Genomic DNA, 57,671 nt, shown 5'->3' with positions numbered 1-57,671 from the left:
TCGTTCGATCACAGGATTGCTGCCGTCATCTCCGACGGTGGTACGCACGCCTTTGATTGGGATGCAATGCTTAAATGGATGCCACCGAGTCTGGCCGCACATGGCATGAGAATTCTGGGGGCAAAAAGCTTGGAGGACTTTGCGGGTAATCCGCGTTTTGCCTATGATCTTGAGGGCGTGCTCCACCAGATAGAATGTCCGCTTCTTGTAATGCACGGAGCGGAAGAGATATTGGTTCAGCCAAATCCGCTGACACAAGCCTTGAAAAATTATGAGCAAGCGGGCTCGAAAAACAAGACGTTCTTCCCGATAGAGGATAGACGACTTGGCGGATTAGAACACTGTCAGGTAGACAACATCAACGTGCTGCATGAGGTAGCGCTGAATTGGCTCTGCTCAATTGGGCTTGGGCCAGCCGCACCTCGCCCTGAGTGATTGCCAAGACGTCATAACGTAAAAGTCTATTTCACTCGCATTCTCCTTTCATAGTTTTGAATATGAGTCAATCGTTTCTTCTGTTGTGTCTAGATTATCAAATAGTACAGAAGAAATTTCAATGGACTGGCGTAGATAGTATGTTGATGACGTAAACAGCATGAAATACGAGTACATTTCCGTCCGGACAACTAAAAGAGGGTGTCGCAATCAGCTGTAAATTAGCTGTTTCGCGGACCCTCCATTCATTTGGGCATGCCTCTCTGATGATTCATAATATTCACTGCAATACATCATCTGAGTATACCTCAAGCAAAATATTAATATAATTTCTGCTCACTGGAAGATTGGTAATCTCATGACCATTAAAAATATCGACGTTCCTTGCTTGTTTATAAGGCCCCCACAGCGCTTGATGCTTTTTCGGCATCTAGTCACCTTCCTCCCCGGTCACGGGTCATCCCGTGCCTACTTGACCGCCTTGGATATGATCTGATTCAACTTTTCAATGGTTGCCGCAGCATCCTGCTTGCCCAAGAACATCAGGTCGATGGTCTCCGTGATATCCGAGTTCAACCCCGGCACCTGAGCATCAAAGGCCAATGCAGATCCATGAGCATGCCCTATGTTACGTCCCTCGGTCAAATAGCTTGAATGCTCAATGGTCGCCTTTTTCATAATGCTCTCATCTGCGGCAGCAAGCGTACCCATGGCATTCCCACCTTCAACCAGCCGCGCCTCCTGCCCCTTCACAGAGACGTAGAATGCTGCCAGCTTCATGGCCTCTTGCACATGCGGACTATTTTTATTTACAGCTACATAGGCAACCGGAATGGCAACGGGCTCATTCTTTCCGCTATCGGATGGCCAGTAGATATAATCAAAGTCGAGGCTTTTATTTTGATTAAACAAGGGCTCCAGCCATCTTCCCGCCGCCAGCATACCGACTTGATTGGACATGAACATCGCGTCAGCCCCTTGCCCTTTGGGAAGTGATCCGAGATATACGGCATTTCCCCTTTTCACCATATCGTACATAAAACTGAAGGCTTCCTTGCCCTTTTCATTGTGGTCCAGCACATATTTGCCTTGTTCATCAAAAATCTGACCGCCATTCGACCACACCCATGAATACCAGTGAGCCCACCAGTTTTCCGCAATATAACCCTGTTTTCCGGCTGCCTTCAGCTTGGAAGTAGCCTCCTCAAAGGCATCCCAGTTCCACTTGCCTTCGTCATAGTATTCTTGCGGCGTCTTCACGCCTGCTTCCTTGAATACCTTTTTGTTGTAATACATGACCATCGGGTTTGAGTCGGGAGTGACCCCATAGATTTCCCCATCACGCTTTGCCGGTCCCCACAATCCTTCTGGAAAATCCTCAGCCTTCACATCACTTGCATCACTTTTTAAAAACTCACCCAAAGGCTGTACCTGCTTCGCCCCGATCAAACGCGCAATCGTCGGTTCATACGAATAAAACACATCCGGTCCGCGACTTCCCTGAAGCTGTGTCAACAGCTTTTGCTCATATTGGTCTCCCGGTACAGGCACCAGCTTAACCTCGATATTCGGGTTTTCCTTTTCAAATGCATCGAGTGCCCGCTGATACACCTTTACCTCCGCAGGATTACCCCAAACCTGCATCGTAAGCCGCACTTTTTGCCCGTCTGTGTTCTCTATTTTGGGAGAGGTACTGCATGCCGCTGCAAGTAAAAACAGAACGATGAGGAAAAATCCAATCTTTATCCAGCTCATGTAATCGTCCACTTTAACCGCCTCCTGTAGCTTCACTTGGTTGTATGCCTTCCTATTTTAAAACGCTTACAAAACTTCCCTATCATCATATGTAGAAGGGTGAGACACGATATCCCCATTTTCATTTTCATATAAATTTTCTCTTTTGGAGGACTCTGATATGACAGCGATCAAGGGAAAGTAAAGGCTGCACAACAAAAAAAGAAGAATGCAGATCACCTGCTTCCTTCTTTCGTATTCCTTGAGCTATAATTCAGTTTTCTAAATCTTTATTAGCATCTTTTCAAAAGTATTATAGCCGTTCGTTTCGCCTATATACGTATAACCGCATTGTCTGTAAAACTCGCTAAGCTTGTCATTGCCCGCAATACAGTCTAAACGGATTCGGTCCTTGCCTGTGAAGTGGATACCTTGTTCAATCCATTGCATCAGCTCACGGCCTAGACCCTTCCCGGTGCTATCGCGATCCACAACCAAACGATGCAGATATACTGAGGTTCCTCCCTCAGAATCCGTTTCGTCTAATCCCCACAACTTACAGTCCCATGCACTGGGCTGCTGCTGCAAGATCACTGCGCCTGCCAAGCCATGATCCTCTGATGCTCGGAAAATAACCACTTCTCCGCGTGCAATAGCGCCGCCCAGGTTGTGATCATCTTTTCCTTTTAGTAAGCGTCCCCATTGGGTGGAGCCTTTGCTGTGCAGCCATCTGGCCGTCTTCAAAATTAACTCCTGCACCTCAGCCTGATCTTCAGCACTTGCTTGAAAAGCCATTAATCCTGGTTTGACGGATGATTCGACAATATTCATTGATGTCATGCTGCACCTCAACTCTCAAATTTTCCTTATGTATAAAATATAGCATAAAAAATGAGCGTCTGATGATCTGGCGGAGCACCTATGATAACAGTGCCAGTGGTCTGGCAAATGTCGTTCAGAATCTACTGCTTTCAAGCAGAGAGCTTCTTTTCCATTCTCTCCACACCATAAAGATCAAAAAGGGTATGCCGATACAGGCCAGTACTGGGGTTACGGGAAACCCAACCGGCTCGTTGATTCTAGCGGAAATGACTTTGGCCAGCATTAACAGACCGCCCCCCCAAAAGACGGAGCCCAAAATGAGAAGCCGTGGACGGTTTCCGATCATACAACGCATGAAATAAGGCACAATAAGTCCTATATATCCGATGGTACCACATGCCCACACAGTAACGGCGGTCAACACAATCGCAAATGGAAGGTATAACGGACTTAGCTGCTTGGGGAATGCAAACACAGATCCCGCAACGAGAATTGTAAGCAATGCAAGCCAAAACGTGAATGATCCTTCTCTTATTCCCCAACCTCCCTGAGAGATTGCCCACTCTTGCTGATATCCTCCATATTCTCCAAGTAACATAATAAATCCCGACGCTGAACGAAGGACAACATCAATAATGACACCAATTATGAATAAATGAACTCCCGCAGACCGTCCTCGAATGAAACGGATTTTATTCAATGTAAATACAATGAATCCCCCAAATACTGCTCCTGCAATACAAAGAGCCATACTACCAAAGGAATCTATGTCCATCCCAAGTAAAAGGACAACACATAGCCCTACCATTGCCCCAGGCATAAGTCCGGTTAAGGTTGGTGATGCAAAGCGATTAGCTGTTCGTAATTGTAAAAGAGTGCCTGAAACAGCCAGACATCCACCAAGCAACAACATATCCAATGCAAATGGCATACGAATTTGATATACAACTTCCTTTAATGTGGGATCGGGATTTGAAGAAAAAAGCACTTCCAATACCTCTGTATAGCTGATAGGAAATATACCCGTGATTAGCGTTAGAAACAAACCAAGGATCAATAAAGCAAATCCTGTAAACAACGTCAAAACAATTCTTCGTGGGCGTAGTGGAGCTGCGTTCGGCTCAGCGGTGATCGTCCCACCTCCACATTCACCCACATGTATTTCTTGTTCACTCATCAGATTTAAAAGATCCCCTTTCCTCATTTACCATAAAATATGAATACTACTATACTCTTATCGGTCATTTATGGTGAAAAATGTAACCTTTCTAATCTTTTCAACCGATGATATCCGTATGAGAACAGTTGGAAAGGTTGTGAATGAGGTGCCAAGCCGTAATCCATATCTCCTCAAAAAGATATTTGGCATTAACAAAGAACGTATACTCATTTTCGCGCTGCTGCTGATCCCGGCTATCGCCGCCTTTATTGGAACACGGCCTATGCCTGCACAGTATATTTTGCAAGGAGAAATGCATCCGGTCAAAGATCTTGGCGTTCAGGGAAGCGTGTTTTTTGCGTCTGTTCAAACGGGTATTGCTAACAATCTCCTGGAGCGTTGGAATGTATATTCCAGTGAAAATGTATCCGGGGGTGCGATTAAGTTTGAACCCATTGCCCCTGATGAAGTGGACTCTTATTTGAAGGACCTTTCAGAGACGGACACGCTAAAATATTCTGCTATGCAAGCTGTACATGCAGCGACGGAATTAAGTGTAGACAGCGAAACAGGTGGTGATTCAACACCTTTCTCGAATCTTAGCAAATTGGAAGATGCTCGCTATGCGGAGCTATTGACTCATTTGCAGGATCTTGCAGGGAATTCCTTGGGTCTGATGACAGGCATCGGACTGTATGAGGAAGCCAATAACATCGACTTTTCAGATGGCGGACGTCACAAAATTGCAGGCACTGGCACGATGGAAGAATACGGGGATGTCGGATCGGTCGGTGGGCTGGAGCAAAAACTGCTGGGAGCCGAGGCGGCAAAGGTTGATCTATTTTTCGTACCGGCAGATTATGAATGGTATGGGGAGGAAGGCAACGAAGCAGAGGCTGCCCGAGTCCAAAAGGAACATGGACTCAAACTGCGCATTATCCCCGTAGAAACACTGGAGGATGCTATCGTGTATTTGAAGCAACTAGACTGGGAGGAAGTACATCTTGAATGAATCAGATTCCAAAGCATTTCCATCCAAGACAGCTGGCAGCGTACACCAAGCCTTGCTAGCGGTGGGCACTATAGGTGAATTTATTATCCTTATTTTTACGTTAGTGTATATTTACGCAAATGATTTTTATTATGATCATCTATACGAGTTGGAGCAAAAATTTACAGTCTTTAGCTTTGTTCTGTACTACATGTGTTTTGTAACCTATCTGATCTGGCTAGTTCAAGTACATAAAGCCATCCGGCAAAAACATTCCGATTATCCGATTCGTACCGTGGGAGCCATTGCTCGCATGATTCCTTTTATTAACTTGTGGGGATTCTCCAATACATTCACCCATATTTATAGGTACTTTGCGCTCCACCCCGAATTGGAGCGTAAAGCTCGTTATATTCAAAAGATGATTGTTCCGCTATATTTTGTCTGGTTTGGTGAAGGAATTATTAACCGGATTCTTATCTTACATTTCTCCCACATGGAATCGATGTCCATGTTGTTGGGAGCTATTATGCAAACCACCAGAATGGCCTTCTTTTACTGCATGACACGAATCATTCACAATAGTCTGGTTATGCTGAATAAAAAAGATGAAGAAGGATTGCATTAAAAAACGAGCTGGCCTCCACGGTCAGCTCGTTTCAATTTCTGGTAAAGTATATTACTTCATCCCCAGGATTTAATGCGTCTGTGAAGCAGGTACAATTCGGTATAATCCTGAAGTCTCGCCAGCCGCGGGACGTACTTCCTGGATGACCCAGCCTAATGAAAGTACCCGTTCTAGCCGATCATACTCAGCCTTCGTCAGTTCGGATGTAACGGCTTCGCTTCCTTCCTCCAGTGACAGCTCAGGCTCCCGCCCGAACGCAACGGCAATCCACGAACGAATGCCCCGGATCGTATTGTACTTGATCTGATATCCGTCCGTTACCGCGCTGACAAACACCTCCGGTTCTTGGGACGCCAGCCCAGTGACAAGCTCTGTATAATCAAAATCGGATGGTCCGTCCGTTGGCAGCTCATTTTGCTGCACCCGACGGATTAATTCCTCTTGGGACCAGCCTAAAGAGCGTAATGATTCCAGCAAGAGCGCGTCCCATTGGGAAATACGTACTATTTTCGTCGATTCAGTCATCGTTTTTTACCTCCTTTGGGTCATGCACATCGTACAACCGATCTTAACCCTAACGGTTAACCGGGTATGCTACATAATGGCCGGGACTGATTTCTCTCAGCTCGGTCGCACTGTTGTTCTCCTTGTCCCATACTAATGAACCGTCTGGTTGGGCCAAGCCTCCCCCCAGTCCCTCACGCTCTCCGACTACTCTCGGATCAGGCACAGGGATGGAGGACAGCAGCGCCTGCGTATAAGGGTGAGCGGGCCGCTCATACAATTCATCTGCATCGGCTACTTCTACCAGTCGGCCATGGTACATCACACCGATTCGGTCTGAAATATGCCGCACCATCGACAAGTCATGGGCGATGAACAGGTACGTCAGCCCGAACTCCTGCTGGAGATCCTCCAGCGTGTTAATGACCTGCGCCTGGATGGACACATCGAGTGCCGAAATCGGCTCGTCACAGACGATGAACTCGGGGTTCACGGACAGAGCACGAGCGATGGAAATCCGCTGGCGCTGCCCGCCGCTGAACTCGTGCGAGTAGCGATACAGATGCTCCCGCTTCAGCCCTACCTTTTCAAGCAAAGCCACTACAGCATCCTTACGCTCACTCCCCTGATGCAATCTGTGAATATCCATCGGTTCACCGATCAGGTCAAGCACGTTCATACCCGGATTAAGAGAGGAATATGGGTCCTGAAAAATGCTCTGAATGCGCCGACGCAGCGGCTTGAGCTGTTTATCGTTCAGCTTGGAAATATCCTGGCCGTCAAAGAGTACCGTACCTTCTGTATAATCGTATAACCGTGTCAGACAGCGTCCAACCGTTGATTTGCCACTACCTGACTCACCGACCAGTCCGAACGTCTCGCCACGCTTGATTTGAAAGCTCACCCCATCCACCGCCTTGAGTACCTCAGAGCTACGCCCTAACAAATCCTTTGCGGTCACAAAATGCTTCTTAAGCTGGTGTACCTCTACCAATGGCTGATGCTCACTCAATACATTATTTGCTTCACTCACCGTTATTCCCCCCTTCCGTATGGCCCGCTTCGGGCGTCTCGTAGACTCCAGCAGGCCCTGCTTCCGGATCGTTCAACCAGCAGGCTGCTCGCTGATCCGGGCGCAGCTCTATCATCGGCGGCCGCTCCACACAGCGGGCAAACGCGTGCGGGCACCGTTCCATGAACGGACAGCCCGATGGCGGGTTCAGCAGGTCCGGCGGCGTGCCCTCAATCGGCACCAGCCGCTCTCGGAAGCCGTTCGTACGCTGGGGCACAGAACGCAGCAGGCCCTGCGTATACGGATGACCCGGACGATAGAAGATGTCGTCCACGCGCCCCTCCTCCATCACCATACCGCCGTACATGACGATGACACGGCTACACACCTGGGCGACGACGCCCAGGTCATGGGTGATCAGAGCAATCGACATGTCGGACTGCTGCTTCAACGTCTTGAGCAGCTCCAAGATTTGCGCCTGAATCGTCACGTCCAGCGCTGTAGTCGGCTCATCTGCAATCAGCAGCTCCGGGCTGCACGAGAGCGCCATGGCAATCATCACCCGCTGGCGCATCCCGCCGCTGAATTGATGCGGGTATTGGTTCATTCGGCGCTCCGGCTCGGTAATGCCTACTTGTCGCAGCAGTTCTACAGCTGCTTGCGTAGCCGCTTCCTTGCTCAGTCCTCGATGTCTGCGAATCACCTCGATCAGGTGATAGCCAACCTTTTTGACCGGATTCAGCGAGGTCATCGGGTCCTGAAAGACCATCGCAATCTGGTTTCCACGTATTTTGCGCCATTGCTTTTCCGTCAGAGCGGTCAGACTTTGTCCCCGATAACGGATATCGCCGTTCAGCCGCTTGCCCGGCGGGGCAATCATCGACATGATCGCTTTCGCTGTCACACTTTTGCCGCTGCCGGATTCTCCTACGATTCCTACCGTTTCTCCAGCATCAATATGAAAACTAACCCCTCGAACTGCCTGATTCTCCCCCTCACGAGTGAAAAACGAGACCTCCAGCTGTTCGACGGACAGTAGATGTTCTGTCATTGTGTTTTCGCTCCTTTCTGTCGCTCCTGGAGCCATTTGTAATGGGATGTACTATGAATCCTATGAAACCATGAATCATCGTTTTACTAATTTGGGTTCAAAGCCTACACGCAGCACATCCCCCAAAACATTAAAGCTCAACACAGTCAGTAAAATAAGCAGACCCGGGAATAATGCCATGTATGGGGCCTGTGCAATATATCCTTGGGCATTATTCAGCATACTGCCCCACGTAGCGTTCGGCAGCTGAACACCAAAGCCGAGGAAGCTCAGTGACGATTCCATCATAATGGCTGAAGCGATATTGTTCGTCGCCCCTACGATAATTACCGGAATCAGATTCGGTACAATGTGCTTCATAATAATACCAAACGTACTTTGTCCCGAAGCTTTGGCGTATAGTACATACTCCCGTTCACGCAACGTCATTGTTTCTGCACGGACCACCCGGGCAATGTTCATCCACATGAGCAAGGCGATAATGACAATAATATTGCCGACGCCCGGCTTCAAAAACACACTCAGCAGCAAAATAACCAAGAAAGACGGAATCGACATGATCAGCTCCAAAACCCGCATAAGCAGATTGTCGATCCATCCTCCGAAATATCCGCTCACAATACCTACCACTGCACCGATACTGGTCGCAATAATCATGGACGCGAAGCCTACCAGCAATGATACACGTCCACCGTACAGTGCTCTTGTAAAATAGTCCCGCCCATAATCATCCGTCCCAAACCAGTGGGCCGCTCCCGGTGGTTGGAGACGCTCCAGCACGTTCAACTTATTCGGGTCCTGCGGCGATAAAAATGCGAAAATCGCCCCTAACGAGAATACGATCAATAGTATGAGGGCGACGGCGCCCATTTTGCTCGTCATCAGCTCAATCCCGATGTTGCGCCATTTGCTCCGATTCATGAATTCACCTCGTTGATTTAATTCTCGGGTCCGCAATGCTGTACAAGATATCCGCAAGCAGATTACCCAGGATCAGCAGCAGAGCGGAAAATAAAGTAATCCCCATGATGACAGGATAATCCATCCCTTTCACCGCCGTCATGCCCAGCGAGCCAATGCCCGGCCAGGAAAATACCGTCTCCGTCACAATGGCTCCAGCCACCAGGTCCGCAACCGACATTCCGAGCAGCGTAATGATGGGCAGCAGCACATGCTTGAGCACATGTCGAAACAAAACCAGTCTTTTTCCAGACCCAAACGCGTATTGAATCTGCACATACTCTTCCTTGAGCTGCGTAATCGTGCTGGAACGGATGTACCTCACATACACAGACAGAAAGCCGAAGGCCAGTACAAAACATGGTAAAATTCCATGCTTGATCACATCCAGCACCGAGTCCGTACCGATGGTACGCATCCCTGTACTCGGAAGCCAATGCAGATAAATCGCAAACAAATAAATAAGTAAAATACCGAGCCAAAACAGCGGAACAGAAATCCCGATGTACGACATCAGATTAATGAGCTTGTCGATCCAGCGATTCCGATTCGCCGCAGCCGTCAAACCGAGTGGAATGGCAATCAGAACAGCCAGTATGATGGAGGCGCCCATCAACCCGGCTGTTGCCGGGAGACGATCGAGAATCTGATCCAGCACGGGCTGGTGATTAATTAGCGAGTAGCCGAGATCACCCGTTAGACTCTTTTTAAGCCATAATATGTACTGCACATAAGCGGGCTGGTCCAGCCCCAAGCTATGCCTCATTCGTTCAATGTCTTCCAGATGCATATTCGGTGTAACAAAAGAGAGAACCGGATCACCTGGGGCCAGCTTGATCAAGCCGAAGCAGACGATGGACACAAAAAATAGCATCGGTATAACTTGCAGCAACCTTCTGGCGATGAGTTGTCTCATACGTTTCCCTTCCCCTTGCTGTTTTCGAAAAAAATAAGCTGGTTAGCCCAGCTTATTTTTGAAAACCCTGTCTTATTTGTGATAAATTTTGGACAAATCCTCGAAAATCACGACCGGCTTCAGCACAGCCTGATCAATACCGCCATACTGCTTGTCGAAGGCTACAATAGTCTTGGTGTAAGCAATCGGATAGATGACAGCATCCTCAGCCAGCAGCTCTTGTACCTTTTTATAAATTTCTCCACGTTTAGTCGTATCCGACTCACCCGCGCCCTCTTCCAGCAGTTTATCCACTTCCTTATTCGAATAATGCGAATAGTTGGAGGATGATCCGGTGCTATACAAAATACGATATGCGTCAGGGTCATACCCCATGATGTAGCCGCTGATCGCCAGATCAAAGTCCTTGGCATTCGTATCGACGAACTTTTGCGACCATGCCGATGAATCCATGCTGTTCACGTCCAGCTGAACGCCTATGTCCTTTAACTTCTGCTGGATATAGAGTGCTTGTGCTTCCTGTACCTTGTTACCGCCCGGAATGATAATGCGCAGTTTCAGTCCTTCAGCTCCAGCCGATTTCAGCAGCTCTTTTGCTTTGTTCACATCATTATTAAAAAATGCAACGTCGTTCGTGTGATACAGTACGTCCTGTGTCAGAGCAGATTTTGCAGTGTCTGCATAATCCTTGGAGCCATAGGAAACTTGAATCAACTCATCCTGATTTAATGCATAAGAAAGCGCCTGACGCACTTCTTTTTTGTTCAGCTGCTTCGTATCACTGTTTTCATTAAACATCAGATAAGCCAAGCGACCTTCGCTGTAAGGGAAAATGTCAAACTTATCTGTTGCTTTAATGGTCTCCACATTTTGCGGATCGAGATAGTTTACATTAATCTCACCATTTTGAAGGGCCAAATTCGCAGCATTTGAATCTTTAACAATTCGGTATGTTACTGAATCCAGATGCGGCTTTCCGCCAACATAGTTATCGAACCGTTCGAGTGTAACGTACTCACCGGTTTTGTACTCTTTAAATTTGAAAGGACCTGATCCAACCGGAGAGTTGTTTTTTGTACTTTTCTCAATATCCGCTTCATTCTCGAAAATGTGCTTCGGAATCGGGGATACCTGTACCAGTGCTGCCTCAAAAGCAGGAGCTGGCTGAGGAAGCTTGAAATCCACCGTTGTATCATCAACCTTGCTCGCCTGAACCGGTTTGCCATTAACCATAAAATTACTTCTCAAAAAGCTGTGCTGCTTCTCATCCAAAATTTTGTTAATGGTGAAAACAACATCGTCAGCTGTCAGCTTCTCGCCATCATGCCAAGTCAGATCTTTTTTCAGTTTTAGTGTATAAGTCAGCTTGTCTGCTGAAGGAGTCAGACTGTCTGCTAAATAAAATGTCTTTTTGCCATTGTTCACCTGAAACAATGGTGCGAATATCGCCTGGTCTATCGTCAGACTTACCCGATCACCCGCATAGTTCGGATTCAGCACCACCGGATCAGCTTGTACGCCAATGATCAGGCTGCCGCCGTCTTTTGGCTGTCCGTTATCAGCTGTTGTGGTAGCTGTACCGGGTGTATTCCCATTCGTCTCAGACGTAGATCCAGAATTCCCGCCGGAGCATGCACTTACAACCAACATCAATACAATGAATACCAATACACCAGTCAAATTACGACGCATCGCTCTAGCCCCCGTGTCCTCTTAGTATGTAATAAATTTATTATAAATCGGAATAGTCGGATTTACAATCGGTCAAAAACTGTTTATTCCCCTTGTCATTAGCATTCCAGACATTATGTGATCGAATCTAGAAAAAAGACACCCGTTAAGAGTGTCTTCAGAATATCCACAAACTGATTAGTGCCAGGATGGCAGGCAGACCTTGCTTTAATAAAATAGACTTGTTGGCAGTTAATGCACCATATACCGCAGCCACTACCACACAAATGACAAAGAATAATTGGATTTGCCGCCCGATTACAGGTTCCGGATAGAACAAGCCCCACACCAATCCGGCTGCCAGAAATCCGTTATACAGCCCCTGATTTGCTGCCAGGGATTTGCTTGCTTCCGCCAGCTCCTTCGAGGTCCCGAACGTACGCATCGCCCGCGGAGTCGTCCACAGAAACATTTCCAATATTAGAATGTACACATGTTCCAGAGCTACAATTCCGACCAATATTGAACTAAGTAAGCTCAAGGTATGTTCCTCTTTTCCACATAAAGTTACTATGAGGTGATTTTTAGATCGATCCTCAAAAAGTATAGTTCATCTTCCAAAAACAGTAAAGAGACCGAACCTTAGGCCCGGCCTCATTTCTACATGAAGCCTTACATCGTTCTCGCGAAATCCAACAAAGCTTTGGACATGCTGTTGATCTCGTCCGTAGATGCATTCACTTGCTGAGTTAGGGCGGCTTGTGTCTGTGTCAGCGTAGACATGTTCCCGATATTGTGCAAAATCCGCTCGATGAGTGTCTTCATTTCGTCCAGACTGGTCTCGATATTTCCGGTCGCATCAGCACTGTGAATAGCGAGTTTTCTCACTTCATCTGCGACTACCGCAAAACCCCGCCCCTGCTCGCCCGCACGCGATGCCTCAATGGCAGCATTTAGACCCAGCAGATTCGTTTGATTTGCAATCTCTTTAATGAAGTTGGAAATGTTTTGTGTCTCTTCTGCACTGACTTTGGCTTGATTCGCTGCGTCTGTCGATTGCTCCTGAGCCGTAGCCAGCTCCTGCGCTTGGTTACTAACCGAATTAACACCATTCACCATTTCCGTAATGGAATCGGAGAGATGCTGGATCTTGAGCGTGAGTTCATCCGCAATAGCCTGCTTTTCCTTTTCTATTGTAATGTCACGAATGGTACCCGCAATCCGAATAGGCACTCCCTTGCTATCGCGCAATGTTTTTCCACTGCAATAATACCAGCGATGCTCACCATTCTTACGCACCAAACGACATTCCATTTCATAAGGTGTGCGCCCTGTATAATCATTTAAATGATCATTCAAAACTTTAATCGCCATTTCGGCGTCCTCAGGATACAGAATTGAAGCCCAACTGCTAAGCTTGCTTGGGAAATCTTGCTCATCCTTAAAGCCCAGCGTAGCTCGGAATTGCGGTGACCACCAAAATATACTATCCGGATTCTCAATGTCTCCTCCAATAATGTTTACATCGTAAGGAGCCTCCACCAAAACACGATTAATGAGATCGTATCTTGTAACCAATGCCTGAAGCTCCTCAGACTTAATCTTCTGATCGTGCACATCCAACAGAGCGCCTGCAATCCGAAGCGGCACTCCCTGCTGGTCACGGATCGTCGTTCCGGTAGCCCGGAACCAACGATATTCTCCATGCTTCAGCCTCAAACGATACTGTACGTCATAAGGGGTCTTTCCCGTAAAGTCCAGTAAATGATCAGACAATTCTGCCAAAGACCTGTCATAATCTTCGGGATGCAGCCGAGATGACCAGCTATCTAATACATTAGGGAAGTCCTTTTCGCTCTGATACCCCAGCATAGAACGGAATTCTTCTGACCATGTGAACGTATTACTTGGATTGACAGGATCACCGGCAATGACCTCCATGTCCCATAAGCCAATCTCTATAGCCTTGGTAACAAGCTTCAAACGGATATCAACATGTTGAGCATCATTTTTCATGGACTCTATCGCTTGGTTAACATTGTTTGCGATTTCTTGAACCTCAGGAGAAGCTGAGGAAACCTGTATTGCAGCAGAATAATCTTTTTGCTGTATTCTTTGTGAAAGTTTGCGGCTTTCTTCTACTAAAGGAGCAAGTGATTGAGACTCATTTTTCTTGAGAAACATATATGATCTTCCCTTCTAAGCCAATATATAAAACGGTATAATTTAATATCGGAATTTTATTAAGAATCATTATAATTAAATCTTTAATTACATAGGCATTAAGACTTATTTTTCATGTCCATATACCTATAATTCCATACAGAAAACATCGAAAAATGTCGAAAAAGGAAGAATTCTAACAAGTCTGGAAACAGAAAGAGCACCTTTGCATTACTGCGCAAAAGTGCTCTTTCTGTCAACTATTCAGTTCGTTATATCTTATTTAATTGAAGCAACGTATTCCTCGCCCTTTTCTTTATCATATTGGCCTTCCCATTTGGACATGACCACAGCGGCAAGCGAGTTACCTAATACATTAACTACCGTACGCGCCATATCCAGAATGCGATCAATACCAGCGATAAAAGCCAAACCCTCCAGCGGGAGGTTCACTGCTCCAAGCGTAGCGAGCAAAACGACAAAGGAAGCACCCGGCACACCTGCAATACCTTTGGAAGAAATAATTAATACTAGTACCAGCGTGATCTGTGTCGTGATTGGCAGATCAATACCATACATTTGGGCAATGAAAATCGCAGCCAGTGCCTGATACAGGGTGGAACCGTCCAGATTAAAAGAATACCCAATCGGAATGACAAAGGACGTAATTCCTTTAGGACATCCGAACTTCTCCATCTTCTCCATGATCTTAGGCAAAACACTTTCCGAACTGGCCGTCGAATATGCAAGCAACAGCTCACTTTTCAAAATTTTAATCATGGTCCAGAGACGGGTACCGCACAGCTTGGCGATAATTCCGAAAACAATCACAATGAACAGCGCCATGGAGCCGTACACCGACAAAACAAGCTTCAATAACGGCCATAATGAAGCCAACCCAAACTTGGCCACTGTCGTTCCAATCAGTGCAAATACTCCGAACGGAGCCAGGCGCATGACCTGATTGGTTACCCAGAACATGGCGTCGGCTACGCCTTCAAAGAAATTCAGCACAGGCTTGCCCTTGTCACCAATCGCCGCTACCCCTAGTCCAAACAGTACGGAGAAGAATATAATAGCGAGCATATCTCCCTCGCCCAGAGCTTGAATAACATTGGTAGGAACAATATGCACAATCGTATCTATAAAGCTATGGCCTGACTTCTCTGCAGTCTCCACATAGGAATGGATATCACTCTTCGCCAGGTGGGACATGTCCACGCCGTCACCAGGTCGAACCAGGTTGGCAACAAGCAGTCCGAACAGGATGGCGACTGTCGTTACAATCTCAAAGTACAGAATGGACTTTCCGCCAAGTTTACCTAGTTTTTTCATATCGCCCACGCCGGCAACGCCGATAATGAGCGTTGAGATCACAATAGGCACGACAATCATCTTGATCAAACGGATGAAAATATCGCCGATTGGCTTTAAGTAGACTTCCACCCCTGAATTGCCGTAAAATAAGGCACCAATAATAATACCTAAAGCCAGACCGATAAAGATTTGCATCGTCAAATTAATCTTTTTCACTTCGTGTCCCCCCCTGGCTGATTTGTATATTTTTGCAGTATGCTGTTCTTAATATTCAAATGATGTTATTTATACTACAATCTGATCTATAAAAACCGACAATTATCTACAGCTGCATTTATTTTTTTCTATAAATTCACAAACTTTAACGACGAGCCTGTGAATTTAGCTCACATTGCCTTTCTGACTGAATACCCAGGAGGTGAATATGAATGAAGTTGAACACGCTCCTTTTCCTGCTCATGCTTGTATTTGTACCGCTCGCAGGTGAGCTGAATATTCACCCGTTCGCTAATACATTCCGTCTCAGCTTTGGTACGCCTGTATTTTTTTTCTTTCTGTTATCTATTCGTCATATTCCGCCTGCATTATCGGGAGTGCTTGCAGGGATAGCGGTAGTCGCCTTTCGCATCTTACTCAATCATTACACTCAGTCCAGTCTTCTCTTCGAAGAGTTGCTGATCTTGCATGGCCCTACCTTTTTTTATTACATGGTCTACGGTCTGCTCTTCCAGCTCCTTAACATTAATGCTGAGCCTTACCGCGCACTCCGTGTGGGTATCCTCTCTGTAGGGATTGAGGTTGCCGCAAGTGTGTCGGAACTTAGCGTCCGGTGGAGTATTGACGGCGATTTCTGGGACATCATTAAGATCAGTAAAGTAGCTTTTATGGCTATGATCCGCAGCTTCTTCGTGCTTGGGTTTTATAATATGATTCGGTTAAATCAATCGGTCCAGCATGAAGAGGCACAAAGACAGCAGACGGAGCGAATTTTACTTCTTGTATCAGACTTGTATGAGGAGTCGGTCCAGTTAGGCAAAACGCTGTCACATGCAGAACAAATCACTCGTGAAAGCTACGAGCTGTACCGTGAACTGCAACAGGATGAATCTCTAAAGGATAGAGAACATTACGCCAGACAGGCACTTCGTATTTCCGGACAGGTTCACGAGATTAAAAAAGACAGCCAGCGGATTTTTGCTGGTTTGTCCAAGCTGATTGATGCCGAAAGCGGAGTGCATTACATGGCTTCTCAAGAGCTTGGGGAGCTCATCATCCGAACGAACAGCAAGTACGCCCAATCACTGGACAAGTCTATTCGTTTTACCCTAGATGTCGATCCTTTGTTGCCCAAGCTACATGTTTATACCGTTCTGACACTTATTAATAACCTGACAGCCAATGCGGTTGAAGCCATGAGGGACGACGGAAGGATTGACGTTTCTATTCGCTGTCTTCCGGGAAAAGAGGATATAGCTTCATTTAGTGTTACCGACAACGGTCCGGGTATTCCTCAGCGGAAACGGGAAATGGTCTTCACACCAGGGTATACGACCAAGTATGATGAGGAAGGACAACCGTCCACCGGTATGGGATTGTTTTATGTACGTGAGGTCGCGGAGAGCCTTGAAGGAACGATTGAACTACAACAGATTGAGGAAGAGAATACAGATAGATTACAGACCACTTTTAGAATTACATTGCCTTTACGGAAACTGACGGAGAAAGGAAGATAGCCCGGATGCGTTTTTATATTGTGGATGACGATCAAGGGATTCGTTCTATGCTGGCAGACATTATTGAAGACGAAGGTCTAGGGGAAGTCATCGGGGAAGCGGAGGATGGTTCCTATGTGAATAGCGGCCTGCTGGAGCTGAACCGGATTGATGTATTGCTAATTGACTTGCTGATGCCGCTTCGTGACGGCATTCAGACCGTGCGTGCACTCGGCGATCAATTCAGCGGCAAAATCATTATGATTTCTCGCATCGAATCCAAAAACATGATCGGCGAGGCGTACTCGCTCGGTATTGAATATTATGTGGCCAAGCCTTTGAATCGACTGGAGATTATTGCAGTTATTCATAAGGTGGCTGAGCGTCTGCGTATGCAGCAGTCGATTACGGATATCCAGCGGACGCTTCAAGGGTTGTCGATGTTCACATCGAATAACCCAACGGCAACGATTGAACCGACCCGAAACATCGTAACTTCCGGGCAGTTTCTGCTCTCCGAGATGGGAATGATCGGCGAAGCTGGGAGTATGGATTTGTTGGACATGCTGGAATTTCTGGACCAGTATGAGGAGGAAACAGGCAATCTGTCTCCCTATCTGTTCCCGCCGTTGAAGGATATATTTGCTAATGTAGCATCCAAACGGTTAGGGGCTTCAGCCTCAGCAGTAGAGCTGAGTAAGGAAATTAAAGCATCGGAGCAGCGTGTCCGCCGCGCTATTTTCCAGACGCTAAGCCATATAGTATCGCTCGGGTTGACTGACTATACCCATCCTAAATTTGAAAATTATGCATCCAAATTTTTTGACTTTACAGAAATCCGCAAAAAAATGCTGGAGCTACAAAACAATGTGGAGCCTTCACTGTCCCAAGCCCGCATTAATACGAAAAAGTTCGTACAGGTGCTCTATATGGAAGCAAAACGACTATTGCATTAAGAGAAAACGCACCTGCATCTCCTCATGTATCTATTACTCGGAGATAAAACAGGTGCCCATCGTTGATGATTAGATATCTCTTTAATCCAGACTCTTTCCCTGCCACTCCATAGCTTCCAAGAGATCTACACCATCGGACAGCAGACGTTTCAAGACATTCAGTTCTTCTGAGCTGTAACGATTTAAAAATTGAAATAACTGTTGCTGTACCTCAGCATGCAGTCGCTCATGTACAAGAAAGAGTTTTTTTCCCAACGGGGTTAGCCGAAAATAAATTTCTTTTTTGTTGTCGTTCAGCTGGGTTCTACGAATCCAGCCTTCCTTGAGCAGCTTGGTGCTGACTTTCGAAACGGTACCTTTGCTCAGCTCCATTCGTTGCGCTAAGGTTGTAACATTGATCGGCTCATGCTGCCCGATACAATCCATAACGTGTACATCCGTCATATTGAGCGAAGTCATTCCATCAAAGTGCTCGCGGATTTCTTCGAGAAAGGTCATGCTCTCTCTTTGCTGATGCTGCTCCCACTGATGATTCATCTTAATAAGCAAATCATAGACATGCTGAACCGATGTCGCCTTTTCCATACGAACAAGTAGTCACTCCTTTGGCATACTCCTCCTTTCATTATAGCTCACATTTGTTTCACAAGAAACAATATGGTCATGTTATGAACATACCCTTTCCCCTTTATACCAATGTGGCAATGCCTTCCTTAATCACACTCAATATATCCGTTTGTTTCATAGAAATGGCCCAAGCGATATACCCATCCGGACGGATGAGAACCGTATGCACATCTCTCCATCCCACGGGCACTTCCTCGGCTACGGCCTCCACATATGAAATATGTGAAAGTGAGCTATGGTGAAACTCATTCGATACCTCATTATCCTGTGCAAGATGGAGAAGTACAAAGCGGCCTTCATGAAGAAGATCGTAAGCATACGTTGTCATTCCGTCAGGCAAATGCAATTCAAAATCAGCAAACCGTTTCCCGTTCAGTGGATGCTGCGGTATATTGCTAGCCGCTGGATAGCATACATCCAGTGCACTAATCTGCTCTGCCATAGATTGATTAATTTCCGGATGGCGGAACCATTCCTCATGCAATTGGCGGTGTGCCAATACAGCAGGCGTAAAGTCCAATAAGCGGGTCTGAACCTCGGTATTCCGTAAGAACTGCGTATTAACCGGATAACGTTCGTCATGATAGCTACTCAGCAGCGTGTCTGGAGCCCAGCCACGAATCACTCCGGCCAGCTTCCATCCCAGATTTGCCGCCTCTTGCAAGCCAACATTCATTCCCTGTCCACCTGCCGGGAAGTGGATATGCGCAGCATCACCTGCTAGCAGGATTCTCCCTTTACGATAGGTCTGCGCCTGCCGCGTTGCATTCCCGAATCGAGATAACCAGCGAGGATTGGATACGCCAAGATCTGTACCGAGCAGATCATACAGTCCTGTCTGCACTTCTTCCAGCGTCACAGGTTCGTCCTTCGGAATCTCCATCATTCGCGGTGTAGTCAAAATAACCCGATAAATATCTGGATACACGGGGGCAATCATCACCCCACCTCGTTCACTATATTCGGAATGTACGCCACTTTCAGGCGGATTGGCTAACTCTACATCCGCCAATACAGCGGTCAGAGTCGTATCCGTGCCCGGAAAAGCAATCCCGGCTTGTTTACGCACGATACTCCCAGCCCCATCCGCTCCTACGACATAAGCAGCATTCATTACCGATACATTGGCTTGTGGTCCAGATGCGCATACACTCACCACCTCTACGCCCTGCTCGTGCTCTCGCACAGATACCACTTCCATGCCACGATGGACGACAACTCCCAGCTTGAGCGCATGCTCCTCGATCACTTGCTCTGTAATCACCTGTGGAATAAACAACGTATAATTAGAAGAACTATCAAGCACAGAAAAATCCAAGCGGGTATTCAGCATTGAAAAGTGACCCGTACGTATAGGTCTGCCGCACTTCATAAACCGCTCCTTCAATCCGCGCATATCAAACATCTCAAGCGTCCGTGGATGTAGCGTAAGCGCACGCGACTGACCACTAGGCTCCTCTAAACGTTCAATTACACATACGCTTACGCTTGCTAATGCCAACTCAGCAGCTAACCACATTCCAACAGGTCCGCCGCCTACTACAATCACTTCGTAATCCATGTTCACACCCCTATCTAAAATCTTTATTTCCACCACCTAATTGTTTCACACGAAACAATATATACATACAGAAAGCTCCCCTTAACATTTCCGCATGTACGAAACAACATATACATCCGTCGTTTATTGTTTCTATCGAAACAATATTATTGTAATTTAATCGAGAACAATTATCAACCACTTTATTAAAAACATTTCTACCCTTTACATTAAATCATGCATCCATTTACATTTTATAAAATATAATTGTATAATCGTTAAATGAGACTAAGCTAGAACAAACTCTCCATAGAAGGGATGATCATACATGTCGGATGCCAATCAATTATTCGGTCAAGCACTGGTTAAATCACTGGTCGGGGAACGTGGACATATTCGAGTAGCTCGGGCTTTACCAGACATTGACGTTGAGCTGGCAGGGAAGAAACATGCAGAAATGCCCTACAGCATTTATCAACTACTGAAGCATATGATTTACTGGCAGCAATTTATGCTGGAGCATTTGGAAGGACGGAAGCCCCAGCTTCCGGGCAATGTCATGGAAAGCTGGCCCGAAGAGACTGGACCGCAAAGCGAAGAGGCATGGCAGGCTGTCATTAACGAATTTTTACAGGGCGTAGATCAAGCTGTGCAGATTGCCGAAACCGCGCAACTGGATGATTCACTAGCTCATTTCCCAGGTGAAACGAAAGCAGGACTGCTGCGGAATATCGCTTCCCACAATTCATATCATTTGGGTGAAATCGTACTGCTACGCCGGATCTATGGAGCTTGGCCACCACCAGGAGGCGGCTTTCCAGCTTAAAGGCAACACCACCGCTCTAATCAAGATTCCTTCCATCCGCCGCTTCATACCTCCATCATTGCATTGGGATTTAGGCACCGCGAGGAACTCGCTCGCGTACCTTATATGGGAACCCGCTAACTCGACTTGAAGCCGTTCATCCGTAATCAAGTGCAATCCGAATAACGGTTCCCATGATGCAAGATCAAAGAGAGGTTTCGAGGTTATGGTGAGACACTTATACTTAAATCGTAATATCGCCTGTATGATCGTGATCAGCCTTATTGCTAACATGAGTGGAAGTATGATCCTTCCACTCTTTGCTATTTATGTAGAGCAATTCGGGATATCCGTACTCGGCATGAGCATTTTATTTTCTCTGTTTTATGTGGGGAGATTTCTTGGTGGAGGCTTGGCAGGACGAATTTATGAAAAGATTGGCGCAAAATGCTTGGGGTTGAGCTTGCTTATTGCTGAAATCGCTTGTATGCTCCTGTTTCCAATTGCAACAAGTTTCATCATTCTATCCATACTGAGACTCCTTCAGGGCTTGGTAGCTATAGGGCTAACCGTCTTTGTAAGAGTCACGATCAACCATATGAGCACCCTAGAGAATCGAGGTACGCTCAATGGATATATCAGCAGCAGTGAAGGCGCCGGTATGATTTTGGGGCCTCTTATGAGTGGAGCTATTGTTTCTTATTTTTCTTTATCCATTCCGTTTTATTTCGTTGCTATTTTCTCATGTATATCCTTCGTTGCCGTCTCCAGAATGACCTTCCCCAGTCTCTCCTCCAAACCTCAGCAACAGCACGTACCCCTTCATGAGTCGAAAAGAAAAACCATGCTAACGAAACAGCTACTGCTCTATTCCACCGTTCATTTTCTTGAAATGAGTGCATTCGCTATATTTTTAACGTACTTCTCCATATATGCAACCTACAAGCTCCATTGGAGCCCCGCAGAAATTAGCTTAGCTTTTACAATTATCGGCATATCGACCTTCATCTCAGCGCCCTTTATTGGCAAAATATCTGATCTACTTAAGGATCGCTTGATGCTTTGTATCCTCGGTCTATTGTTGATCATGGTGGAAATCATCTTATTTCTTCGGTTCACAGAACCGTGGATCGTATACTTAGGGATGTTCATCGGAGGTATAGGAGGAGCCAGCTATCTGGATTCCTTTTACTCACAACTAGGGGACGTTATTCCTGAGGAGAATAGAAGCTCATTTATCGGCAACGTCGTATCTTTGTCCGAATTGGGGGCCATTGTGTCTCCGATCATCGCAGGGGCACTCATGGAACGATTTAGCATCAACACTCCCTTTTACTACAATTTGATTTTGGTGTTGATTGCTATGATTATTCAATATGTCATTCGTTTCAAGTCGAAATCTATAAGAAAAAGGCCAATTGCTTAAGCAAGTGGCCTCCTTTCTTTCTCACAGCTCCAACTCAACTGCAACCCCAAAATGATCCGATACAACTGGTCCTGTTTTCCCGTTCAGTACAACGGTTGAGGATTGTACCTGTGCAGCCTTATTGGAGAAGATAAAGTCAATGCGGAGCGGCTCCGCATTACTTTCCCAGCCAGCAATAGCTTTAATCACCGTGTGGCCATCATCACGTACTGCTGCATTCGGATAGGTGTCCGACCAGCCGGATTGCAGTACATAGTCATATCCTTCTCCGCGCACTTCAGCCGCGTTGTTGAAATCACCCATCATGAACACAGGAGTCGGAGCAAAAGAATTTAGCACTTTGGTTGTACGATCCCATAGTCCACGGAAGGATTCTTCATCATTCCACCAGTTAAAATGTCCACTTACAAACCAGGCCTGCACTCCGTCCACCACAGTTTGAATACCGACAATTTTACGTGAGCGGTAGTTGTCATAATCCTGTAGCGAGGAAACATATTCGTTCACCGTAGCTGTAATCGGTGTTTTCGACAGAATCGCCAACCCCTCGTCGTATTTGGCAAAACCAACATGCGCGGGAGCCCACGTCCAATGATAGCTATCAGACAATAGCCCGTTCAGCACATAAGCATAGTTATCACGCTTAATGACAACTTCAGGATCTGCGCTATGGTAAGTGCCCAAATCGTCCGCTGACAAAGGAGCCTCTTCCATGGACTGGTTCACTTCCTGTAAAGCAATGACATCAAATTGCTGTTCATCAATAAAAGCAGCCAGTTGCTTTAGCTTATCGTGCTGGTTTTCTTCCATCCAAGCATGTGCATTTAAGGTTAACAACTTCAAAGTAATCACCTGTTGAGTATGTCTTGTATATCTGATTTAAGCACATCAGCCTTCGGTCCGTAAACCGCCTGCACCCCATTATCTACTTTTATCAAGCCCAAGGCACCCAGCGCTTTCCACGTTTTTTCGTCCCCAACGGCATCTGTATCCTTCACCGTCACACGCAGACGGGTCATGCAAGCGTCCACCTCGACAATGTTCTGCTCACCCCCAAGTGTCTTGATGATATCCGTAGCCAGTTGATTTTGAGTGGAAGTAGCTGCCACACCCTCTGTCTTCGTACTCCCTGCCTCGGAAGTCCCTTGGGGCTCCTCATCCGTATAGTTCCCCAGTCTTCCCGGCGTAGCCATTTGGAATTTACCGATCATAAAATAAGCGATAAAGTAGGTTGCTACCGCAAACACCACGCAAGTCAGCACGAAGTTAATAATATCCTGCACCAACCCCGCATTTATAGACAACGGCATTCGGGTCAGCAGTTCAATCATACCAAATGAATGTAAACGCAAATGTATGATGTCGGCCATTCCGAACGCAATACCGGTAAGAATAGCATAAACCACATACAGCACAGGCGCCACGAACATAAACATGAATTCCAGTGGCTCCGTTACCCCTGTTAAAAAGACAGCTGCGGCTGCCGAAAAGATCATCGACTTGTACTTGCCGCGTTTGTCTTTGTCTACACGGCGATACATAGCCACCGCTAGTCCCATAAGGATACCTGCCCCACCAATCATTTGTCCTACCTTGAAGCGGGCAGGCGTCACGCCTTCCAACAAGCTATTGTAGGCTGTCGGATCGGTACCACGAAGCGCACTCAGGTCACTTGCCCAAGCCAGCCACAGCGGGTCTTGCCCGGCAACGACACTTCCTGCCCCGGAACCTGTAAGCGTTGTGTAAACGCCTCCAAGTTGAGTATAGTTAATAGGGACGGTCAGCATATGATGAAGTCCAAAAGGAATCAGCAGTCTTTCCAGTGTACCATAGACAAATGGTGCTACAAAAGGAGCCGATTCTCCCGAAGTCGCCAACCAAATGCCGAACTGATTAATCCCCCCCTGGACAAATGGCCAGATGGCAGACATGATCAAACTTACGATGACAGACCATAAAATCACGACAAAAGGAACAAAACGTTTACCGTTAAAAAAGGCTAAAGCGTCCGGCAGCTTGCGGTAATTATAGTACTTGTTAAATACCACCGCCCCGACGAATCCGGAGATGATACCGACAAACACGCCCATGTTGAGTGCAGGTGCTCCTAAGACAGAGGTGAAATAACCACTGACCGGAATCGATGCACCGAAGAGTGTATGGGTGGTTGCTCCCTCCTGGGTTAACATCTTCGATGATACGCCCAAAATCGTCCCTGTTGAAATATTGATGAGAACAAAGGCAATTAAAGCCGCAAAAGCCCCGCCCGCCCGTTCCTTAGCCCAGGAACCACCTATCGCTACCGCAAATAGGATGTGTAAGTTATTGATAATACCCCAACCCAAATTTTCCATGACCCCGCCGACGGTCAACCAGAAATGAATATCGCCAGCCAACATCGCCACTACTTTACCAAGCGAAATCATAATCCCGGCCGCCGGCATAACAGCAACAACCACAAGCAGTGCCTTCCCAAGCTTTTGCCAAAAATCAAATGATAGAAGTTTTTTCATGCTCGTTCAGTCTCCATCCCTTATAGTATGTATAGCATGGGTAGTACTCAAAAAATATTATGCAATCGGTTGCACAATTATTATAATGATATCGCTTTCTATTAGCAATACCCTAATTGTAAATATCTTGGTTAATAATGATAGAAACACTCGAAAAAACCGCGAATTTGTTGATTTTCGAGCAATATCGTATGATAGAACATAATATTTCCTGCTTGAGATAGCAAAAGGAGACGAAGACGATGGCAGTAACCATCAAAGATGTCGCAAAACGTGCTAATGTTGCTACTTCCACCGTATCCCGCGTCATTCAAGATAGCCCCAAAATCAGCGAAGCTACCAAGGTACGTGTCCGTAAAGAAATGAAGGCGCTTGGCTATGAACCCAACTATTCAGCTCAGAGTCTGGCTAACCGAGTCACACAGTCGATAGGCATTATTATGCCTGAATCGGATGTGGCGATCTTTCAAAATCCTTTCTTTCCGGAAAGTCTTCGCGGGATCAGCGAATGGGTGAACGAGCACAACTATACACTGTCGATTGTCACAGGCAAAACGAATGATGAATTGCTATCCCGCGTAAAGCTGATGACCCGGACCGGACGCGTTGACGGCTACATTGTCCTGTACTCCAAGCAAAAGGATAGCATCGTGGAGTATCTTCACAAAGAAAAAATTCCCTATACCGTAATCGGCAAGCCTCAACAGTTTGTCAGCGAAACCACCCATGTAGACAACGACAACTACCAGGCTGCCAAGGATGTAGTCACTTATTTGACTGGGCTGAATCATCAGCGCATTGCTTATGTTGGCGGTGATCAGGAACACATCGTGAATCTTGAAAGACTCCGAGGCTACCAAGATGCGCTACGAGAGGTTGGCTTGCCTCTACCGAAGGAATACGTGGTCAGAGAGCCCTTTAATCTGGAGGACATGCGCGCGTTATTGCAGGCTACCCCGCCGCCTACTGCGATGATCGTTAGCGACGACCTTGTAGCCATGGCCGTACAGAAAATGCTTGCCCAGTTAGGCGTGTCCATGCCAGAGCAGTTATCCATGGTGAGCTTCAATAATCTAATGCTGGCTGAGCTGATGAATCCTCCTCTTACATCCGTGGATATTGATATCTTTACTCTGGGTTATCAGGCTGCCAAAAGCCTGATTGAAAAAATTGAGGACCCCAAGGAACTGACCAAACACATCATTGTGCCCCACCGAATCGTGGAGCGCAAATCCAGCCAGGTACTATGAATCTCTAAGAAATGGACAAGAACTGATTTTGTGGATATCCATAAAATCAGTTTTTTTGCGTTGACAGGGCAAACGGTTGCACTATATACTGAACTCGCTCATATATTGGTCTCGTTAAAACAACGATCTCATTTTCCGAGAGGGGTACGCACTCATGGTTTACAACCGATTATTTGACGTAGATAGTTGGAAGCTGACAACACACGCTCTACATAGCACACACATGCGATTACAGGAAAGCTTAACGTCCATAGGCAACGGTTATATGGGCATGCGCGGCAATTTCGAAGAAACGTATTCAGGGGATCATCATCAGGGAACTTATATCTCCGGTGTATGGTTCCCCGACAAAACAAAGGTCGGCTGGTGGAAAAACGGCTATCCTGAGTATTTTGGTAAGGTCATCAATGCCATGAACTTCATCGGCATCAATCTGATCGTAAACCAAGAGGAAGTAGACTTATTTACGGCACACATCAGCGATTTCGTGCAGGAGTTGGACATGAAACAGGGGATCCTGCGACGCACCTGCACCGTGAACGATCAGGTTCGTATCACTACGGAGCGTTTTCTGAGCATCACCACTCGTGAGCTATGCCTGATTGATTACCAAGCAACGAATATAAGTGAGCAACCTCTAACTATAGAGCTTGTCCCCTATTTGGACGGCAATACGAAGAATGAAGATACGAACTATGATGAGGTTTTTTGGCTGGAAGAGGCCCGAGAGGTTCAGGAACAATTCATCAGCCTGTCCACAACAACTATAGATAATCCCTTCGGTATTCCGCGCTTTACCGTAAACGCTACCATGGGTATTGTGACCAAGGGACAGGATCAGCAGACGACGGAAGAGGGCTTTTTGTATGCTGCTCGCCACTATCAATACAGCGTCGCTCCGGGCGACAGTATCCAGCTGCAAAAATTTGTGGCTGTTACCACTTCACGGGATATGGAAAAGGACGCACTGATTCCACAAGCTGAACGCATCGCCGTAGAAGCTGTGAACAAAGGCTACACTTCTCTTAAACAGGAGCATGTCGCAGCTTGGGCCCGACGTTGGGACAAAGCAGATGTAGAAATAGAGGGCGATACGGAGGCCCAACAGGGAATACGCTTTAACATTTTCCAGCTGTTCTCTACGTACTACGGTGAAGATGCCCGTCTGAACATTGGTCCCAAGGGTTTTACAGGTGAAAAATATGGCGGTGCCACCTATTGGGACACAGAAGCATATGCCGTACCTATGTACCTGGCGCTCGCAGACCCGGATGTAACCCGAAATCTGCTGCTGTACCGCTACCAACAACTTGAGGGTGCCAAGCATAACGCGACCCAGCAAGGACTTCGGGGTGCACTGTACCCTATGGTCACTTTTACGGGTGTGGAATGCCATAACGAATGGGAAATTACCTTCGAGGAAATTCATCGTAACGGTGCCATTGCCTATGCCATTTACAATTACACCAACTATACGGGTGACTTGACCTACCTGCATGACTACGGCGTAGATGTACTGGTCGAAATTAGCCGCTTCTGGGCCGACCGGGTTCATTTTTCCAAAAGTCAGCAGCAGTATATGATCCACGGGGTTACCGGGCCAAACGAGTACGAAAATAACGTCAATAACAACTGGTATACCAACACGCTGGCTGCATGGGTTTTGAAATATACATTATCGGTCTTGCCTCAAATTTCGACTGAGAAAGCGCAGCGCCTGGCAGTTACGGCTGATGAGCTTGCACATTGGCAGGATATCGTCACTCACATGTATTATCCCTATGATGAGGAGCGGGAAGTCTTCGTACAACACGATACCTTTATGGATAAGGATTTGCAGCCTGTATCTGCCCTTGATCCCAGCAACCTTCCACTGAACCAGAAATGGTCATGGGATAAAATCCTGCGTTCATGCTTCATTAAGCAGGCAGATGTGCTGCAAGGACTGTATTTCTTTGGAGACCAGTTCACACTGGAGGAAAAAGCGCGCAATTTTGCATTTTACGAGCCCATGACTGTTCATGAATCCAGTCTGTCTCCTTCTATACACGCCGTGCTGGCCGCCGAACTCAAAATGGAGGAAAAAGCAGTCGAGATGTATAAGCGGACGGCCCGTCTGGATCTGGATAACTATAATAACGATACCGAAGACGGCCTTCATATCACTTCCATGACAGGAAGCTGGCTGGCGATTGTACAGGGATTTGCCGGGATGAGAACCTATAATGAAACATTAAGCTTCTCCCCCTTCCTGCCTCAAGACTGGAACAAGTATACGTTTAAAATCAACTATCGCGGTCGCTTGTTAAGTATTCTCGTACAGGAAAATGAAGTGAACATAACCCTGTTGGACGGAGAACCGCTGACGCTGGAGCTGTATGGACAGCCAACGCACATTACCAGTGGGCAGACGTTAATGACAAACAGCATTTCATAAATCGCGCAGACAGGGGGGAAAGCAAATGAAGGCAGTCATTTTCGACTTGGACGGAGTCATTACAGATACCGCCGAATATCATTTTCAGGCATGGGGCAGCTTGGCGGCAGCGCTCAGCATCCCTTTTGATCGGGAATTTAATGAACAGTTAAAAGGAATCAGCCGTACGGAATCGCTCGACAAAATACTGGCGCGCGGTAACCTGTCCGATACGTTTTCAGAAGAAGGCAAGCAAGAACTAGCCACACGGAAAAATACGGAGTATCAGCGACTCATCTCAGCTGTAACTCCCTCGGACATTCTTCCAGGCATTAAAGCGCTTCTGACAGAACTTCGTGAAGCCCGAATCGGCATCGCTCTGGCCTCTGCAAGTAAAAATGCAGCGTTTATCCTGGAGCGACTGGAGCTGGCGTACTATTTTGACAGTGTGGTGGATGTTACCGCCATTCGGCATGGCAAGCCTGACCCGGAAATTTTCCTCACCGGAGCTGCAAATCTGGGCGTTCAGCCTGCCGATTGTATCGGTATAGAGGATGCACAGGCTGGCATACAGGCGATCAAGGGCGCCGGGATGTTTGCGGTCGGTGTAGGAACACCTTCACAAATGCAAGGGGCAGATATCGTGGTAGCCACGACTGCCGAGCTTTCTCTGAGCATGTTGGAGGCACATTTTTACGAGTTCAAAAAGTGACTCCACTCGGAGGAATTTATATGGCATTATCTCTAGGATAGAGTACCCTCGCCTCATAAGTATGACCAAAAACGGACACCACTGGTGTTCGTTTTTGTTTACATATACCCAAAAAACTCCCTCTGTCTCTCGCGTCTTCAGCTCCTCTATCGTTGAACACATTAGATTACCATTCCATGAATATTTATTACCATTTTACACATATTACATGCATAACTTTTGAAGGAGGAGGAGTCATGGCAAGATCACTCGAGGCGAAATTGGACCATCTACAAAAGACCCTGGGTCATCTTCCTGATGTCGTCTTCAAGAAAATGAATGTGGGTCAAACGGGGATTCATGTAATTATGATCTATCTCTCTGGTATTGCGGATACGAGCATCATTAACGAACAAATCGTCAAGCCGCTCATTTTAACTGGAATTCGTGAAAGTCACTCCCAAGTTAATCCCGAGAAAATAAAGGAGGAGCTGATACAGCAGACAGCATTTACGATCGATATGGAAGAAGAGACAGACCTTGAGACGTGTGTACACGAAGTGTTATCGGGAAATACCTGTCTGCTGATCGAAGGAACCGATGAAGTCTTTTTTGCGTCTACGGGCCAGTTTCCGTCGCGAAGTGTCGATGAACCAAGCACTGAAACTTTGGTTAGAGGACCGAGAGAAGGTTTTATTGAAGATTTGCAAAGCAACCTGGCAATGGTAAGGCGGCATATCAAAGATCTAAGTTTCAAAATAGATAAAATGACCATAGGAAGGAGATCCTCACGGAAGTTAGCGATCCTGTACATATCAGATATCGCAAATCCGGAGCTAGTTCAGGAAGTTAAACGAAGAGTCGAAACGATTGATGTGGACGATGCTTCCGATACCGGGATTATTGAGCAATGGATTGAGGAACATTCATGGTCTCCGTTCCCACAGATTCAAGCCTCTGAACGCTCGGATAAAGCTATAAATGCTTTAATGTCCGGAAGAGTTGTCATTATGCTTGATGGCACTCCTTTTGTCCTGATTGCTCCCATGACCTTCTGGATGCTGGCTCAATCCCCAGAGGATTATTACGAGCGTTTTCCTTTAGGAACATTTTTTCGTATGCTTCGTTTAATGGCTCTGTTCATTGCAACATTCCTGCCTTCGCTGTACGTTGCACTTATTTCTTTCCATCCCGGATTAATCCCGCCTGAGCTGGTGATGTCTATCGTTGCCTCAAGGGAAGGAATTCCTTTTCCCGTTTTTGTGGAAGCTCTAATTATGGAGTTAGCATTGGAAATACTGCGCGAGGCAAGTCTGCGGCTACCTAAAGGCATAGGACAAGTCATCGGGATTGTAGGCGGTCTTGTGATTGGACAAGCCGCTGTCGAGGCGGCGATCGTAAGTGCTTTTCTGATTATTGTCGTTGGTCTTACTGCCATTGCGTCCTTTGCAAGCCCGCAGTACAGCGGCAGTATTGGAATCCGGCTTCTTCGTTTCCCCATTATGATGATCGCAGGGATTTATGGGCTGTATGGAGTAATTTTAGCCTTTATTTGTTTAGGCGTACACATGGTCCAGATCAAAAGCTTTGGAGTTCCTTACATGTCACCCCTAGCCCCAATTCGGCTAAGAGATCAACAAGATACTTTGGTTCGGGTTCCTTTTAAATATCTCAAAAAACGCCCTATGATGCTAAAGACACAGGACGAAATACAATCTAACAGAAAAAGGAAGTAAACCTATGCTCTCTTACATCTTTCTGTTTCGTCGAACCCTATGGGCGCAAAAATGCTTTGCTGCATGGATCGCATGTGCTGCTCTCCTCACCGGTTGTTGGGATAGCAGAGAGATCGATAACTTGAGTATTATTCAAGGCGTCGCCATTGATACGGATCAGCAGGATATGCTGGAACTTACCTACCAGCACTTAATAGCGCAGAAATCCAGAAAAAATATGTATAGCAACGTAACAACCTTTAACAAAGATTCAATCCAGTCTGCTTCCAGGGAACAGGCCAAGCAGGTATCCCGTGCTCCTTTATATAGTTTTATTCGCTTGATTTTGATTAGTGACCAAGCTATACAAAAAACAAGAATCGACCAATTGTTAGATACGTTTACTCGCTCCTATAAACCGAGTCGAAAATCACTTGTTATGATCGTAAAAGGCAATGCGAAAGAAGCGCTCAATAAGATTGGCAAACATAAAGAGATACCTTCCATTGACCTTGAAGCATTGGCCAAAAATAGTGATTTCAACTCAAAAATACCTTATAGAATAACATTAGGGGAAATGTCTACACATATCTCACAAGGAGCTGACTTCCTCATTCAATGCCTAGAAAGCAATGACGGCAATCACTTCTCAGGAGCAGCTCTGGTCAGCGGCAAAACGAAGAAATTTGCTTTTTGGCTGGACGAAGAGGATGTTATCGGAATCAACTGGATGCTGGGAAAAACGAAGGGTTCCATTATTAAAGTTGAGGGCCCAAAGACGAAGCAACACATGGTCTTTGAAGTTGAGGATGCCCATAGTAAACTTATTCCCCACCTTAATGGACAGGATCTCTCATTCACAGTTCGTATCAAAACAGATATCAAGCTAAACGAAAACTCGGTTACTTCTGTAGACTTCCTGAAGGAATCATTCATCCGAACCGCCAAAGAAGCAGCGCAAGATGAAATCAAACAGACCATATCCCAATCGCTAAACACACTTCAGAAAGAAATGAGAGCAGATGTAGTCGGTTTTGGCACAAAAGTAAAAGTGAACTATCCCGCTTACTGGGATCGGGTAAAGGAAAATTGGCAAAATACATTCAGTCAAATACCAATCGATGTTCAGGCTGAAGTACAGATTGAACGAACAGGTGCTTATACAAAAGGAGAGGAAGAGTAATGTCCAACATACCTTCCATGAAACAGGAAAAAATCTCTACCCTTCAAGCCTTACTTACAGTCACTTCGACCGTGTACGCTGTGGGAATTGTCAGTTTGCCAAGAACCATCGCGGAAAAGACACAAACGCCCGACGTGTGGCAGGGACTTTTGCTGGCAAGTCTGCTTGGGGTAGGCATCGTTTTTATCCATTTTAAACTGTGCCGGAGATTTCCAGGGAAGACGTTCTATGAGCTCAATCCTGTGATCGCGGGTAAATTCATCGGCCTGCTCATCAATATTGCATTTATTGTACATTGCACGATGATATGCTCTTTTGTATGTAGAATGATGGCGGAATTCCTCAAAGGTCTTGCACTGGAGAGAACCCCAATAAGTATGATTCTCTTACCGTTTCTTCTGCTTATTGGGTATTTGACCTGGGGCGGTCTCCATGCAATGGTTCGATTGATCGAACTTTTTTTCCCTTTAACCCTTATTGTTTTTTTATTGTTGGTCGTTCTTAATGTCAACCATTTCAATCTTGATAATTTGCGCCCTGTTTTCCATAAAGGATGGCGACCGATCTTTGAATCACTTAAAGTTATACCTTTCTCTACATTGGGTTTTGAATCCATCCTTATATTAACTAATGTGATGACCCACCCCCAAAAAGCATGGAAGGCTGGGTCAATCGGCTACTCGATTGCAATGGGTTTGTATATTTTAATGGTAACGATGGTCGTCGGCTGTATGTCAGTTGAGGAAGTTTCCCGACTGCAATGGCCAGTCGTTTCTTTTGCACAGCAAATTGAATTCCCCGGCGCGTTCCTGGAACGATTTGAAATATTATTTATCATTTTGTGGACGATCAAAATTTTCATGACCGCCTCAAACTATTATTTCTATATTGTAACGGGGATCAGCCAGCTCACCCAAAAGTGGAACGGGTATATCTGTTATCTCCCGTTAATTATATTATTTTGCCTGAGCATGTATCCCCAAAATTTTGTTGAGATAGGCAACTTCGATAAAATAATAGGTTATTTTGGAATTGCTGTATGCGCAGTAGTACCCTTGGTGCTTCTTGTTATCTCTATGGTCTTCCATCGAACAGAGAATCCGGGTGGGAAACAATAGAGAATGCCTCCCCATTCTTGCTGATGAGACTCAAGCCTTCTTACGCCACAGCGTAAGAGGGCTTTTTACTGCACTTGGCGGTTATACTTCGAAATTTTCCAACTGCTCCCTCCACTCAATTTATATTCATGAACTGATATAATGGAAGAGTTAAGCTATACCAGATCAACTATTCTCTCTTAGGAGACTAATGCATATGAAACCAACCTATCTTATGGATGATATACAGTGGCAACAGCTTATTCAAAACGTGGCTGACCATTTTAATGATGTGACGATCAAACGAGGTTTCCAGTATTTTAAGCAAGGAAAGGTAAAAGAATTCGCAATGCCTGATGCCGATCATATTGCAGCTGTCGTGGATGGAAGCGAGCTATACGAGGTGGATCTCCACTTGAGCGCTTTTGCTGCCAGCAGATGTACATGCCCTGTCCACGCCAACTGCAAGCATATGATCGCCGTACTACTGAATTACGCGAATGAACAGGAACGTTCTGTACATGCTTTAGTGAACGCTCATTCGGCGGGATTCACTCGATTGGCGACAAAAGCTGACACGCGTAACACACCTCCTTCCCGGTCGAATCTTTTACCGGATCACAAGGAAACAACAAGAAACGCCCTCAGTAAAACTGCAAGTAAAATACCGGACATGCCCATTTCAGAGTGGCATGATCTGTTCGATCAGTGTATCGCCCTTAACCATGTAAACACACAAAACTCCCAATTTGTCCAAAGCGCTTTAGCCTCGATCTATGCTGTGAAGCCGCCGCTTTCACCCGGCATGCAACAGCTATACGGACTGCATGCTCATCTGCGTGTGCTGGAAAAGCTGGTACCTCAGTCTTCCATGCCAGGCTATCCCTCTCATACCTATATGGGGTATTACACGCAAATTGCTGCCGATGAGCTTAAAGAAGCGATCGAGCGTGATTTTGAGAGTCCACTGGAGCTGACCGATGAACCGATGCAAGAAGCCCGTATGGCAGAAACCTTAGCCTATTTACGCCGAAAAATGCTGACAGAATCGCGTAACGGTACTTATTTTTCAGACGCGTATTATCAGTTTTGGCTGTACTGGGTGCATCCCGCAAGACAGGGCTCCAGCATATATACGGAGGAATTACAGCATTTGCAGGCGGCTGAGGAGGATCTCGGCACTACTTTAGCAAGGCTTCCGTGGATGTTGGCTCGCAGCTGGATGCATATTTTCCAATCGCAGGATAATGAAGCCTGGGTACTTCTCCAGGAAGCGGAACGAGCTTTTCCACTAAAAATCTCTTCCAACCAATTGCTTTTGTTCTTACAGGCGTTGCGTAAAGCTGAGAATTGGGCACGCCTCAAGGACGGACTGCGGCATATCGGTCCCCTGCTTCACAGTCATCGGGATGACCATTTACAGGATTATATGCATGATTGGGACGTGGTTTTGCAGCACCTTCCAGAAGCGGAGCAGGACATGTGGGACACGCTGGTGGGTATGCTTCCATTTGCCGGAGGAATGTATGAAGAGGCACTGCTTGCTCACGAGAAATGGCGGTCATGGATCGACTATCAGCTAAGCATACGCAGTGAACCTTTGAGTTTTCGAGTGAGCGTGTTACAGCCCATTGAAAAGAACGCGCCTGAGTTACTACTCCCCTTTTACCATCAAGCGGTAGAACGCTATGTGCTAGAAAAAAACAGATCCAGCTATAAAGCAGCAGTCAAGCTATTAAAGCGGCTGTTCAAGCTGTACAAGAAAATGAAGCAAGAATCACGCTGGGAGCTGTTCTTTACGACCTTCACCAGCCGTCATAGCCGCCTGCGGGCGCTACAGGAGGAATTGCGGAAAGGGAAATTGTTATCATGAGTCAATATACCGAAACGATTACCGTGCATATCCAATTAACTACCTATGGAGACGCGCTGATCTATGGCGATTCCTCCATGAACTATAGCATTTCCGGCCAAATTCTGAAGCAGCGTTTGTTTGCTTGGCATGAGGCTTCGTTTTATGGCACCGAGCTGGAGATTCAACATGTTCAAGACACGGATATTATCCTGCTGCCTTCGGAGCAGGTGATTCCTTTTCTGGCAGAGCGCGAGCTTCTAAAGCATATCGAATGGATCTGGGACGAGGCCCATGCCCCATGGCTTCAGCTGATCCCTTCGCTTGCTCACTGTATTGAAGCGAAAGCCTATGTGCCCAGCTTCACGGCGTTCCAGGCAGGGAAGCTGCAATGGGAATGGGATGCGGAAGCACTGGAAAACATCCAGCCGGCAGAGCTTGCTTTGCTAGGCAACTTGGAGAAGGACGAACAAGATGGGCTGATAGCGGCGTTCTCGGCTGCCGTATTTCAACGCTGGTACGGCACCGAAGCGGAAGCCGCCGATTTGCGAAGAGAATATCCGATTCTCTTCGCCTCCAACCGCCCAGCCGCGGCGGGTCTAGACGCGCGGGCCTGGCTCATCGCCATCGGCTGGAAAGCCGATACCGCGCCCTTTCGGCCGCTTCTGCAACTGCTGGAGCCAGAGCTGGAGGACGACGAGCCGTCCTGGCAGCTCAAGCTTGTGTTGCAGGACAAGCAAGACCCGGCGTTGCTGGTGTCTGTACAGCTCGCCGATGATGGGTACGCATCCGGCTCATGGCCCGATGCCTGGACAGCACATGTCCGTGAGCGCTCAGCCGGGTGGCTAGAAGGCTTGACCTCGATTTTGCCTGCCGGGCAGCGTGCCGGAAGCCGTGATGACGTGCTGAATCGCCCGCTCTCCGACGAAGCGGCGTGGCAATTCCTGACGACCGACAGCCAGCGTCTGCTGGAAAGCGGTTGGCAAGTGCTGCTCCCGGCTTGGTGGGAGGCAGCTACCCGCAAGAAGCCGAAGCTGCGGGCCAAGGTACGCCCGGGCGAAGGGGCGGGAGAGCGCACGAAGGGCAGCTCGCTGTTCGGACTGGACTCGATTGTCCAGTTCGATTGGCGCGTTGCCATTGGCGATGCCGATCTGAGCGAGTCAGAATTCGCCGAGCTGGTCGCTCGCAACGAGCGCTTGGTGCGCTTCCGCGGGCAATGGATCGCGCTCGACCCTGCGCTGCTGGCGCAGATCCGCCGGGCCATGGCCGGGATCGACAGCGCTCAGGGGTTGTCCTTTCAGGACATCTTGCAGCTGCACCTGCTCGGCAACGCCGACGAGCCTGAAGGCGACGCCTCGGGTGAGCAGCCGGAGGATGCGGCACGCTTCCGGCTGGAAGTCGAGCTGAATGCCCATCTGCTGAAGCTGATCAGCCAGCTCGGACGGCAGTCAGAATGGCCTGCATTGGACGTGCCGGACGGGCTGCAAGCCGAGCTGCGGACGTATCAGAGGGACGGGTACGCATGGCTTGCCTTTTTACGGCGTTTTGGACTGGGGGCCTGTCTGGCCGATGACATGGGACTTGGTAAAACGGTGCAATTTATTACTTATTTACTGCACTTACAGGAAATTGCCGCTGAGACGGGTGTCCGCTCCAGTTCGCTGCTGATTTGCCCGACGTCGGTGCTGGGCAACTGGCAGAAGGAACTCAGCCGCTTCGCCCCTTCATTGAAGGTGATGCTGCACTATGGAAGCAGGCGGAAGCAGGGAGACTTGTTCCGTGAAGAAGTAGAGCAGGCTGATGTCATCCTGACCTCCTTTGCTACGGCAACCCTGGATCAAGAGCTGCTACAAAGCATGACCTGGGATTCGGTCTGCCTGGATGAAGCGCAAAACATTAAAAATGCGCAAACCAAGCAATCCACAGCCGTGCGCAGCTTTCCTGCACGTCATCGGATTGCGTTGACCGGGACACCTATTGAAAATCGATTGTCCGAGCTGTGGTCCATTTATGATTTTATCAATCCAGGTTATCTGGGCAGCTCACGCGCCTTTAGCAATCGTTTTATGAATGCTATTGAGAAGGAACATAACGAGCAGCGCACATTAGATTTGCAAAAGCTGGTTCAGCCCTTCATGCTGCGGCGCAAGAAGAAGGACCCTGCTATACAGCTTGATTTGCCTGACAAGAATGAGATGAAAACCTACATTCATCTGACCTCTGAGCAGGGCGCGCTCTATGACCAGATTGTCAAAGAGTTGATGGAACGGATGCAGAAGCTGGAAGGGATTGAACGGAAAGGAGCCATTTTATCCGCCCTTACCCAGTTGAAGCAGCTTTGCGACCACCCAGCCCTCTTAACCAAGGAGGCACTCCCGGATGCAGCGGCTTCCGGTTATAGTCAGTCCGATCTTGAGACGGTCATTAGCCGTTCATCCAAGCTAGAGCGCATTCTGGCTATGGTCAAGGAACTGCGGGAGGAGGGCGAGCGCTGCCTTATTTTTACACAGTATATTGGTATGGGGCAGATGCTCCAGCGGGTACTCGCTCAGGAGCTGCAAGAGCCTGTGCTCTATCTGAACGGTAGCACGTCCAAAACGGCGCGTGACCGAATGATTGATCAATTCCAATCTCACACGCTCCCCCCTGCCGAGCAGCCATCCGTGTTTATTTTGTCGCTCAAAGCCGGGGGGGTGGGTCTGAATCTGACGGCAGCCAACCACGTCTTTCACTTTGATCGCTGGTGGAATCCGGCTGTTGAAAATCAGGCCACAGACCGAGCCTATCGGATGGGACAAACGAAGGATGTACAGGTGCACAAATTTATCTCGCTGGGCACGCTGGAGGAACGCATTGATGAAATGCTGGAGAGCAAGCAGCAGCTTAGCGACCAAATCATAACCAGTACCGAAGGCTGGATTACTGAGCTGTCTACAGACGCGTTAAAAGACCTCTTTACGCTACGGCGCGAGTGGGCATAATGATGTCCCAAGTTCAATATATACCTATTTTTAAGAAGCAGTAGTTTATAGCACGGTCCAAAACTCCTTTGTGTGCATTTACTATCTCATCACAACAAAGGAGTTGATTTGAAGTGGCCATTCGTCCTCCACAAACGCTGAAATCTACGGGCAGAAAGGTTCCTGTTACGAGATATCGCAATGTGAGTCCAACACAAACCCTTCGTAGATTTACAGTTATCTGGGCTAACAATGATGGTGTACCTTTTAACACGTCTGGATTTTTTGCAACACTCCGGCGTTTAGATGGAACCTTTGTCCAAGCTGCAGGCTTCGACCGCTTTGGTACTGCCCGATTCAACAGAGTCCGCACACCTACGAACCAGCCTTATATTCTGCGTACTTTTAGAGATGATGGAGTATTATTCCGCGTTAGATCCGTACCTGCTGGCGTATCCTCATTTGTCGTTATTGGTTAAGCTCATACCGAACGCAGCCTAAACGTGGGTAACCAAAAAAGCAACCAGAAACAGAGCATATCTGTCCTGGCTGCTTTTTTATATGCCTACCTATTCGGAATCTTCTTCCACTATTGCATCTTTCGTAGCGGCTGTATTGTACACCGTTTTGAGCCAGTTTTCACTCGACCAGTTCAGCTTGCCTGCACCCGCTCCATCCTTGGCCTGCAATTGAGCAACCAGGTTAGCAGGGTCTTCGGCAGTATAGCTGTATGGCAACGTTGTGAACCCATTCCAAGAGAAGCCCTTGGCCTTCGCAGGATAAGGGGCTAACGGGCTATTCGCAGCTTCACTGCCTCCTCTGAATACGGTACCATTGTCGGAAAAGATAACCTCTTCGGCTTTGATTTTACCTGTGTAATCCGCTTTCTTAGGATCTTTTTGATTATTACGCACTGGAGAAAACACATCAATTAAATAAGACTTTTCTAGCAATACCGCGCCGTTTTCTGTTGAAATTGCACCATTACCCACGACATCAAAATGGTATCCCTTTGCGGCAATTGCTTTAGCCATGTCAGAAGTAATTCTTTTTTTGGCTCTGGCCAATCCGGCATCGTCCATAACGATGTTATATGCATGAGCATTACCACCACGCAAACGTGGCATACGGTCCTGAATATCCAGGTAGTAATTATGATGCAGCGTCACTTCCAAATCCGCATTGTCGCCTGCCATTTCCGTGGCACCAACCAGATGCGCTTTCTTTTGTCCTGCTGCAATATCAATGATATCTTCTTTACTCATGCCTACTGCACTGCTTCTCAGATAAGCGTACATAGGATAGGAAGACTTGTCTGCTTCCATCGCATTGACTTGTTGGGTTACCCAGCTGTTGGAGCTGCGGTCATCTCCTTTGAACAAGGACCAGGAAATCGTAACTCCGTTACTCCCTTTTTTCACATCTACCAGACCATCATAGGCTTTGTTAAATGTGCAATGGTCGATCCATACCTTGGAGCTTGCACCTTCGACAGTAATATAGTCCCAGTCATTCTTGTCATAGTTCCCTTTGGTTGCTTCATCCCACTCCCAAAGTTCATCAAATTCGAGGTTACGGAAAATCAAATTGGAGCTTCTTTTGATAACAAAGCCGGCATGTTTGATTTTCGCACCATTGGCCGAGAAAATCGTAACCCCATTCATATTTTCGATATAGACTTTGCTCACACCCGTCTTTTTCAGAACAGGATGCGTCTGTACAGGATTGTTGGCACTAAAAGGCATCACTCTGGCAGCACTAGGAATTTCATTCCAACCGAGATCAAGATCGTTCATAATCTCAATCACTTTGACCTTGCTGCCTTTCTTCAGTGCTTCGTTGAGATCTACAGCGTTGTAAACTTTTTTGTAGTTGGCATTTGTATCCGCAATGTTGCCACCACCTGTATTACCATACGAAAAGCCAGTCAAATTATAGTTATTTCTAGAGGTTACATCAGTGTCCACTTCAGGAGTCGGTTTTTCTGTACCTGGTGTTGGATTCACAGGCGGTGTTCCTGGATCTACCTCAGAAGAAGCACCGGATACAATCACATTATCGAATTCGGCAGCTGCTTTGGAGGTCACCAAACCAATGGCTCCAGCAGTGAGGCTGGTGTCTGTTGCGGACAGCTCCAGTTGATCATTGACATACATTTTGATTTCCGAACCGGATAGTTCCAGCTTAACTCTGTACCATGTATTCGTGTCCAGTTTGTATTTTTTATTGGTAGCCAGTGTCTTCATAGAGCCTTTGACTTTTTTTCGAATCTCAAGCGCTCCGTCATTCTTGTTGTACAACGATGCTGCGTAGAAGTTGTTGGAATCTGTGTATCTACCTGCAACGTAGACTCGATTGGAGCCATTAAAATCATTTACATATACATCTGCTTGCACGCTATAGTTCGTCCATGAGGCATTACCCTTAACGGAATGGCTTTCGCTTCGACTAGATTGCTGGTATGTAGAGCCATTCCCATCCTTGACCACAGACCAGTTCCCCGAATCCACGGTCCAGCCTTGAGCTTTTCCTTGTTCGAAATCATCACTTATCTGTAAATTCCCATCCGCATGTGCATGACCTAGCAACGGTAATGATAAAGACAGTACCAACGTACTGCTTAACATTACACTTGCACATTTTCTTAGCAAACTCGATTTCATATAACAATCCCCTTCTTGGTTAGATTCATGAATACTAAAGCAAAGGTTGCACCGTTCATCGGACATGACCTGCCCCAACGGTATATAACGTACTGATGAAGAGAATAATATCCCAACACCAATGAGGGCCCTCAAACGCTATACTCCAATAATTATAGGCATTTAAATATATATTAAAATATGTCTAATTACTTATCTTTTGTCTTAATTTTTCAATTAATTTTGCATCCTGTTTCGTGAACACGCCAAATTCTGTTTCATAAAATCACAAAAAACGATATTTTTTTATTTTTGAATAAGACATACAGTTGTCATATTGGGAATGGTACATATAAAGGGGTGAGTATCATCCATATCATTTAAAGGAGCGATGAGATGTCCAGCTACGACTACGCTTCCAAATCGGAGTTAAAGGAAGCCATTCATGCCTCCTACTTACGATTTGACGGTGAGTTTCAGGAGATCGACGAGAGCCAAAAAGATATTCGTATCCTTGAAGTAGATAAAACACCCGCAGAGATGATTGCCTACCAGCTCGGATGGCTTCATCTTGTCATGACATGGGACAGAGACGAACGGGAAGGAAAAACCGTCATCATGCCCGCCCCCAATTATAAATGGAACAGACTAGGCGAACTATATCAATCATTTTACAAGACTTACTCCCACCAATCTTTACGCGAATTACGCGATATGTTCAAGTTGACTGAGCAAAAGTGGCTGGATTGGATCGACACACTTAGCCACGAAGAGCTCTTCACTCAAGGCGTTCACAATTGGACGGGTACGAATCCAAACTGGCCCATGGCAAGATGGATTCACATCAACTCGGTGGCACCGTTTAAAACATTCAGAGCCAAGATACGGAAATGGAAGAAATACAAAGTTCAACAGTGATGAAAAAAAGTGTGCATTGTGCTACAATACTTGAGTTGTATCGGGATACATTTAGGGAAGGGTAAGTGAAACGCCATGCTTATTATTGGTATTGCCGGCGGTACAGGTTCCGGTAAATCGACGGTAGCACGCGCCGTCGTTGAGCGTCTGGGATCTAATAAAGTGACTTTCATATCTCAGGATAACTATTATAAAGACCATTCACATCTGAGCTATGATGAACGTGCTTTGGTCAATTATGATCATCCGTTTGCCTTTGACAACGAATTGCTTATTGAGCATCTCCAATGTCTGAAAAAAGGACAAGCGACACAAGCGCCCGTGTATGATTTTACGGTTCATGCCCGCTCCACGGACGAGACGGTAGAGCTTCTGCCAAATCATATCGTTATGTTGGAGGGTCTGCACGTACTGTCAGACGAAAAGCTCCGCAGCCTGCTTGACATCAAAGTATTTGTGGATACGGACCCTGATGTGCGTATTCTCCGTCGGGTTCTTCGCGATATTGAGGAACGCGGCCGCACCATCCATTCGATCCACGATCACTATCTGACTACGGTTAAGCCGATGCATGAGGCATTTATTGAGCCTTCCAAGAAATACGCTGACCTGATCCTTCCTGAGGGAGGACACAATGAGGTTGGCATTCAACTGCTGTCTATTTTGACTGAAAAATATTTGGCAGGAGATCGGACTTGGGGTACTGTATAAGGTAATCCCGGTTGTTTAAGGCTGTCGAGGTTTTCTCGGCTGCCTTTTTTGTGTTTTATATGCCATTTGGACTAATTTTTTTTGGAATCCCCGTGTGGTTTATGTTAGCATGTAAAGGTTAAATGCTTTAGATTCAAGCTAAGTTGGAAGCGTTATCAAATATGTGCCTCAGATGATATGACGTCCACGTGGTGGAGGTCTTTTTTGAATCAGGATTTTTACAAATCCTCGAATAGGTATAATTACGGAGAGTGCTGCCATGAATGAGCTATGCAACATCTTGATTGTGGATGATGAGATATTGGTACGGCAAGGAATTAAACACCATTTATCGTGGGAACAGTATGGATTTCGAATTGTAGGTGAGGCCTCCAACGGGAAAGAGGCGCTGGAGCTGATTGAAGCCTTGCGTCCTCATATTGTCATTACAGATATCGTGATGCCGATCATGGATGGCGAGGAGCTGACGCGCATAGTCAGACAGAATTATCCAGATATTGAAGTCATCGTGCTTAGCAGTTACGGTGAATTTAATTACGTGCGATCCACCTTTCAACAAGGGGTTGCTGACTATATTTTAAAGCCCAAGCTGGACACGGATGAACTACTCCAAGTCCTCCAGAGAACCGCTCGCAAAATTCCATCCATTCAATATCAGGCGGATGCTGGGAATAGTCAAATTACGATAGATCATGTGATCGAAAAGCTGATCTCCGGGTATAGCATGGACTATGACGCCGAGCTGCTGAAGCAAGCATTCCCTTATACTCGTTTTGCGCTCATAGGTATAGAACAGTCGGTACAGCAGGATAAAGGGCGCTCCATCTCTGCCTCGGACCTATTTTCCAAGCTTACAGATCGAGTATCCTCTGCCTGTGAGCGCATCGTACTGCGACAACTGCCGTCTGATGCCTATGCGGCTGTGTTTTTAGCCAATCTTGATCCACGGGAAGTAGACGCCTGGATGGCTGCGGTTAGGGAAGTTGCTCAGGAGACAAAGCGAGTCGATCCACAGACAGGCTGGGCAGTTAGCCATTTATTTGATGAGTTCAATCAGATTAGTGACGTCTATCAGGATGAACTGCCAAAACTGCTGAGTTACCGCTTTTATTTCCCAGGAACAGCGCTGTTAATAGAAGACGAACTCCCTCAGCCTGTACAAGTGAACAGCTCGTTTAACTTAAAACAATTTACAGAAGAGATGAAGCGTGAGCATTTTGATACAGCTTTTCAGGATTTGAGGTCCTATGTAGCCGCCATGTCCGGTAACTATACCTCTACCGCTTTTGAATTCAAATCGCTTCTTGGAAATATCGTGTTCAACATTACGATTTTGCTCGGGAATCAGGGGTATGATATGAAGGAGTTGGATGCGGCGAAATATTCCTATTTCAAAACAATTAATGATGCCCCTCATGTACATGAAGCTGTGCGCCTTCTGGAGGCCTTTTTGGAGGAAGCGAACAGGCAGATCATGGCCAAGACACAGCCGGGAAGTAGCGCAAGCATGAAAAAACTGCTGGAGTATATTGAGGAGCATCATGCTGAAACACTCAATTTGACGACACTTGGGCAATATTTTCACTTTAACCCTTCCTACTTGTCCAGTTATTTTACGGCACACCATACAGAAGGTTTTAGCGAGTATCTGAACAAAATTCGGGTTGAAAAAGCCGCAGAGTTACTACGGTCGGGGACGATGTCCATTTCGGATATTAGCAGCATGGTAGGCTATTCGGACCCCAGCTATTTTACCAAAGTGTTCAAAAAGGTGAAGGGTTCCTCGCCCAGTCAGTACCGCCGGGAGCATCTCTATTAGAGAGTAAGTCACATCTGCCAGCAGAAAAGAGATTGAATATGAAAAGATATATGCATAAGATCAAATATCAAGGTCTGTTCTTCAAAATCTTTATTGTTATGGTGGTCAGCATCACTGCGGTGTCCTTGCTGACCTCTTTGGTGACGATTCGAATGTCTGAACGACTTTTTGCGGAGACATTCAGTATTACAAATGCCAAGGTACTCAGCCAGATTCAATCCAGCTTTGAATCCTTCAATGATTCCATCGTGAATGCCGTAACCCATGCTTCGGAAAATGGAACGGTCAAGAACTATCTGACTGGCGGTCAATCTGACTCGATTAACTCGGCGAGGACTTACTTCGGAATGGCACAGCAAATGAAGCAAATTAAATCGAACGTCGATGCCTATGATGTTGGTGTCGCTGTAACTGGTCTGAACGGTCGGAGCTTTTACTCTGACTCATCCTATTGGCCTGTAACTGCGGAAGAGCTTAAAAGCAGTGCGATTACAGCCCAAAGTGTAGCACGACCGGCACAGCTTATGTATCAATTGGATACTGAATTATTTCAGCAACAAATGAATACCACCGCGCAAAAGCCAACACCCTATATCATCGCCTCCAAACCATTTATGGAGCGGACCAGTGGCACCCTGTACGGCATGATCTACATCGCTATCCGAGAGCCTGAATTTCGCCGTTTCTACAACAATTTCACGAGCAACGGCAATGATGTGCTTATTTTGGACAAGTCGGGATTAATTGTATCAAGCAACCGCCAGGACCTGATCGGACAACGCTCCAGTGAGCTGCTAGGCTATGCCACAAAAATCAATGAACAGGGATTGAACTACATTAATGCGGATGTGATGAATAAGGAGAGTATCCTCCTTTCCAACTATATCCCTTCATTTGATTTTTATCTGGTGAACATGATCGACAGACAAGCCGCGATTGGGCAAATTATTGACGTTAAATCCGTTGTCTGGATCTGCATTGCCATCGTACTGATTGCTTTGGTGATCGTTTTTCTGATATCCCGTCGACTAATTCGTTCCCTGACTCGACTGGTGAAGCAAATGTCGACCATACGTGAGAAAAATTTTGATAATTATATCCCGGTAACAGGCAGCTATGAGGTTAGACAATTAAGTCATGCTTACAACTACATGTTGGATGAACTAAATGACTATATCCGTAAGCTTTTAGAGACGCAAAAAGGCCAACGAAACGCAGAGCTTGCTGCACTACAACGGCAGATCAATCCGCATTTTCTGTACAATACACTGGCTTCGATCAAAATGCTGGTACTCAAAGGAAACAAGGAAACAGCCGCCGAAACGATCAATGCGCTCATTTCCTTACTGCAAAATACAATCAGCAATGTGAGTGAAACAATCACCATCGAGCAGGAAATGGCCAACATGCAAAATTATGTGTTCATTAACCATGTGCGCTACGGGCAGCGGGTACAAGTGAATTATTTTGTATCACCCGATTGTCTGGAGTACCATGTGCCCAAGCTCATCATTCAGCCTTTTATCGAAAACTCTTTTTTCCATGCGTTTAATGAAAAAAATGTAGGCCACATCTATATATTGGTGTCCAAAACGGAGGATACATTGATCTGTGAGGTGGTCGATGATGGGGACGGTATGGATTTGGACGGGCATACGGCGCAAGACGGACTGCCGAATCCCAAGAGCAAGCGCCAACTGTTCACAGGCATCGGCATCCAGAATGTGCACAACCGCATTACCCTTTTATATGGAGAAGAATACGGCGTGACCATCTCCAGTAAAAAAGGCGAGGGCACCAAAGTGAGAATGACCCTCCCACTGATCGTAAAACCCACCCCACCTACCCCATAAAAAAATAGGCTGAACTAAACAAAGAAGGTGGAACAAGAACGGAGTGGGCGGAATGGTGCTGTACAAGCAACAGCGATGGGAAGCACCATCCGGCCGCGCAGTGGCGCTTAGTGAACAACTTTAGTTCAACCTAAAAAAAATACCTAAATCAAAATAAAACACAAATGTAAGCGGTACCTTTTTTCATAAATCATAATAATAAGACCAATCCGTATAAAGATATTCCTAACACCGACAAAGTATGGATGGTACACTAGATTTACAAACAAGGTAACCGCTTTCATTCAAGAGATTTAGAACTGGCAAGCAACATATAAAAAAAGAGTAGGGGTTGAACAAAATGAAAAAAATGACTTTCCTTCTGCTGATTGCAAGCTTGATCTTGCTATCCGCATGCTCCAGCAATTCCGAGAAAGCAGCTACAACCACAGATTCAGGCAAAAAAGAAATCACCGTCTGGGCTTGGGACCCGAACTTTAATATCGCAGCCCTGAAGCTGGCAAAAGATCGCTACGTTGCCAAACACCCAGATGTAACCGTAAACATTGTTGAATATGCTCAAAACGATATCGTACAAAAAATGAATGCCGGCCTTAACTCCGGATCTACTAAAGGATTGCCGAACGTGGTTCTGATCGAGGATTATCGGGCACAGAACTTCCTGCAAGCCTATCCCGATTCTTTCCATGATATGAGCAGCACGATCAAAGCATCCGACTTCGCTGATTATAAAATTGGACCGACTAGCTACAATGGCAAGCAGTACGGTGTTCCATTCGACTCCGGTGTTATGGGACTGTATGTAAGAACGGACTATCTGGAACAAGCCGGCTACAAAGTAGCGGACCTGACCAATATTGATTGGGACAAATTTATTGAAATTGGTAAAGCCGTAAAACAAAAAACAGGCAAAGAAATGCTGACTCAAGATCCGAATGACCTCGGTCTGATCCGCGGTATGATCCAAACCGCAGGTTCATGGTACCTGAAAGAAGACGGTAAAACACCAAACCTGGCTGGTAATCCAGCTCTGAAAGAAGCTCTCTTGACGTACAAATCCTTGTTCGACGCTAACATTGTTAAAATGAATGCCGACTGGAGTCAGTTCTTGGCCGCATTCAACAGCGGTGCAGTTGCTTCCGTACCTACAGGTAACTGGATTACACCTTCGATCAAAGCAGAAGCTTCGCAATCCGGTAAATGGGCTGTTGTTCCTTTCCCTAAGCTGAAAAATATACCTGAATCCGTGAATGCTTCCAGCCTCGGCGGCAGCTCCTGGTATGTCCTTAACTCGGACGGTCAAGATACCGCTGCTGATTTCCTGAAAGAAACATTCGGAACAGATACAGAGCTGTATCAAGATATGCTGAGCAAAATTGGAATTGTCGGTTCATTGAACGCAGCTTCCAGCGGTAAAGCTTATGACGTGGAGGATCCGTACTTCGGAGGCGACAAAGTATATAAGAAATTTGCAGAATGGACTAAACAAGTTCCAAAAGTCAATTATGGTCTGCACACGTATGCCATTGAGGATATCATGACCGTTGAAATTCAAAACTATCTGAACGGAAAAGATGTAGACGCAGTTCTGAAAGATGCTCAAGGACAAGCGGAAGCACAGCTTAAATAAGACAGTCCATCTAGCCAAGGCTAAATAATAAAACGAAAAGCACTTAAAACCTTGGGCTTGCGAGTTCAAGGTTTTATTGCTGCACAGGGAGTTGACATGGTATGAAGACAGCCGCGCCCAAAATAACTACAACACGTCTCAAAGCAGGTATGACAGGATGGTTGTTCATATCCATCGCAGTGATCATGATCGCCGCTTTTTATTTCTATCCGATGATTCAGGCGCTTATCTTGTCCTTTAAGACAGGTACAGGGTCTAATCTGAGCTTTAACGGCATTGATAACTACAAGCGACTCTTCACCGATAAAATGTTTATAACCGCCGTGAAGAATACGTTTATCTATTTAATTTTCCAGGTGCCTTTGATGGTCATTCTGGCTCTGTTCATTTCGGTATTGTTGAATGATAAAAACCTGAAATTCAAGGGCTTTTTCCGCACCGCTATCTTCTTGCCGTGTATCACATCCCTTGTAGCCTATTCCGTTGTCTTCAAGTACCTGTTCTCGTCCGACGGTCTGGTAAACTCCTTATTGCTGAATCTGCACGTGATTGGCACGCCCATCCAATGGATTACAGATCCTTTCTGGGCCAAGGTTACGATTATTATCGCGATCACATGGCGCTGGACTGGTTATAATATGATCTTTTACCTGTCCGGTCTTCAGAACATTGACAGTTCCATCTACGAAGCGGCCCGTATTGACGGAGCTTCCCCGATCCGACAGTTCTTCAGCATTACGGTTCCACTGCTTAAGCCGATTATCCTGTTCACTTCGATTACATCAACGATTGGTACACTCCAACTCTTCGATGAAATTATGAATATTACCAAAGGTGGGCCAGGGAACGCGACATCTTCAATTTCGCAATATATTTACAATCTGTCCTTCAAGTATTCATCCGACTTTGGTTATGCGGCGACCGTATCTTATTCCATCGTCATTATGATCATTATCTTGTCGATTATCCAGTTCAAAGTGGCAGGTGAGAAAAAATGATGAAAACAAAAAGAGCATTTACGTACGCCTTTCTGATCCTTGTGTCGTTCGTTTCGATTTTCCCGTTCCTGTGGATGCTATCCAGCGCCACGAACCTGTCGGTCGATGTGACCAAGGGCAAGCTGCTGCCTGGCTCCCATCTGATGGATAACATGCACAATTTGCTTGAAAAAGTGGACATCGTTACCGCACTCAGTAACTCTGCAAAAGTCTCCATCTCAACTACGCTGCTGGCTATGCTAATCGCGTCATTGGCTGGTTATGGCTTTGAAATTTACAGAAGTAAAGCGAAAGACGTTGTCTTCAATATCCTGCTGATGTCTATGATGATTCCGTTTGCGGCGATCATGATCCCGCTCTACCGGATGTTCGGCAGCATTTCTAATGTCATACCGTGGATCGGTATTGATACGCTCTCTTCTGTCGTCATTCCGACCGTAACTACGGCGTTCCTGATCTTCTTTTTCCGTCAAAGCACCAAGATGTTTCCCAAAGATCTACTGGAGGCAGGTCGTATGGATGGATTGTCCGAGCTGGGTCTGTTCTTCCGGGTATACATGCCTACAATGAAAACAACCTATGCCGCTGCCGCGATCATCACATTCATGTCCAGTTGGAACAACTACCTCTGGCCTCTGATTGTGCTGCAAACGCCAGAGAATCAAACCATCCCGCTGTTGATTTCGAACCTCGGCTCCAGCTATGCACCGGATTACGGTGTCATCATGATCGCCATTGTCTTGTCCACACTACCGACTGCACTGGTATTCTTCCTGATGCAGAAACACTTTGTAGCGGGCATGGTGGGTTCGGTAAAATAACAGATTTCTGTGTACGTTCTTCATTTCATTTTATAAATAAGGAGTGTTCGCCTTGACCATCCAACCCCCTAGTCTGGACTGGCTGACCGACGTAACCAAATTTGCTGTACATCGGCTGCCCGCCTATTCCGATCACAAATATTACGCTACGCTTCAGGAAGCGGAGCAGCAAGCTGATATGGCTTGGCGCCATAGCCTGAATGGGAGCTGGAAATTTAACTATGCAACGAATCCAGCCAGTCGTCCAGTAGAGTTCTATGCGCCTGGCTTTGAGTACGGCGGCTGGAGCGATATTCAGGTACCGGGTCACATTCAGACGCAAGGCTTTGGCCAAATGCAGTACGTGAACACGATGTATCCATGGGACGGACATTCGGACGTTCGCCCACCCCATATTCCGGAGGATCACAACCCGGTCGGGAGCTATATCAAAAGCTTTGTTTTACCGGAAAATATGGCTTCCGACGCGCAGCCTGTGTTCATTTCTTTCCAAGGTGTTGAGTCGGCTTTCTATGTATGGTTGAACGGACAATTTGTCGGTTATAGCGAGGACAGCTTTACACCATCTGATTTTGAACTGACACCGTTCCTGCAAGCAGGCGAAAACAAGCTGGCGGTAGAGGTTTATCAAAGAAGTACGGGGGCGTGGCTGGAGGATCAGGACTTTTGGCGTTTTTCCGGTATTTTCAGAGATGTGTACCTCTATACCATCCCTACGCTTCACGTACGTGACCTGCATGCCAAGGCAGATCTGGATGCTTCCTACACGCAGGGCCTTCTGGAACTGAAATTGACCTTGGAAAAGCCGGCAACGGCCTATGCAACTGTCGATGTGAAAGATGCTACCGGTCATGTTGTAGCTTCTTTGAAAGCTGACTTTACGGATGGCACAGCTTCGCTATCAGCCACCTTGGAGCAAGTGCAGCGCTGGAGCGCGGAGAAACCCTATTTGTACACGTTGTTCATTCAAATTTATGATGCCAGTGGATCGCTCGTGGAAGTTATTCCACAAAAAATCGGCTTCCGTAAATTTGAGCTGATCAACAAGGTCATGTATTTGAACGGCAAACGCATCGTCTTTAAAGGTGTGAACCGCCATGAATTTAACGCTCGCACCGGACGTGCGATTTCCCGTGAAGATATGCTGTGGGATATTCGGACGCTCAAGCAGAACAATATGAACGCTGTCCGCACCTCTCATTATCCAAATCAGACGCTGTGGTATGAGCTATGCGATGAGTACGGGGTCTATGTAATTGATGAAATGAACTTGGAAACACACGGTTCCTGGCAAAAACTCGGCGCCGTCGAGCCATCGTGGAATATTCCCGCTAATCTGCCTGAGTGGCAGGATATCGTCATGGATCGCGCCATTTCCATGCTAGAACGGGACAAAAACCATGCGTCCATTCTGATCTGGTCCTGCGGCAATGAGTCGTATGCAGGTGAAGTGCTGCGCAATGTAGCCAACTATTTCCGAACCACCGACCCGAGCCGTTTGGTGCACTACGAAGGCGTGTTTCACAACCGTACGTACGATGATACCAGCGATATGGAGAGCCGGATGTACGCCAAACCCGCAGATATCGAGCAATATCTGAACGACAATCCGCAAAAACCGTACATCAGTTGCGAATATATGCATGCGATGGGTAATTCCGTAGGCGGCATGCACAAGTATACCGAGCTGGAGAACAAATACGAGCTATATCAGGGCGGTTTTATTTGGGATTATATCGATCAGGCTGTTATGAAAAAAGATCGCTATGGGCGCGAGTACCTCGCGATCGGCGGCGACTTTGACGACCGTGCCACAGACTATGGCTTCTGTACGGACGGAATTGTCTATGCGGACCGGAAGGTTTCACCGAAGATGCAGGAGGTCAAATTTCTGTATCAAAATTTGAAGCTCACCCCGGATCGCAGCGGTGTAACCCTGCGCAATGAAAACCTGTTCGAGGGGACGGGCGACTATGAGCTAGTATACAGCCTACTGCATGAAGGCCAAGAAATTGAACGTAATGCCATTCATGTAGATGTAGCGGCTCAGACCGAAGCGTATATTCCACTAACGTTCCCTAATACGGATGGAAAGCCTGGTGAGTACGTTATTCACACCGCCCTGGTTTTGAAGGAAGCGACGCTCTGGGCTGAGGCTGGACACGAAGTGGCCTTCGGACAGCATATTTTCATCGTGGAAGATCCAAATCCACTGAAGATCCCTACAGGTGGAGCCCTACGAGTGGTGCATGGCGATGTTAACATTGGCGTTCACGGTGCAGATTTCAGTATCATGTTCTCCAAAGGAGCAGGTAGCCTGACTTCACTTCGCTACGCCGGACGTGAGATGATCGCTACGCCTCCTGCTCCATTGTTCTGGCGGGCGACCACAGACAATGATCGGGGAACCGCACTGGGTTTTGAAGCTGGTGGCTGGTTCGCTGCAAGCCTGACGCGTAAATGTGTGGGCATCGAGGTCACGGAAGAGCAGACAGACCGTGTAACTGTTGCATTCCGCTACACGCTGAGCATTCATGCGGACGCACAGGTAACGGTAGCCTACACCGTCTTCGCAGATGGCAGTCTGAACGTAAAATCGACTTATGAAGGCGTCTCAGGACTGCCCAACCTGCCGATCTTTGCCCTTTCGTTCAAGGTTCCAGCGGACTACCGTCATCTGGACTGGTATGCGATGGGACCAGATGAGAATTACATCGACCGGGCCTTCGGTGCTAGACTTGGCGTATTCCGGAACGAAGCTGCGGATAACGTGTCCGGATATGTTGTGCCACAGGAATCCGGCAATCGTACAGGCGTGCGCCGTGTCGATATTACTGATGATTCCCAGCGGGGCATTCGCATTACTGCACCTGCTACCGCACCAGTGGAATGCAACATTTCGCCGTATACAGCGTTCGAGTTGGAAAGTGCATACCATCTGTATGAGCTGCCCAACGTGTACTATACCGTTGTCACCGTAGCTGGCAAGCAAATGGGCGTAGGCGGCGACGATAGCTGGGGAGCCCCGGTACATGAAGAATACCAAATTACAGCCGATCAAATGCTGGAATTCGAGTTCACCGTGCAGCGGATATAAATAAACTCCCCGTATAGGCAAGTATATATAACAAAAGCCCTTCCGCTGCTTCCCTGATGGAAAGCCAGAAGGGCCTTTGCATTTTATCATTCCAATCATACTGTCAGCAGAAAATAAAGTCCTAGGTTGTCGTTGTTTCATTGAATCAACGTTTCCCGTTAGTTCATGGATTAATATACAACTAAAATCCAAACTCTGTTACTCTTTCAAGCCACTCACGCATAAGTGACTCAAATAATAGAGCCTGTTCAATCTGAAGATTATGCCCTGCTCGATCTAAAACGGCGAAGGTTGCTCTAGGATAATTATCTAAAATTCTAAAAGCATCTATGTAACCAACGACTGCATCTTGTCGCCCAAGAGTAAATACTGTTGGTTTATCAAAAACTAATTTATCTATATTGGTGGAAAACCCATAGTTTCTTTGAATCTTGCTAAGAAAACCGTAGTCAGCGATCTTACAACCTGCCACTATCTCTTCAGAATACCTTTTCCAATTATATTCATTGAGAACGACTTGATTTGCGCTAAAATCACTTATTTGCTCTTCACTTAAGGTGCCCATAAACTCGCGATCACAATGAACAACAAAATGCTCGGGCAGTATTCTTCTTTTGTGTTCAGGAATAATTAATGGACAAATCAGAGCAGCTCCACCAATACGATCTTTATGTCTATTAATTATTCCCCTTGTAATATATCCACCGTACGATTCGCCTGCTATGAGATAATCCTCGTTTGGGACAAGAGTTTCAATAAAATTTATAACTGCTTCTAGCATATCATCTGAATTACATATTTGATCGTAATCCTTTGTTTGTCCCATTCCAGGCAGGTCAAGATAGATACGACGCCAATCGGAATTACCTTCAAATATCGGTTCCATGCACCCACTCATTAACCGATGGTCTGGTGTAAAACCATGAATCATTATAATCGGTTTGCCTTTACCAATTTCCTCGTAATATATATTGGCATTCTTGACTTTACAATATGGCATACAGACCCTCCAAAATTGAGTTATTTATAAAATTCTTACACCAAAGAAGAATCTACATTGTTTTATCAAAAAAAACAGATCTCCGGTTCGTTTTGATTATATACTCATATATAACACATGTAAAGAACGCTTGTTCCCTTTTCTTATTTCTAGAGTTAAACTAACCTGCCCGTGAGCTGAATGAAGCAACGTCCGTCTAATACTTTATTTTCCCAGTCTAGAACTTTAGCTAGCTCGTAGCCAGATTGACATACGTTCGCGTGAAATCAAGGTTCTTCAAGTCCCTTTGATCTATAAAAAACTCCAAATACCCCGCGTCCCACCAGCACATACCAACCTCGTCCAAAGAAGAGACCGAGAGCAGAACATGCCAATTTTCCGAAGCCTGATCGTGCTTTTCCCGATTCGTTTGATATTCTTGTAGCTGAGGCAGCACTTCGGATCGTAAATGCTCCGCATAATCCGTACTCCCCCTATGCGTAGCTTGCTCGATTTCCTTATGAATCTGACTCTCACTCTTATGCCAGTTAAACAGAAGACCCTCAAGCCCGTTTCGGCGTAGATAAGCATCCCGCCGGGTGTTCCCTGCAAAAGATTGATGCTGCCCCCACACCGTGTCACTTTGTTCACATACAAGCTCATACAGCTCTTCGTACTGATCTACAAGAATATCTCCTAGCTCACCCTCCGACCGAATGGTAATAATCGGCTGAAAGGAAATCGCATAGGCGGTGAAATCTCGTTGCTCTGCCGAAACCTCTACGCACCCAGCGGGCGGTAATGTTTTCTGCAAAGCGCTGCTGTCACCGTTATAGTAAAAGATTTTATGGTCAATATCATAGGCGGGCTCATCCAGCCCAAGAAAAAAGTATAGTATGCCCTGATGAGGCAATCCCTCAAATGGTGAAAAAGGCAGCTCACTCAAATTAATTTGAGCAATAAACGTATAATATTCCCCGTCTAAATTACAAGGCCACTCTATCGTGGGTGGCAGATCTGGATAGCCGGCGATCCGACTATTTCCAATGTGTTCGTAGTTTTCCTCATGCTCCACATGAAATTGTATAGCAGATTGAGCTTCCTGATGAATCTCTTCTTTTAAATCTTCATCCAGTGAATACCCTTCCAGTATTCGAGTCAGTTCATCCTTTAATGGTGGTTGTAGCATCTCGCTCGCCCCTTTTTCATCAAGTAATAACATAGCCTGCAACCATTTAAACCCTTCCCTCAGATTACCATATTAAGTGATTCCGTCAATTGACCAAATACTGCACCAGTTGCCCCCTATGGACGGTCGCACCCAACTTTTAGTAGAAATGCACTAGACATTGTTCATAAATGTTTTGTGATAGGCATTCCGGTATTGGGAAGGAGTCATGTGGGCTCTCTTTTTGAACAAACGCATAAAATACTTCTCATCGGTATATCCGGCCTCTTCGGCAACCTGCTTAATGCTCATATCTGTACGGGAAATCAACTCTTTGGCTTTGTTGATACGAATACTGTGAATGAACTCCAAGGGACGCATACCTGTGTTTTGCTTGAACAAACGAGAGATATAATCCTTGTTATAATTGAATTTTCGTGCTAAATCCGTCACGGTCAGCGGCTCTTCGGCATGAATACGGGTCCACTCAATAATTTTGCTAAAACTTACATTTCCCTGTGAACTGACAGGATTGGAAAGCAAGCGGCTAAGCGCCAATTCGGATATCTCGATCAGCAGCGAGGTGAACAAATAATTGGCACTGTGATACGTAAGATAATGTGAGTTGGCTACATGTAAAATCTGATTAACGATAATATGAATCCGATCCCCGTTGTCTGCCTGTACACATTGCGGCAAATAGATATCACGCATCACACCGTGACGCTGCAAAAGCCCATCCAAAGCACTTGTTTCCTGCTTCATTTCCTCATTAGATAATACATTCGAGGTCGTGGGAACATCGAAATGAAACCAATAAAATTTCACGCCTGGCAACGATTCCCGGTATCCTTTATGCGTACGACCGGGGTAAAGCAATAGAATATCTCCCTCGCCTACTTCAAAATCCTCCCGTTCCTCCCGTATATATACCGTCTCTTGGACACCCAAGATCAGCTCAAAATTATCAATGGAACGACTCATATGCTTCCAAGGCACCTCGGAAACAAACTCGCCTGCCGAGATCAGTTGGATGGGAGCATCTACATTTACTTTTAGATAGGTCATGTTATCGCCTCTTTAGATTCATGTTCGGATTTGTCCACCCATTGTATGGTTAAGCTACTGACATACCGCGATTCCAATGCTAATGTAGTGGAGAAATATACACTTTCATCTTAGCTAAGGAGCGATGATTTTGAAAGCTAAAGCTTTTGACTTGCATAAAGTAAGAATTGATTCCGGCCCACTTTTACATGCGATGGAATTGAATACGGCCTACCTGCTGAGTTTGGAACCCGATCGTTTATTATCGCGCTTTCGTGAATATGCGGGACTGGAGCCCAAAGCGGCTCACTATGAAGGCTGGGAAGCGCGTGGCATCAGCGGACATACACTCGGCCACTACCTGTCCGGCTGTGCACTGATGTTTGCCTCCACAGGCGACGAAAGACTGTTGGAACGCGTGAACTATGTAGTCGACGAACTGGAAATATGCCAAAACAGTCATGGAAACGGATACATTTCCGGCATTCCACGTGGGAAAGAGATTTTCGAGGAAGTAAAAGCCGGAGATATCCGCTCCCAGGGCTTTGATCTGAACGGCGGCTGGGTGCCGCTATATACCATGCACAAACTTTTTGCGGGCTTGCGTGATGCACATCTGCTGGCGCATCATCCCAAGGCCCTGTCTATAGAAATCAAACTCGGCAACTGGCTGGAGGATGTACTTCAAGGACTGGACGATGATCAGGTGCAGCAGGTGCTGCATTGCGAGTTTGGCGGTATGAACGAGGTGCTGACCGATCTGGCGGAACATTCGGGAGAAGAACGCTTTTTGAGTCTGGCGGAACGCTTTTATCACGGAGAGGTGTTAAATGATCTCGCAGATAGCCAAGATACGTTGGCAGGGCGACATGCCAATACGCAAATCCCCAAAATCATTGGCGCTGCACGGCAATTTGAAATGACGGGGAAACCGCAATATGCGGACCTATCTCGCTTTTTCTGGGATCGGGTGGTTCACAAGCATTCCTACGTGATCGGCGGCAATAGTTATAATGAACATTTCGGTGAACCTGGCAAGCTGAATGACCGTTTGGGCGAAGGTACCTGTGAAACTTGTAACACCTACAATATGCTGAAATTAACAAGACATATGTTCGAGTGGGACGCCTATGCAGCCTATGCCGACTACTATGAACGAGCGATGTTCAATCATATTCTAGCTTCACAGCAGCCTGTAGATGGACGTGTGTGCTATTTTGTATCGCTGGAAATGGGAGGACACAAGTCCTTTAATTCTCAATATGAGGATTTCACATGCTGTGTCGGGTCCGGTATGGAAAGTCACTCCATGTACGGCACTGCAATTTATTTTCACACGCCAGAAGCGATCTATGTCAATCAATATGTCCCTTCTACTGTGACATGGGACGAGATGGGCGTACAGCTCAAACAAGACACTCTCTTTCCGCAAAATGGACGGGGAACGCTGCGCGTTATCAGCAAGCAGCCCAAATCCTTCGCAATCAAGCTAAGATGCCCGCACTGGGCGGAGCAAGGGATGATGATTACAATTAACGGGGAAGAGTATACCGCAGAGACTTGTCCTACCAGCTACGTCGTCATTGAACGGGAATGGAAGGATGGAGATACGGTCGAGTACGACATTCCTATGACCGTGAGAGTCGAGGAAATGCCAGATAATCCGCGCCGGATTGCTTTTATGTACGGCCCGCTTGTGCTGGCTGGGGACCTTGGCCCTGTTGAACAGGAGTCCAACGAGGAACGTCTGCTTGCGTCTGTTCTGATCGGATCGGCCGATTCCCTGACAACGAAGCTGATTGCTGACGGGAACGAGCCTAATACATTCCATATGACCGACTTAGGCTATATCGGAGACTTGCAGCTTCGTCCGTTTTATCAG

At 46.5% G+C, this 57,671-nt stretch carries 46 protein-coding genes (2 of these 46 running past the window's edge); 25 read left to right on the top strand and 21 right to left on the bottom strand.

Going from position 1 to position 57,671, the window contains the following annotated elements:
* A protein-coding gene (locus MKY16_RS01535; protein WP_340953810.1) for an alpha/beta hydrolase crosses the window boundary here: on the top strand, positions 1 to 435 show its end. Its footprint begins 726 nt before the window's first position; the window shows 435 of its 1,161 coding nt (coding positions 727-1,161); the start codon falls outside the window, past its left edge; its stop codon occupies positions 433 to 435.
* A 280-nt stretch (positions 436 to 715) separates the two neighbouring features.
* Here MKY16_RS01535 and MKY16_RS01530 read toward each other — a convergent pair whose 3' ends face one another.
* The 4 genes from MKY16_RS01530 to MKY16_RS01515 form a co-directional block, all read right to left on the bottom strand.
* Entirely contained in the window at positions 716 to 865 is a 150-nt protein-coding gene (locus MKY16_RS01530) for a hypothetical protein (RefSeq protein ID WP_340953807.1), read from the bottom strand.
* Between the two features lie 38 nt (positions 866 to 903).
* A complete protein-coding gene (locus tag MKY16_RS01525) occupies positions 904 to 2,202 on the bottom strand; it encodes an ABC transporter substrate-binding protein (RefSeq protein ID WP_340953805.1) in 1,299 nt (432 codons plus the stop codon).
* A 249-nt stretch (positions 2,203 to 2,451) separates the two neighbouring features.
* Positions 2,452 to 3,009, bottom strand: a complete 558-nt coding sequence (locus MKY16_RS01520) for a GNAT family N-acetyltransferase (RefSeq protein WP_340953803.1) — start codon at positions 3,007 to 3,009, stop codon at positions 2,452 to 2,454.
* Between the two features lie 115 nt (positions 3,010 to 3,124).
* Positions 3,125 to 4,168: an iron ABC transporter permease gene (locus tag MKY16_RS01515; RefSeq protein ID WP_340953800.1), complete on the bottom strand. Its 1,044-nt coding sequence runs from the start codon at positions 4,166 to 4,168 to the stop codon at positions 3,125 to 3,127.
* Positions 4,169 to 4,286: 118 nt separating this feature from the next.
* Between MKY16_RS01515 and MKY16_RS01510 the strand changes: the two genes are divergently transcribed.
* Entirely contained in the window at positions 4,287 to 5,162 is an 876-nt protein-coding gene (locus tag MKY16_RS01510; RefSeq protein ID WP_340953799.1) for a hypothetical protein, read from the top strand.
* Complete coding sequence (locus tag MKY16_RS01505; protein WP_340953797.1) at positions 5,155 to 5,769, top strand: hypothetical protein; 615 nt, start codon at positions 5,155 to 5,157, stop codon at positions 5,767 to 5,769. The genes MKY16_RS01510 and MKY16_RS01505 overlap by 8 nt, the downstream gene beginning before the upstream one ends.
* Positions 5,770 to 5,838: 69 nt before the next feature.
* Here MKY16_RS01505 and MKY16_RS01500 read toward each other — a convergent pair whose 3' ends face one another.
* From MKY16_RS01500 to MKY16_RS01460, 9 genes are all read right to left on the bottom strand, one after another.
* On the bottom strand, positions 5,839 to 6,294 hold the full coding sequence (locus MKY16_RS01500; protein WP_340953796.1) for a hypothetical protein: 456 nt from the start codon (positions 6,292 to 6,294) through the stop codon (positions 5,839 to 5,841).
* 49 nt (positions 6,295 to 6,343) lie between these two features.
* Entirely contained in the window at positions 6,344 to 7,306 is a 963-nt protein-coding gene (locus MKY16_RS01495; protein WP_340953794.1) for an ABC transporter ATP-binding protein, read from the bottom strand.
* Positions 7,299 to 8,336 (bottom strand): ABC transporter ATP-binding protein, encoded by a 1,038-nt coding sequence (locus tag MKY16_RS01490; RefSeq protein ID WP_340953792.1) that lies wholly within the window; start codon positions 8,334 to 8,336, stop codon positions 7,299 to 7,301. Before MKY16_RS01490 ends, MKY16_RS01495 begins: the two co-directional genes overlap by 8 nt.
* Before the next feature lie 75 nt (positions 8,337 to 8,411).
* Positions 8,412 to 9,257 (bottom strand): ABC transporter permease, encoded by an 846-nt coding sequence (locus MKY16_RS01485; RefSeq protein ID WP_013308329.1) that lies wholly within the window; start codon positions 9,255 to 9,257, stop codon positions 8,412 to 8,414.
* 4 nt (positions 9,258 to 9,261) lie between these two features.
* Positions 9,262 to 10,212 (bottom strand): ABC transporter permease, encoded by a 951-nt coding sequence (locus MKY16_RS01480; protein WP_023986565.1) that lies wholly within the window; start codon positions 10,210 to 10,212, stop codon positions 9,262 to 9,264.
* Between the two features lie 72 nt (positions 10,213 to 10,284).
* A complete protein-coding gene (locus tag MKY16_RS01475) occupies positions 10,285 to 11,904 on the bottom strand; it encodes an ABC transporter substrate-binding protein (protein ID WP_069010143.1) in 1,620 nt (539 codons plus the stop codon).
* A gap of 157 nt (positions 11,905 to 12,061) precedes the next feature.
* Entirely contained in the window at positions 12,062 to 12,424 is a 363-nt protein-coding gene (locus MKY16_RS01470; protein ID WP_029516891.1) for a DUF1304 domain-containing protein, read from the bottom strand.
* 131 nt (positions 12,425 to 12,555) lie between these two features.
* A complete protein-coding gene (locus tag MKY16_RS01465) occupies positions 12,556 to 14,067 on the bottom strand; it encodes a methyl-accepting chemotaxis protein (RefSeq protein WP_029516892.1) in 1,512 nt (503 codons plus the stop codon).
* A 258-nt stretch (positions 14,068 to 14,325) separates the two neighbouring features.
* On the bottom strand, positions 14,326 to 15,579 hold the full coding sequence (locus tag MKY16_RS01460) for a cation:dicarboxylate symporter family transporter (protein WP_069010145.1): 1,254 nt from the start codon (positions 15,577 to 15,579) through the stop codon (positions 14,326 to 14,328).
* Between the two features lie 212 nt (positions 15,580 to 15,791).
* Between MKY16_RS01460 and MKY16_RS01455 the strand changes: the two genes are divergently transcribed.
* The gene (locus tag MKY16_RS01455) at positions 15,792 to 17,096 is read left to right on the top strand and encodes a sensor histidine kinase (protein WP_029516894.1); all 1,305 of its coding nucleotides are present in this window, start codon (positions 15,792 to 15,794) and stop codon (positions 17,094 to 17,096) included.
* Positions 17,097 to 17,101: 5 nt separating this feature from the next.
* Complete coding sequence (locus tag MKY16_RS01450) at positions 17,102 to 18,031, top strand: response regulator (RefSeq protein ID WP_013308322.1); 930 nt, start codon at positions 17,102 to 17,104, stop codon at positions 18,029 to 18,031.
* Positions 18,032 to 18,112: 81 nt separating this feature from the next.
* Here MKY16_RS01450 and MKY16_RS01445 read toward each other — a convergent pair whose 3' ends face one another.
* Together MKY16_RS01445 and MKY16_RS01440 are read right to left on the bottom strand one after the other, a co-directional pair.
* Positions 18,113 to 18,616, bottom strand: a complete 504-nt coding sequence (locus MKY16_RS01445) for a MarR family transcriptional regulator (protein WP_049816963.1) — start codon at positions 18,614 to 18,616, stop codon at positions 18,113 to 18,115.
* A 103-nt stretch (positions 18,617 to 18,719) separates the two neighbouring features.
* Positions 18,720 to 20,219 carry a monooxygenase gene (locus MKY16_RS01440; protein ID WP_165149282.1) on the bottom strand — a complete coding sequence of 500 codons (1,500 nt, stop codon included), beginning with the start codon at positions 20,217 to 20,219 and terminating at the stop codon, positions 18,720 to 18,722.
* Positions 20,220 to 20,526: 307 nt separating this feature from the next.
* On the opposite strand from MKY16_RS01440, the gene MKY16_RS01435 reads away from it, so the two are divergent.
* Both MKY16_RS01435 and MKY16_RS01430 read left to right on the top strand, forming a co-directional pair.
* Positions 20,527 to 21,024, top strand: coding sequence for a DinB family protein (locus tag MKY16_RS01435; protein ID WP_165149284.1), 498 nt, complete (start codon positions 20,527 to 20,529; stop codon positions 21,022 to 21,024).
* A 205-nt stretch (positions 21,025 to 21,229) separates the two neighbouring features.
* Positions 21,230 to 22,429: an MFS transporter gene (locus tag MKY16_RS01430; protein ID WP_340953787.1), complete on the top strand. Its 1,200-nt coding sequence runs from the start codon at positions 21,230 to 21,232 to the stop codon at positions 22,427 to 22,429.
* Between the two features lie 21 nt (positions 22,430 to 22,450).
* Here MKY16_RS01430 and MKY16_RS01425 read toward each other — a convergent pair whose 3' ends face one another.
* Both MKY16_RS01425 and MKY16_RS01420 read right to left on the bottom strand, forming a co-directional pair.
* Positions 22,451 to 23,272: an endonuclease/exonuclease/phosphatase family protein gene (locus MKY16_RS01425; RefSeq protein ID WP_340953785.1), complete on the bottom strand. Its 822-nt coding sequence runs from the start codon at positions 23,270 to 23,272 to the stop codon at positions 22,451 to 22,453.
* A 5-nt stretch (positions 23,273 to 23,277) separates the two neighbouring features.
* A complete protein-coding gene (locus MKY16_RS01420; RefSeq protein WP_029516898.1) occupies positions 23,278 to 24,942 on the bottom strand; it encodes a PTS transporter subunit IIBC in 1,665 nt (554 codons plus the stop codon).
* Positions 24,943 to 25,184: 242 nt separating this feature from the next.
* On the opposite strand from MKY16_RS01420, the gene MKY16_RS01415 reads away from it, so the two are divergent.
* The 9 genes from MKY16_RS01415 (at position 25,185) to MKY16_RS01370 (ending at position 38,585) form a co-directional block, all read left to right on the top strand.
* The gene (locus MKY16_RS01415; RefSeq protein WP_069010150.1) at positions 25,185 to 26,192 is read left to right on the top strand and encodes a LacI family DNA-binding transcriptional regulator; all 1,008 of its coding nucleotides are present in this window, start codon (positions 25,185 to 25,187) and stop codon (positions 26,190 to 26,192) included.
* Positions 26,193 to 26,346: 154 nt separating this feature from the next.
* The gene (locus tag MKY16_RS01410; RefSeq protein ID WP_340953783.1) at positions 26,347 to 28,629 is read left to right on the top strand and encodes a glycoside hydrolase family 65 protein; all 2,283 of its coding nucleotides are present in this window, start codon (positions 26,347 to 26,349) and stop codon (positions 28,627 to 28,629) included.
* A gap of 25 nt (positions 28,630 to 28,654) precedes the next feature.
* A complete protein-coding gene (pgmB, locus tag MKY16_RS01405; RefSeq protein WP_025722091.1) occupies positions 28,655 to 29,320 on the top strand; it encodes a beta-phosphoglucomutase in 666 nt (221 codons plus the stop codon).
* 236 nt (positions 29,321 to 29,556) lie between these two features.
* On the top strand, positions 29,557 to 31,035 hold the full coding sequence (locus tag MKY16_RS01400; protein ID WP_340884053.1) for a spore germination protein: 1,479 nt from the start codon (positions 29,557 to 29,559) through the stop codon (positions 31,033 to 31,035).
* A 4-nt stretch (positions 31,036 to 31,039) separates the two neighbouring features.
* On the top strand, positions 31,040 to 32,197 hold the full coding sequence (locus MKY16_RS01395) for a Ger(x)C family spore germination protein (RefSeq protein ID WP_340953781.1): 1,158 nt from the start codon (positions 31,040 to 31,042) through the stop codon (positions 32,195 to 32,197).
* A complete protein-coding gene (locus MKY16_RS01390; protein WP_069010152.1) occupies positions 32,197 to 33,315 on the top strand; it encodes a GerAB/ArcD/ProY family transporter in 1,119 nt (372 codons plus the stop codon). The genes MKY16_RS01395 and MKY16_RS01390 overlap by 1 nt, the downstream gene beginning before the upstream one ends.
* Before the next feature lie 196 nt (positions 33,316 to 33,511).
* Positions 33,512 to 35,167 carry an SWIM zinc finger family protein gene (locus MKY16_RS01385; protein WP_340953777.1) on the top strand — a complete coding sequence of 552 codons (1,656 nt, stop codon included), beginning with the start codon at positions 33,512 to 33,514 and terminating at the stop codon, positions 35,165 to 35,167.
* Positions 35,164 to 38,127 (top strand): DEAD/DEAH box helicase, encoded by a 2,964-nt coding sequence (locus MKY16_RS01375; protein WP_412178862.1) that lies wholly within the window; start codon positions 35,164 to 35,166, stop codon positions 38,125 to 38,127. Before MKY16_RS01385 ends, MKY16_RS01375 begins: the two co-directional genes overlap by 4 nt.
* A gap of 113 nt (positions 38,128 to 38,240) precedes the next feature.
* Positions 38,241 to 38,585 (top strand): hypothetical protein, encoded by a 345-nt coding sequence (locus MKY16_RS01370; protein ID WP_016820169.1) that lies wholly within the window; start codon positions 38,241 to 38,243, stop codon positions 38,583 to 38,585.
* Positions 38,586 to 38,675: 90 nt separating this feature from the next.
* On the opposite strand, the gene MKY16_RS01365 is transcribed toward MKY16_RS01370, so the two are convergent.
* On the bottom strand, positions 38,676 to 40,769 hold the full coding sequence (locus MKY16_RS01365; protein ID WP_340953774.1) for a pectate lyase family protein: 2,094 nt from the start codon (positions 40,767 to 40,769) through the stop codon (positions 38,676 to 38,678).
* A gap of 375 nt (positions 40,770 to 41,144) precedes the next feature.
* Here MKY16_RS01365 and MKY16_RS01360 point away from each other — a divergent pair, with 375 nt between their 5' ends.
* The 8 genes from MKY16_RS01360 (at position 41,145) to MKY16_RS01325 (ending at position 52,595) form a co-directional block, all read left to right on the top strand.
* The gene (locus MKY16_RS01360) at positions 41,145 to 41,666 is read left to right on the top strand and encodes a ClbS/DfsB family four-helix bundle protein (protein ID WP_340953772.1); all 522 of its coding nucleotides are present in this window, start codon (positions 41,145 to 41,147) and stop codon (positions 41,664 to 41,666) included.
* A gap of 75 nt (positions 41,667 to 41,741) precedes the next feature.
* Complete coding sequence (udk, locus tag MKY16_RS01355; protein ID WP_013308305.1) at positions 41,742 to 42,377, top strand: uridine kinase; 636 nt, start codon at positions 41,742 to 41,744, stop codon at positions 42,375 to 42,377.
* A gap of 259 nt (positions 42,378 to 42,636) precedes the next feature.
* Positions 42,637 to 44,196: a response regulator transcription factor gene (locus tag MKY16_RS01350; protein ID WP_318628149.1), complete on the top strand. Its 1,560-nt coding sequence runs from the start codon at positions 42,637 to 42,639 to the stop codon at positions 44,194 to 44,196.
* A gap of 38 nt (positions 44,197 to 44,234) precedes the next feature.
* Positions 44,235 to 46,049 carry a cache domain-containing sensor histidine kinase gene (locus tag MKY16_RS01345; RefSeq protein ID WP_029516910.1) on the top strand — a complete coding sequence of 605 codons (1,815 nt, stop codon included), beginning with the start codon at positions 44,235 to 44,237 and terminating at the stop codon, positions 46,047 to 46,049.
* Between the two features lie 340 nt (positions 46,050 to 46,389).
* Positions 46,390 to 47,679, top strand: coding sequence for an ABC transporter substrate-binding protein (locus tag MKY16_RS01340; protein WP_029516911.1), 1,290 nt, complete (start codon positions 46,390 to 46,392; stop codon positions 47,677 to 47,679).
* A 101-nt stretch (positions 47,680 to 47,780) separates the two neighbouring features.
* Positions 47,781 to 48,677 carry a carbohydrate ABC transporter permease gene (locus tag MKY16_RS01335; RefSeq protein ID WP_013308301.1) on the top strand — a complete coding sequence of 299 codons (897 nt, stop codon included), beginning with the start codon at positions 47,781 to 47,783 and terminating at the stop codon, positions 48,675 to 48,677.
* Complete coding sequence (locus MKY16_RS01330) at positions 48,674 to 49,498, top strand: carbohydrate ABC transporter permease (RefSeq protein WP_013308300.1); 825 nt, start codon at positions 48,674 to 48,676, stop codon at positions 49,496 to 49,498. The genes MKY16_RS01335 and MKY16_RS01330 overlap by 4 nt, the downstream gene beginning before the upstream one ends.
* 52 nt (positions 49,499 to 49,550) lie before the next feature.
* Positions 49,551 to 52,595 (top strand): glycoside hydrolase family 2 TIM barrel-domain containing protein, encoded by a 3,045-nt coding sequence (locus MKY16_RS01325; protein ID WP_340953769.1) that lies wholly within the window; start codon positions 49,551 to 49,553, stop codon positions 52,593 to 52,595.
* 181 nt (positions 52,596 to 52,776) lie between these two features.
* Here MKY16_RS01325 and MKY16_RS01320 read toward each other — a convergent pair whose 3' ends face one another.
* From MKY16_RS01320 to MKY16_RS01310, 3 genes are all read right to left on the bottom strand, one after another.
* Entirely contained in the window at positions 52,777 to 53,595 is an 819-nt protein-coding gene (locus MKY16_RS01320; protein ID WP_069010160.1) for an alpha/beta fold hydrolase, read from the bottom strand.
* A 229-nt stretch (positions 53,596 to 53,824) separates the two neighbouring features.
* Positions 53,825 to 54,763, bottom strand: coding sequence for a YwqG family protein (locus MKY16_RS01315; RefSeq protein ID WP_340931174.1), 939 nt, complete (start codon positions 54,761 to 54,763; stop codon positions 53,825 to 53,827).
* 153 nt (positions 54,764 to 54,916) lie between these two features.
* Positions 54,917 to 55,810, bottom strand: coding sequence for an AraC family transcriptional regulator (locus tag MKY16_RS01310; protein WP_340953766.1), 894 nt, complete (start codon positions 55,808 to 55,810; stop codon positions 54,917 to 54,919).
* A gap of 130 nt (positions 55,811 to 55,940) precedes the next feature.
* Here MKY16_RS01310 and MKY16_RS01305 point away from each other — a divergent pair, with 130 nt between their 5' ends.
* Positions 55,941 to 57,671 carry the 5' portion of a beta-L-arabinofuranosidase domain-containing protein gene (locus MKY16_RS01305; RefSeq protein WP_340953764.1) on the top strand. 528 nt of this gene lie beyond the right edge of the window, so 1,731 of the gene's 2,259 nt are visible here — the first part of the coding sequence; it begins with the start codon at positions 55,941 to 55,943; the stop codon falls past the right edge of the window.

It is taken from the genome of Paenibacillus sp. FSL L8-0641, assembly GCF_038006265.1.
GTDB lineage: Bacteria > Bacillota > Bacilli > Paenibacillales > Paenibacillaceae > Paenibacillus > Paenibacillus polymyxa_D.
The sequence above is the reverse complement of the archived record's forward strand: the minus strand, read 5'-3'. Positions and strand labels throughout refer to the sequence as shown.

Excerpts from the sequence above, each read along its gene's own strand:
- MKY16_RS01530 (WP_340953807.1), bottom strand. The coding sequence starts at position 865 with ATGCCGAAAAAGCATCAAGCGCTGTGGGGGCCTTATAAACAAGCAAGG.
- MKY16_RS01520 (WP_340953803.1), bottom strand. The coding sequence starts at position 3,009 with ATGACATCAATGAATATTGTCGAATCATCCGTCAAACCAGGATTAATG.
- MKY16_RS01515 (WP_340953800.1), bottom strand. The coding sequence starts at position 4,168 with ATGAGTGAACAAGAAATACATGTGGGTGAATGTGGAGGTGGGACGATC.
- MKY16_RS01510 (WP_340953799.1), top strand. The coding sequence starts at position 4,287 with ATGAGAACAGTTGGAAAGGTTGTGAATGAGGTGCCAAGCCGTAATCCA.
- MKY16_RS01500 (WP_340953796.1), bottom strand. The coding sequence starts at position 6,294 with ATGACTGAATCGACGAAAATAGTACGTATTTCCCAATGGGACGCGCTC.
- MKY16_RS01490 (WP_340953792.1), bottom strand. The coding sequence starts at position 8,336 with ATGACAGAACATCTACTGTCCGTCGAACAGCTGGAGGTCTCGTTTTTC.
- MKY16_RS01485 (WP_013308329.1), bottom strand. The coding sequence starts at position 9,257 with ATGAATCGGAGCAAATGGCGCAACATCGGGATTGAGCTGATGACGAGC.
- MKY16_RS01480 (WP_023986565.1), bottom strand. The coding sequence starts at position 10,212 with ATGAGACAACTCATCGCCAGAAGGTTGCTGCAAGTTATACCGATGCTA.
- MKY16_RS01475 (WP_069010143.1), bottom strand. The coding sequence starts at position 11,904 with ATGCGTCGTAATTTGACTGGTGTATTGGTATTCATTGTATTGATGTTG.
- MKY16_RS01465 (WP_029516892.1), bottom strand. The coding sequence starts at position 14,067 with ATGTTTCTCAAGAAAAATGAGTCTCAATCACTTGCTCCTTTAGTAGAA.
- MKY16_RS01455 (WP_029516894.1), top strand. The coding sequence starts at position 15,792 with ATGAAGTTGAACACGCTCCTTTTCCTGCTCATGCTTGTATTTGTACCG.
- MKY16_RS01450 (WP_013308322.1), top strand. The coding sequence starts at position 17,102 with ATGCGTTTTTATATTGTGGATGACGATCAAGGGATTCGTTCTATGCTG.
- MKY16_RS01445 (WP_049816963.1), bottom strand. The coding sequence starts at position 18,616 with ATGGAAAAGGCGACATCGGTTCAGCATGTCTATGATTTGCTTATTAAG.
- MKY16_RS01440 (WP_165149282.1), bottom strand. The coding sequence starts at position 20,219 with ATGGATTACGAAGTGATTGTAGTAGGCGGCGGACCTGTTGGAATGTGG.
- MKY16_RS01435 (WP_165149284.1), top strand. The coding sequence starts at position 20,527 with ATGTCGGATGCCAATCAATTATTCGGTCAAGCACTGGTTAAATCACTG.
- MKY16_RS01430 (WP_340953787.1), top strand. The coding sequence starts at position 21,230 with ATGGTGAGACACTTATACTTAAATCGTAATATCGCCTGTATGATCGTG.
- MKY16_RS01420 (WP_029516898.1), bottom strand. The coding sequence starts at position 24,942 with ATGAAAAAACTTCTATCATTTGATTTTTGGCAAAAGCTTGGGAAGGCA.
- MKY16_RS01415 (WP_069010150.1), top strand. The coding sequence starts at position 25,185 with ATGGCAGTAACCATCAAAGATGTCGCAAAACGTGCTAATGTTGCTACT.
- MKY16_RS01410 (WP_340953783.1), top strand. The coding sequence starts at position 26,347 with ATGGTTTACAACCGATTATTTGACGTAGATAGTTGGAAGCTGACAACA.
- pgmB (WP_025722091.1), top strand. The coding sequence starts at position 28,655 with ATGAAGGCAGTCATTTTCGACTTGGACGGAGTCATTACAGATACCGCC.
- MKY16_RS01400 (WP_340884053.1), top strand. The coding sequence starts at position 29,557 with ATGGCAAGATCACTCGAGGCGAAATTGGACCATCTACAAAAGACCCTG.
- MKY16_RS01395 (WP_340953781.1), top strand. The coding sequence starts at position 31,040 with ATGCTCTCTTACATCTTTCTGTTTCGTCGAACCCTATGGGCGCAAAAA.
- MKY16_RS01390 (WP_069010152.1), top strand. The coding sequence starts at position 32,197 with ATGTCCAACATACCTTCCATGAAACAGGAAAAAATCTCTACCCTTCAA.
- MKY16_RS01385 (WP_340953777.1), top strand. The coding sequence starts at position 33,512 with ATGAAACCAACCTATCTTATGGATGATATACAGTGGCAACAGCTTATT.
- MKY16_RS01375 (WP_412178862.1), top strand. The coding sequence starts at position 35,164 with ATGAGTCAATATACCGAAACGATTACCGTGCATATCCAATTAACTACC.
- MKY16_RS01365 (WP_340953774.1), bottom strand. The coding sequence starts at position 40,769 with ATGAAATCGAGTTTGCTAAGAAAATGTGCAAGTGTAATGTTAAGCAGT.
- MKY16_RS01360 (WP_340953772.1), top strand. The coding sequence starts at position 41,145 with ATGTCCAGCTACGACTACGCTTCCAAATCGGAGTTAAAGGAAGCCATT.
- udk (WP_013308305.1), top strand. The coding sequence starts at position 41,742 with ATGCTTATTATTGGTATTGCCGGCGGTACAGGTTCCGGTAAATCGACG.
- MKY16_RS01350 (WP_318628149.1), top strand. The coding sequence starts at position 42,637 with ATGAATGAGCTATGCAACATCTTGATTGTGGATGATGAGATATTGGTA.
- MKY16_RS01345 (WP_029516910.1), top strand. The coding sequence starts at position 44,235 with ATGAAAAGATATATGCATAAGATCAAATATCAAGGTCTGTTCTTCAAA.
- MKY16_RS01340 (WP_029516911.1), top strand. The coding sequence starts at position 46,390 with ATGAAAAAAATGACTTTCCTTCTGCTGATTGCAAGCTTGATCTTGCTA.
- MKY16_RS01335 (WP_013308301.1), top strand. The coding sequence starts at position 47,781 with ATGAAGACAGCCGCGCCCAAAATAACTACAACACGTCTCAAAGCAGGT.
- MKY16_RS01330 (WP_013308300.1), top strand. The coding sequence starts at position 48,674 with ATGATGAAAACAAAAAGAGCATTTACGTACGCCTTTCTGATCCTTGTG.
- MKY16_RS01320 (WP_069010160.1), bottom strand. The coding sequence starts at position 53,595 with ATGCCATATTGTAAAGTCAAGAATGCCAATATATATTACGAGGAAATT.
- MKY16_RS01315 (WP_340931174.1), bottom strand. The coding sequence starts at position 54,763 with ATGCTACAACCACCATTAAAGGATGAACTGACTCGAATACTGGAAGGG.
- MKY16_RS01310 (WP_340953766.1), bottom strand. The coding sequence starts at position 55,810 with ATGACCTATCTAAAAGTAAATGTAGATGCTCCCATCCAACTGATCTCG.